General features: G+C 40.9%; 54 protein-coding genes and 1 pseudogene (2 of these 55 cut by a window edge). 53 read left to right on the forward strand and 2 right to left on the reverse strand.

Features of this window, described 5'->3' with window-relative positions:
* From ABS917_RS00590 to ABS917_RS00665, 16 genes are all read left to right on the forward strand, one after another.
* Positions 1-124: the 3' end of an RluA family pseudouridine synthase gene (locus tag ABS917_RS00590; protein WP_350477202.1), read on the forward strand. The gene continues 779 nt to the left of window position 1, outside the view; only the last 124 of its 903 coding nucleotides appear in the window; the start codon falls outside the window, past its left edge; its stop codon occupies positions 122-124.
* Positions 125-928: 804 nt separating this feature from the next.
* On the forward strand, positions 929-1,471 hold the full coding sequence (gene pyrR, locus ABS917_RS00595; protein ID WP_350477203.1) for a bifunctional pyr operon transcriptional regulator/uracil phosphoribosyltransferase PyrR: 543 nt from the start codon (positions 929-931) through the stop codon (positions 1,469-1,471).
* 22 nt (positions 1,472-1,493) lie between these two features.
* On the forward strand, positions 1,494-2,792 hold the full coding sequence (locus ABS917_RS00600; RefSeq protein ID WP_350477204.1) for a solute carrier family 23 protein: 1,299 nt from the start codon (positions 1,494-1,496) through the stop codon (positions 2,790-2,792).
* A gap of 248 nt (positions 2,793-3,040) precedes the next feature.
* Positions 3,041-3,958 (forward strand): aspartate carbamoyltransferase catalytic subunit, encoded by a 918-nt coding sequence (locus ABS917_RS00605; protein WP_350477205.1) that lies wholly within the window; start codon positions 3,041-3,043, stop codon positions 3,956-3,958.
* Positions 3,921-5,195, forward strand: coding sequence for a dihydroorotase (locus ABS917_RS00610; RefSeq protein WP_350477206.1), 1,275 nt, complete (start codon positions 3,921-3,923; stop codon positions 5,193-5,195). Before ABS917_RS00605 ends, ABS917_RS00610 begins: the two co-directional genes overlap by 38 nt.
* A complete protein-coding gene (locus tag ABS917_RS00615; RefSeq protein WP_350477207.1) occupies positions 5,195-6,295 on the forward strand; it encodes a glutamine-hydrolyzing carbamoyl-phosphate synthase small subunit in 1,101 nt (366 codons plus the stop codon). The genes ABS917_RS00610 and ABS917_RS00615 overlap by 1 nt, the downstream gene beginning before the upstream one ends.
* Positions 6,288-9,485 carry a carbamoyl-phosphate synthase large subunit gene (gene carB / locus ABS917_RS00620; RefSeq protein WP_350477208.1) on the forward strand — a complete coding sequence of 1,066 codons (3,198 nt, stop codon included), beginning with the start codon at positions 6,288-6,290 and terminating at the stop codon, positions 9,483-9,485. Before ABS917_RS00615 ends, carB begins: the two co-directional genes overlap by 8 nt.
* Before the next feature lies 1 nt (position 9,486).
* Positions 9,487-10,260, forward strand: a complete 774-nt coding sequence (locus tag ABS917_RS00625; RefSeq protein ID WP_350477209.1) for a dihydroorotate dehydrogenase electron transfer subunit — start codon at positions 9,487-9,489, stop codon at positions 10,258-10,260.
* Entirely contained in the window at positions 10,257-11,168 is a 912-nt protein-coding gene (locus tag ABS917_RS00630; protein ID WP_350477210.1) for a dihydroorotate dehydrogenase, read from the forward strand. Before ABS917_RS00625 ends, ABS917_RS00630 begins: the two co-directional genes overlap by 4 nt.
* Before the next feature lies 1 nt (position 11,169).
* On the forward strand, positions 11,170-11,877 hold the full coding sequence (gene pyrF / locus ABS917_RS00635; protein WP_350477211.1) for an orotidine-5'-phosphate decarboxylase: 708 nt from the start codon (positions 11,170-11,172) through the stop codon (positions 11,875-11,877).
* Between the two features lies 1 nt (position 11,878).
* On the forward strand, positions 11,879-12,511 hold the full coding sequence (gene pyrE, locus ABS917_RS00640; RefSeq protein WP_350477212.1) for an orotate phosphoribosyltransferase: 633 nt from the start codon (positions 11,879-11,881) through the stop codon (positions 12,509-12,511).
* 677 nt (positions 12,512-13,188) lie between these two features.
* On the forward strand, positions 13,189-14,199 hold the full coding sequence (locus ABS917_RS00645) for an ABC transporter ATP-binding protein (protein WP_350477213.1): 1,011 nt from the start codon (positions 13,189-13,191) through the stop codon (positions 14,197-14,199).
* On the forward strand, positions 14,196-15,143 hold the full coding sequence (locus tag ABS917_RS00650; protein WP_008403359.1) for an ATP-binding cassette domain-containing protein: 948 nt from the start codon (positions 14,196-14,198) through the stop codon (positions 15,141-15,143). Before ABS917_RS00645 ends, ABS917_RS00650 begins: the two co-directional genes overlap by 4 nt.
* Position 15,144: 1 nt before the next feature.
* Positions 15,145-16,107 (forward strand): oligopeptide ABC transporter permease, encoded by a 963-nt coding sequence (gene opp4B, locus ABS917_RS00655; RefSeq protein ID WP_350477214.1) that lies wholly within the window; start codon positions 15,145-15,147, stop codon positions 16,105-16,107.
* A 40-nt stretch (positions 16,108-16,147) separates the two neighbouring features.
* Positions 16,148-17,062 (forward strand): ABC transporter permease, encoded by a 915-nt coding sequence (locus ABS917_RS00660; protein WP_350477215.1) that lies wholly within the window; start codon positions 16,148-16,150, stop codon positions 17,060-17,062.
* Between the two features lie 17 nt (positions 17,063-17,079).
* The gene (locus tag ABS917_RS00665; protein ID WP_350477216.1) at positions 17,080-18,930 is read left to right on the forward strand and encodes an oligopeptide ABC transporter substrate-binding protein; all 1,851 of its coding nucleotides are present in this window, start codon (positions 17,080-17,082) and stop codon (positions 18,928-18,930) included.
* Between the two features lie 52 nt (positions 18,931-18,982).
* Here the strand turns inward: ABS917_RS00665 and ABS917_RS00670 are convergent, their stop codons facing one another.
* Positions 18,983-20,665 carry an Rqc2 family fibronectin-binding protein gene (locus tag ABS917_RS00670; protein ID WP_350477217.1) on the reverse strand — a complete coding sequence of 561 codons (1,683 nt, stop codon included), beginning with the start codon at positions 20,663-20,665 and terminating at the stop codon, positions 18,983-18,985.
* A 317-nt stretch (positions 20,666-20,982) separates the two neighbouring features.
* Between ABS917_RS00670 and ABS917_RS00675 the strand changes: the two genes are divergently transcribed.
* The 14 genes and pseudogenes from ABS917_RS00675 (at position 20,983) to ABS917_RS00740 (ending at position 34,661) form a co-directional block, all read left to right on the forward strand.
* The gene (locus tag ABS917_RS00675) at positions 20,983-21,858 is read left to right on the forward strand and encodes a YicC/YloC family endoribonuclease (protein WP_350477218.1); all 876 of its coding nucleotides are present in this window, start codon (positions 20,983-20,985) and stop codon (positions 21,856-21,858) included.
* Positions 21,859-21,874: 16 nt separating this feature from the next.
* Positions 21,875-22,492: a guanylate kinase gene (gene gmk, locus ABS917_RS00680; protein WP_350477219.1), complete on the forward strand. Its 618-nt coding sequence runs from the start codon at positions 21,875-21,877 to the stop codon at positions 22,490-22,492.
* 4 nt (positions 22,493-22,496) lie between these two features.
* Complete coding sequence (gene rpoZ / locus ABS917_RS00685; RefSeq protein ID WP_350477220.1) at positions 22,497-22,721, forward strand: DNA-directed RNA polymerase subunit omega; 225 nt, start codon at positions 22,497-22,499, stop codon at positions 22,719-22,721.
* An 87-nt stretch (positions 22,722-22,808) separates the two neighbouring features.
* Positions 22,809-23,354, forward strand: a pseudogene (gene coaBC, locus ABS917_RS00690) (bifunctional phosphopantothenoylcysteine decarboxylase/phosphopantothenate--cysteine ligase CoaBC); the annotation flags it as partial.
* 14 nt (positions 23,355-23,368) lie between these two features.
* Entirely contained in the window at positions 23,369-25,777 is a 2,409-nt protein-coding gene (gene priA / locus ABS917_RS00695; protein ID WP_350477221.1) for a primosomal protein N', read from the forward strand.
* Positions 25,778-25,800: 23 nt separating this feature from the next.
* Complete coding sequence (gene def / locus ABS917_RS00700; RefSeq protein WP_350477222.1) at positions 25,801-26,292, forward strand: peptide deformylase; 492 nt, start codon at positions 25,801-25,803, stop codon at positions 26,290-26,292.
* A gap of 3 nt (positions 26,293-26,295) precedes the next feature.
* Complete coding sequence (gene fmt, locus ABS917_RS00705) at positions 26,296-27,237, forward strand: methionyl-tRNA formyltransferase (protein WP_350477223.1); 942 nt, start codon at positions 26,296-26,298, stop codon at positions 27,235-27,237.
* Entirely contained in the window at positions 27,234-28,595 is a 1,362-nt protein-coding gene (rsmB, locus tag ABS917_RS00710; RefSeq protein WP_350477224.1) for a 16S rRNA (cytosine(967)-C(5))-methyltransferase RsmB, read from the forward strand. The genes fmt and rsmB overlap by 4 nt, the downstream gene beginning before the upstream one ends.
* A gap of 3 nt (positions 28,596-28,598) precedes the next feature.
* Positions 28,599-29,747, forward strand: coding sequence for a dual-specificity RNA methyltransferase RlmN (gene rlmN, locus ABS917_RS00715; protein ID WP_350477225.1), 1,149 nt, complete (start codon positions 28,599-28,601; stop codon positions 29,745-29,747).
* A gap of 10 nt (positions 29,748-29,757) precedes the next feature.
* On the forward strand, positions 29,758-30,504 hold the full coding sequence (locus ABS917_RS00720) for a Stp1/IreP family PP2C-type Ser/Thr phosphatase (protein WP_350477226.1): 747 nt from the start codon (positions 29,758-29,760) through the stop codon (positions 30,502-30,504).
* 2 nt (positions 30,505-30,506) lie between these two features.
* The gene (gene pknB / locus ABS917_RS00725) at positions 30,507-32,474 is read left to right on the forward strand and encodes a Stk1 family PASTA domain-containing Ser/Thr kinase (RefSeq protein ID WP_350477227.1); all 1,968 of its coding nucleotides are present in this window, start codon (positions 30,507-30,509) and stop codon (positions 32,472-32,474) included.
* 11 nt (positions 32,475-32,485) lie between these two features.
* Positions 32,486-33,367: a ribosome small subunit-dependent GTPase A gene (rsgA, locus tag ABS917_RS00730; protein WP_350477228.1), complete on the forward strand. Its 882-nt coding sequence runs from the start codon at positions 32,486-32,488 to the stop codon at positions 33,365-33,367.
* Between the two features lie 2 nt (positions 33,368-33,369).
* Positions 33,370-34,035 carry a ribulose-phosphate 3-epimerase gene (rpe, locus tag ABS917_RS00735; protein WP_340717597.1) on the forward strand — a complete coding sequence of 222 codons (666 nt, stop codon included), beginning with the start codon at positions 33,370-33,372 and terminating at the stop codon, positions 34,033-34,035.
* Complete coding sequence (locus ABS917_RS00740) at positions 34,032-34,661, forward strand: thiamine diphosphokinase (RefSeq protein WP_350477229.1); 630 nt, start codon at positions 34,032-34,034, stop codon at positions 34,659-34,661. The genes rpe and ABS917_RS00740 overlap by 4 nt, the downstream gene beginning before the upstream one ends.
* A gap of 261 nt (positions 34,662-34,922) precedes the next feature.
* On the opposite strand, the gene rpmB is transcribed toward ABS917_RS00740, so the two are convergent.
* Positions 34,923-35,111 carry a 50S ribosomal protein L28 gene (rpmB, locus tag ABS917_RS00745; protein ID WP_004227417.1) on the reverse strand — a complete coding sequence of 63 codons (189 nt, stop codon included), beginning with the start codon at positions 35,109-35,111 and terminating at the stop codon, positions 34,923-34,925.
* Positions 35,112-35,327: 216 nt separating this feature from the next.
* On the opposite strand from rpmB, the gene ABS917_RS00750 reads away from it, so the two are divergent.
* The 23 genes from ABS917_RS00750 to lepB form a co-directional block, all read left to right on the forward strand.
* Positions 35,328-36,200, forward strand: coding sequence for a diacylglycerol/lipid kinase family protein (locus ABS917_RS00750; protein WP_350477230.1), 873 nt, complete (start codon positions 35,328-35,330; stop codon positions 36,198-36,200).
* 246 nt (positions 36,201-36,446) lie between these two features.
* Positions 36,447-36,809 (forward strand): Asp23/Gls24 family envelope stress response protein, encoded by a 363-nt coding sequence (locus tag ABS917_RS00755; protein WP_008403339.1) that lies wholly within the window; start codon positions 36,447-36,449, stop codon positions 36,807-36,809.
* Between the two features lie 18 nt (positions 36,810-36,827).
* A complete protein-coding gene (locus tag ABS917_RS00760; protein WP_350477462.1) occupies positions 36,828-38,474 on the forward strand; it encodes a DAK2 domain-containing protein in 1,647 nt (548 codons plus the stop codon).
* Between the two features lie 319 nt (positions 38,475-38,793).
* On the forward strand, positions 38,794-39,456 hold the full coding sequence (gene sdaAB / locus ABS917_RS00765) for an L-serine ammonia-lyase, iron-sulfur-dependent subunit beta (protein ID WP_350477231.1): 663 nt from the start codon (positions 38,794-38,796) through the stop codon (positions 39,454-39,456).
* A 12-nt stretch (positions 39,457-39,468) separates the two neighbouring features.
* Positions 39,469-40,389 (forward strand): L-serine ammonia-lyase, iron-sulfur-dependent, subunit alpha, encoded by a 921-nt coding sequence (gene sdaAA / locus ABS917_RS00770; protein ID WP_251689411.1) that lies wholly within the window; start codon positions 39,469-39,471, stop codon positions 40,387-40,389.
* A 154-nt stretch (positions 40,390-40,543) separates the two neighbouring features.
* Positions 40,544-42,583 (forward strand): ATP-dependent DNA helicase RecG, encoded by a 2,040-nt coding sequence (recG, locus tag ABS917_RS00775; RefSeq protein ID WP_350477232.1) that lies wholly within the window; start codon positions 40,544-40,546, stop codon positions 42,581-42,583.
* Between the two features lie 68 nt (positions 42,584-42,651).
* Positions 42,652-43,071, forward strand: coding sequence for a VOC family protein (locus ABS917_RS00780; RefSeq protein ID WP_350477233.1), 420 nt, complete (start codon positions 42,652-42,654; stop codon positions 43,069-43,071).
* Between the two features lie 115 nt (positions 43,072-43,186).
* The gene (gene fapR, locus ABS917_RS00785; protein ID WP_350477234.1) at positions 43,187-43,759 is read left to right on the forward strand and encodes a transcription factor FapR; all 573 of its coding nucleotides are present in this window, start codon (positions 43,187-43,189) and stop codon (positions 43,757-43,759) included.
* Positions 43,756-44,751 carry a phosphate acyltransferase PlsX gene (plsX, locus tag ABS917_RS00790; protein WP_350477235.1) on the forward strand — a complete coding sequence of 332 codons (996 nt, stop codon included), beginning with the start codon at positions 43,756-43,758 and terminating at the stop codon, positions 44,749-44,751. The genes fapR and plsX overlap by 4 nt, the downstream gene beginning before the upstream one ends.
* Before the next feature lie 25 nt (positions 44,752-44,776).
* A complete protein-coding gene (gene fabD, locus ABS917_RS00795) occupies positions 44,777-45,730 on the forward strand; it encodes an ACP S-malonyltransferase (protein ID WP_350477236.1) in 954 nt (317 codons plus the stop codon).
* A complete protein-coding gene (fabG, locus tag ABS917_RS00800; protein ID WP_079525136.1) occupies positions 45,721-46,467 on the forward strand; it encodes a 3-oxoacyl-[acyl-carrier-protein] reductase in 747 nt (248 codons plus the stop codon). Before fabD ends, fabG begins: the two co-directional genes overlap by 10 nt.
* 101 nt (positions 46,468-46,568) lie before the next feature.
* Positions 46,569-46,805, forward strand: a complete 237-nt coding sequence (gene acpP, locus ABS917_RS00805; protein ID WP_008403327.1) for an acyl carrier protein — start codon at positions 46,569-46,571, stop codon at positions 46,803-46,805.
* Positions 46,806-47,009: 204 nt separating this feature from the next.
* Positions 47,010-47,771 (forward strand): ribonuclease III, encoded by a 762-nt coding sequence (gene rnc, locus ABS917_RS00810; protein ID WP_350477237.1) that lies wholly within the window; start codon positions 47,010-47,012, stop codon positions 47,769-47,771.
* Position 47,772: 1 nt separating this feature from the next.
* Positions 47,773-51,354 carry a chromosome segregation protein SMC gene (gene smc / locus ABS917_RS00815; RefSeq protein ID WP_350477238.1) on the forward strand — a complete coding sequence of 1,194 codons (3,582 nt, stop codon included), beginning with the start codon at positions 47,773-47,775 and terminating at the stop codon, positions 51,352-51,354.
* Positions 51,351-52,613, forward strand: coding sequence for a signal recognition particle-docking protein FtsY (gene ftsY / locus ABS917_RS00820; RefSeq protein WP_350477239.1), 1,263 nt, complete (start codon positions 51,351-51,353; stop codon positions 52,611-52,613). The genes smc and ftsY overlap by 4 nt, the downstream gene beginning before the upstream one ends.
* A gap of 169 nt (positions 52,614-52,782) precedes the next feature.
* Positions 52,783-53,118: a putative DNA-binding protein gene (locus ABS917_RS00825; protein ID WP_350477240.1), complete on the forward strand. Its 336-nt coding sequence runs from the start codon at positions 52,783-52,785 to the stop codon at positions 53,116-53,118.
* Between the two features lie 12 nt (positions 53,119-53,130).
* Entirely contained in the window at positions 53,131-54,489 is a 1,359-nt protein-coding gene (gene ffh / locus ABS917_RS00830) for a signal recognition particle protein (RefSeq protein ID WP_251689376.1), read from the forward strand.
* A 92-nt stretch (positions 54,490-54,581) separates the two neighbouring features.
* On the forward strand, positions 54,582-54,854 hold the full coding sequence (gene rpsP / locus ABS917_RS00835) for a 30S ribosomal protein S16 (protein WP_008403312.1): 273 nt from the start codon (positions 54,582-54,584) through the stop codon (positions 54,852-54,854).
* A gap of 27 nt (positions 54,855-54,881) precedes the next feature.
* Positions 54,882-55,115: a KH domain-containing protein gene (locus tag ABS917_RS00840; RefSeq protein ID WP_008403311.1), complete on the forward strand. Its 234-nt coding sequence runs from the start codon at positions 54,882-54,884 to the stop codon at positions 55,113-55,115.
* 244 nt (positions 55,116-55,359) lie between these two features.
* On the forward strand, positions 55,360-55,881 hold the full coding sequence (gene rimM, locus ABS917_RS00845) for a ribosome maturation factor RimM (protein WP_251689374.1): 522 nt from the start codon (positions 55,360-55,362) through the stop codon (positions 55,879-55,881).
* Positions 55,878-56,606 carry a tRNA (guanosine(37)-N1)-methyltransferase TrmD gene (gene trmD, locus ABS917_RS00850; protein ID WP_350477241.1) on the forward strand — a complete coding sequence of 243 codons (729 nt, stop codon included), beginning with the start codon at positions 55,878-55,880 and terminating at the stop codon, positions 56,604-56,606. The genes rimM and trmD overlap by 4 nt, the downstream gene beginning before the upstream one ends.
* A gap of 131 nt (positions 56,607-56,737) precedes the next feature.
* Positions 56,738-57,082, forward strand: coding sequence for a 50S ribosomal protein L19 (rplS, locus tag ABS917_RS00855; protein ID WP_340717615.1), 345 nt, complete (start codon positions 56,738-56,740; stop codon positions 57,080-57,082).
* Between the two features lie 182 nt (positions 57,083-57,264).
* Positions 57,265-57,671 carry the 5' portion of a signal peptidase I gene (gene lepB, locus ABS917_RS00860; RefSeq protein ID WP_008403307.1) on the forward strand. It continues 157 nt past the right edge of the window, so only the first 407 of its 564 coding nucleotides appear in the window; the start codon lies at positions 57,265-57,267; its stop codon lies off the right edge, out of view.

A 57,671-nucleotide genomic window follows, 5' to 3' on the forward strand; every position in this document is an offset into this window, starting at 1 on the left:
CGGCGGACAAGTATTACATGCAGGTGTATTAGGATTTATCCACCCTGTAACGAAAGAATATTTAGAGTTTGAATCCCCGCTACCGGAAGATTTCAAACAATTATTAGAAGAATTACGCGGGTAATCGCGAACAGCCGTCTCCTTTTTTTGGGGGCGGTTGTTTTTTTGATTCAATGCATTATATACTGCGTGTTGTGGCATTCAGGTGTTTTTACTGGAACATTTGAAGTAGATATAGAAGAAGTTGGAGCGATAGTAGAAGAAGTTGGAGTGATATTAGAAGGGAAGTGGCTTTAATTAGAAAACGGGTAGGAATGGTTCCGGTTAGAGGCATTGATATTTGCATGCATTGATGTTCTGACAGCTTAAAGTGATTTCATTAGAACATTTGAAGTGGATATTAGAAGAAGCTCAGCAGATATTAGCACATAAGGAAGCTTTATTAGAAAATCTCGAATACTTATTTGAACAATCAACCATTATATTAGAAGATCAGACTTTTATTAGAAGATTTCAAAATATATTAGAACATTCAGCTCATTTATTAGAAAATCCCCGCAAAGTACAAAAACGAAGTAAAATTCAGACTCTTCAAACATTAATTTTCAGTTGTCTGACCTTCACAAAGTTTGTTGACTTATTAAATAATCAAGCCTATACTGACAACAGTGAACTACAGAACTTGACGAGAGCAAGCAGGTAGTCACAGCAAATCAAATCAATCTGAATATTGTTCACCTTTAATGGCAGTCCAGAGAGGCTGAGAAGGGATAATGTGAAGCAACGGAATTTTTGTGCGCAAAAATACCCGTGTGCAGTTTTTCAACATGACTTTTCAAACCCTCTAGAACTTTCTAGAGGGTTTTTTGTTTGAAACTTACATTGATCAAACCCTGTGAACACGGAAAAAATGAAAGGAGAAAAAAACATGGAAAATTTTACAGTATTACTTGATGGACCATCGATGAACCGTGCGATTACAAGAATCGCACACGAAATAATTGAACGCAACAAAGGCATTGACGAAGTGATTTTAGTCGGGATTAAAACACGCGGCGCATATTTGGCAAGACGTCTTGCAGAAAGAATCGAAACGATCGAAGGGAAAGCGATTCGGACAGGGGAGCTTGATATCACATTGTACCGTGATGATTTAACACCTAAACACGATCAGGCACAAGTTAAGCAAGTCGATATTGAGCACCAAGTAAAGGATCAGAAAGTGGTACTGATCGATGATGTTCTTTATACAGGAAGAACAGTTCGTGCAGCATTGGATGCCATTATGGACTTAGGCAGACCAGCGCAAATTCAGCTTGGGGTTCTCGTTGACCGGGGCCACCGCGAATTGCCGATACGTGCCGATTATGTGGGGAAAAATATCCCGACATCAAGCGTTGAACGCATTGTCGTCAATCTCGTAGAAACAGACAAAGAAGATATTGTAACAATTCATAAATTTGAGGAATAAGTGAATACAGGGAGAGAACATCATGACGAAAGCAGTATTGGATATTCATGAAAAACCTACAGTAGGGCAGCTGATTACATTTAGTTTCCAGCACATGTTTGCCATGTTCGGATCAACAATTTTAGTACCAAAATTAGTCGGGTTAAGCCCATCCATTGCGCTATTAACAAGCGGAATTGCGACAATTATCTTTTTGATCATTACACAGTTTAAAGTACCGGCTTACTTAGGTTCATCATTCGCCTTTATCTCTCCGATTATATTAGTAGCCGGCTTAACAGAAGCAGGTGTTTCCATCAACCCTGGAAATGCAATGATCGGAGCAATGATGGTCGGGATTGTATACGCAGTCGTATCATTATTAATTTGGAAAACAGGCTACAAATGGCTGATGAACATTTTGCCGCCAATCGTCGTTGCACCGGTAATCATCGTAATCGGATTAGGATTATCAGGCACGGCAATAGATATGGCGATGAACGTGGACGGCAAATACAGCGGCCTTCACTTCTCGGCAGCATTAGTAACATTAGCTACGGCGATTGTTTTCAACGTTTTCTTTAAAAATATTTTAAGTGCAATGCCGATTCTTATGGGAATTGTAGTCGGCTATATATATTCAGTCATCATTGGGATCGTTGACTTCACGGCAGTAAAAAGTGCGAAGTTCTTCGCATTGCCGGACTTTTTAATCCCTGGTGTACACTACGAGTTCCAACTTACAGGAGCAATCTTTATCGGAATGGTGCCAATTGTCATTGTAACGATTTCTGAACATATCGGTCACCAGCTAGTATTAGGGAAAGTTGTAAACCGTAACTATATTAAAGACCCGGGTTTACATCGTTCGCTGTTAGGTGACGGTCTTGGAACATTTGCTTCAGCGCTGATCGGTGGTCCGCCAAAAACAACATACGGCGAAAATATCGGGGTTCTTGCGATCACACGTGTATATTCAGTGTATGTAATATTAGGGGCAGCAGTTGTTGCCATCGTCGTATCGTTCTCAGGTCAGCTGATGGCACTGATTGAAACGATTCCGACAGCAGTACTTGGCGGTATTTCAATCCTGTTATTCGGGATTATTGCAGCAAGCGGTTTACGAATGTTAGTAGAAAGCAAAGTGGACTTCGGAAATAACCGTAACATGGTCATTGCATCTGTAATTCTGGTAGTTGGAATCGGCGGAGCAGCAATGCGCTTTACAGAAAGCTTTGCGATTGAAGGAATGGCATTAGCATCGATTATCGGTGTCATCTTGAACCTTGTATTGCCAGGTCGTGAAGTAACAGAAAATGATATTTACGAAACAGAAGAATAAAAAAAGATACCTTTTAAAGATTGTCCAGAGAGGCAAGGAAGGGTATGACATGCATGAAAGGATCATCAACAGGATGATGCCTTACCTTGTCACACCCTTCAAGCCTCGCTAATGATGATAGCGAGGCTTATTTATGACGAGATATTGTATATTTAAACAAAAAGTAGATTAAATATTCATAATGTAATAAAATAATATCAAGCTAGCATTTGCGCTGGGGCGTAATTGATATAAGCGGAGGTACTCACATGAAAAACTTATTATCGATGGAACATTTGTCAAATGAAGAAATAATGATGATTTTAAATCGAGCACAGCATTTCGAAGATGGAGAAAAACCTGTGTTACAACGCGAATTTCATGTAGCAAACCTTTTCTTTGAGCCAAGTACACGTACAAAAACAAGCTTTGAAATGGCGGAGCGTCGACTAGGATGTACAGTTATTCCGTTTGATGGGGAGTTCTCGAGTACAACAAAGGGAGAAACGCTGTACGATACAGTCAAAACATTGGAAATGATCGGAATCGATGCAGTCGTAATTCGGGATAAGGAAGATGAATATTACAACGAGCTTTTGGAAGGGATCGGCTGTGCGGTCATCAATGCAGGAGACGGCGCAGGCCAGCATCCTTCACAGTCACTGTTGGATTTATATACGATTCAAAAAGAGTTCGGACGATTTGAAGATCTGAATATTACGATCGTCGGTGATATTTCACATAGCCGTGTTGCAAAATCAAATGCGACTGCACTTACTCGTTTAGGGGCAAATGTTCGATTCCTTTGTCCGCCGGCATGGGCAGGTAATTTCGAAGCGGCACATAGCTGGGATGAAGTACTGGAAGACAGCGATGTCATCATGCTGCTGCGTATCCAGCATGAACGTCACTCTGTAAGTAAAAACTTTTCAAAAGAAAGCTACCATGCAGAGTATGGCTTAACGATTGAACGTGAACAGCGGATGAAAGAACGGGCTATCATTATGCACCCGGCACCGGTAAACCGCGATGTGGAAATTGCGGATGCCCTTGTTGAATGCAGTCGTTCCCGCATTTTTGAACAAGTGCGAAACGGTGTATTTACACGAATGGCCATTTTAGAAACGATTTTGAAAGGAAGAGATCAATATGACAACAGTTATACAAAATGTGAAGCTACTCAATGAGGAAGGCGAATTAGTAGTATCTACTATTGTAATAGAAAACGGCAAAATCGCTTCGATTAATGGAGACATTCCAGCTGGCGCTAAGCTGATTGATGGTAAAGGCCATTTCGCATCACCAGGTTTTGTCGATGTACATACACATTTACGTGAGCCTGGCTTTGAACATAAAGAAACGATCGCAACAGGCTCGGCATCTGCAGCAAAAGGCGGTTTTACAACAATTTGTGCGATGCCAAATACGAAGCCGGTACCGGATTCGGTAGAAAATATGCAGCTCATTAACGGATTGATCAAAGAAAGTGCAGTAATCCGAGTGTTACCATATGGTTCATTAACAAAAGATATTTCAGGTGAAGTTCGCACAAATATGCAAGAGTTAAAAGAACAGGGTGCAGTCGCTTTCTCGGATGACGGGATCGGAATTCAGCTAGCGTCGACTATGTATGAGCAAATGCAGCAGGCAGCAAAAATCGATGCGGTTGTTGTTGCACACTGTGAAGATAATTCACTTATTTACGATGGGGTTATGCATGAAGGAAAACGCAATAAAGAACTTGGATTACCAGGGATACCTTCTATTTGCGAGTCAGTACAAATCGCACGAGATGTACTGCTGGCTGAAGCGGCTGGTGCACGTTACCACGTATGCCACGTATCGACGAAAGAATCCGTACGTGCAGTAAGGGATGCAAAAGCGGCAGGAATTAAAGTGACTGCTGAAGTTTGCCCGCACCACTTATTATTAGAAGAAATGGACATTCCATCAGATGATGCGAACTGGAAGATGAATCCGCCATTACGTGCTGCAGACGATAAAGACTCACTGCATGCAGCATTGCTGGACGGTACGATCGACTGTATCGCGACAGACCATGCACCGCACACAGAAGAGGAAAAATGCTGCGGTATGGTCGGAGCACCATTTGGAATCGTCGGTTTCGAGACAGCATTCCCATTATTGTATACAAATTTTGTAGCGACAGGGAAATGGACATTAAAGCAATTAGTCGACTGGATGAGTGTAAAAGCAGCCCGAATTTTCGATCTTCCATACGGAACATTGGAAGTAGGAGCTTCTGCGGATCTTGTACTAATCGATTTGGATAAGGAACAGGCAATCGATGCAGAAGGTTTTGTTTCTAAAGGACGCAATACACCATTTAACGGATGGACAGCAAAAGGATGGCCGGTAGTAACGATGTTTGAAGGCAATATTGTATATCAGGAGGCAGAATAATGAAAAAGCGTTTATTAATTTTAGAAGATGGCACTGTATTTACAGGGACTGCATTTGGAAGCGACAAAGCAAGTCAAGGAGAAGTTGTATTTACAACAGGGATGACAGGCTACCAGGAAACAATTTCTGACCCATCATTCTACGGGCAAATTGTTACATTAACATACCCTTTAGTCGGAAATTACGGCATCAACCGTGATGACTTCGAAGCAATCACTCCTGCAATCCGCGGTTTCGTAGTACGTGAATTGGCAGAGCAACCATCAAACTGGCGCTCTGATATGTCTTTAGGGGATTACTTGGCATCACAAAATATCCCTGGCATAGAAGGAATCGATACAAGAAAATTAACGCGCATTATTCGGACAAAAGGAGCTGTACGAGCGATTCTAACTGAAGCAGACGCCGAAGTGGATATCGCACAGATCGTCGCTCGATTACAGGAGACACCGTATATTACACACCATGTTCGCGAAGTTTCGCCAAAAGCGGCATACCCGTCACCAGGACGCGGAAAACGTGTTGTGCTGATCGACTTTGGAATGAAGCACGGAATTTTACGCGAACTGAACAAGCGTGACTGTGATGTACTGGTCGTACCATACAATACGACTGCCGAACAAATTTTAGCAATGCATCCTGATGGTATTATGCTTTCAAATGGTCCAGGGAACCCGGAAGATGTGACAGAAGGAATCGAAACTATAAAGGGACTAATCGGAAAAGTGCCAATCTTCGGTATTTGCTTAGGGCACCAGCTGTTTTCACTAGCTTGTGGCGCGAAATCGTTTAAGTTGCCATTCGGTCACCGAGGCGGAAATCACCCGGTAAAAAATCTGCGTACCGGCCGCACGGATTTAACGAGCCAAAACCATGGCTATGCAATTGATATCGAGTCATTAAAAGAAACTGATCTAGAGTTAACGCATGTCGCTTTAAATGATGGGACTTGTGAAGGAGTACGCCATAAGGAATATCCGATTTTCACTGTGCAGTATCACCCGGAAGCATCACCAGGTCCTGAAGATTCAAACTACCTATTTGACGAATTTATCGAAATGATGGAAATCGAAGCAGCAAAGGAGAACCAATATGCCTAAACGTACAGATATAAATACAATTTTAGTAATCGGCTCAGGTCCGATCGTAATCGGTCAAGCAGCGGAATTTGACTATGCAGGAACACAAGCATGTCTTTCATTAAAAGAAGAGGGCTATAAAGTAATATTAATTAACTCGAACCCGGCGACGATTATGACGGATACTGAGATTGCAGACAAAGTATACATCGAGCCAATCAGCCTTGAATTTGTATCGCGTATTTTACGTAAAGAGCGTCCTGATGCCATTCTTTCTACATTAGGTGGTCAAACAGGATTAAATATGGCAATCGAACTTGATGAGTCAGGCATTTTAGATGAACTAGGAATTGAAATTTTAGGTACGAAACTAGATGCGATTCATAAAGCTGAGGACCGTGACTTGTTCCGTAACTTAATGTATGAACTTGGTGCACCGGTTCCAGAGTCAGATATTATTCATAACATGGAAGAAGCGAAAGCATTCGTTGCAAAAATCGGTTATCCGGTAATCGTTCGTCCGGCTTTTACACTTGGCGGAACAGGCGGCGGAATTTGCTATAACGATCAGGACTTACAGGAAATTGTAACGTCTGGTTTAAAATACTCTCCTGTAACACAATGTTTACTGGAAAAATCAATCGCAGGCTTTAAAGAGATTGAATATGAAGTAATGCGTGATGCGGCGGATAATGCAATCGTAGTATGTAATATGGAAAACTTTGACCCTGTAGGTATCCATACTGGTGACTCGATCGTTGTAGCACCAACACAAACATTATCGGATCGTGAAAACCAAATGCTGCGTAACATTTCACTCGATATTATTCGCGCATTAAAAATCGAAGGTGGCTGTAACGTACAGCTGGCATTAGATCCTTACTCATTCCAGTACTATGTAATCGAAGTAAACCCGCGTGTATCACGTTCATCTGCACTAGCATCAAAAGCGACTGGCTATCCGATTGCGAAGCTTGCTGCAAAAATCGCAGTAGGGCTTACACTGGATGAAATTAAAAACCCTGTTACAGGTTCAACTTTTGCTTGCTTCGAGCCGGCACTTGACTACATTGTCGCAAAAATTCCACGTTGGCCATTTGATAAGTTCGAATCGGCAAAACGTAACCTTGGTACACAAATGAAAGCGACTGGGGAAGTAATGGCACTTGGTCGTACATTTGAAGAAGCGATTTTAAAGGCTGTTCGTTCATTGGAAACTGGTCATGTGCATATTGAAATGAAAAATGCGGATGATTTAACTGATGTGTGGATTGAAAAGCGTATTAAAAAAGCAGGGGATGAACGTCTATTCTTTATCGGCGAAGCAATGCGCCGTGGTGTAACAGTGGAAAAAATCCATGAATGGTCTGCAATTGATATGTTCTTCTTAACGAAGCTGAAAAAAATTGTTGATATGGAAACAACATTGGCTGAGAACAAAGGCGATCAGGAAATCTTACGCACAGCGAAACGTTTAGGCTTTGCGGATAAAAAAATCGCACAGCTTTGGGAAATGGAAGAGCAAGCAGTTTATGATTTCCGTAAAGAGCATGGAATTATACCAGTATACAAAATGGTTGATACATGTGCGGCGGAGTTCGAATCAAACACACCATACTTCTACGGAACTTATGAGGAAGAAAATGAATCCATCCGTACAGAGAAACCTTCTGTTGTCGTGCTTGGTTCAGGTCCGATCCGTATCGGTCAAGGGGTAGAGTTCGACTATGCAACAGTTCACTCTGTATGGGCAATTCAGGAAGCAGGCTATGAAGCAATCATCATTAACTCAAATCCAGAAACGGTTTCGACTGACTTCTCAATTTCGGATAAATTATACTTCGAGCCGTTAACAATTGAAGATGTGATGCACATTATCGATCTGGAGCAGCCAATCGGTGTAGTTGTACAGTTCGGCGGGCAAACAGCGATTAATTTAGCGGATAAGCTGGAAGCGAACGGTGTGAAAATTTTAGGAACGACACTTGAAGATATTGACCGTGCTGAAAATCGTAATAAATTCGAAGCGGCATTACAAGAACTGAAAATTCCACAACCTCCTGGAGATACAGCAACATCAGCTGAAGGTGCGATGAAAATTGCCGAAGGTTTAGGTTTCCCGGTATTAGTTCGCCCATCATATGTACTAGGGGGACGTGCAATGGAAATTGTTTATAACATGGAAGAGCTTGCTCACTATATGACAAACGCGGTTGAAGCATCTCCGGATCACCCTGTATTGGTCGACCGTTACTTAACAGGACAGGAAATTGAAGTCGATGCCATTTGTGACGGTGAAAATGTGTTAATTCCAGGAATCATGGAGCATATTGAACGTGCAGGAGTGCACTCAGGCGACTCAATCAGTGTATATCCACCACAAAAATTGACAGATGCTCAGAAAGAAACATTAGTAGATTATACGACTCGCCTTGCAAAAGGTCTTGGCATTATCGGTTTAATGAATATCCAGTATGTAATGAGCAAAGGCGAAATATACGTAATCGAAGTAAATCCACGCTCAAGCCGTACTGTACCGTTTTTAAGTAAAATTACAAACATCCCAATGGCAAATATCGCAACAAAAGCGATTCTTGGTCAATCAATTATTGAACAAGGCTACCCAACAGGACTGGCAAAAGAAAAGCAAGGCGTATTCGTAAAAGTACCGGTATTCTCATTTGCCAAATTACGCCGTGTCGACATTACATTAGGGCCTGAAATGAAATCTACCGGGGAAGTAATGGGGAAAGACGCAACATACGAAAAAGCATTATACAAAGGCTTCGTAGCAGCGGGTATGGAAATTAAAACACATGGTACCATCCTGTTCACTGTATCTGATAAAGATAAACAGGAAGCAATCAGCCTGGCGAAACGCTTCTCGACAGTCGGCTACCGCATCGTAGCAACAGAAGGTACAGCAAAAACATTTGAAGCAAATGGTATCAAAACAGACATCGTTGAAAAAATCGGCGGTAAAGGCAAAACATTGATAGATATGATTCAAAACGGTGAAGCCCAATTAGTTGTCAATACATTAACAAAAGGGAAACAGCCGGCACGCGATGGCTTCCGTATTCGTCGTGAATCTGTTGAAAACGGCGTACCATGCCTAACTTCATTAGATACAGCAGAAGCAATGCTGCGCGTAATTGAGTCAATGACATTTACAGCAGAAGAAATGCCGAAAGCGGAGGTTGTACACTAAAATGATTCGTCAAGAGAAAATGACAGTTGTGGCACAAAAGCAAATTGCGACGAACATTTTCGAATTGACACTACAAGGACAACTGGTTCAGGACATGACGCCTGGCCAGTTTGTTCATGTAAAGGTGTCAAATACATTCGAGCCCTTGTTGCGTCGACCAATCAGTATTGCCAATGTAGATAAAGAAAAAAATGAATTTACGATGATTTACCGTGCTGAAGGTCGTGGCACAAAATTTCTTGCAACAAACCGTGAACATGAGATCGTGGATGTATTAGGTCCGTTAGGGAACGGGTTTCCAGTTGAAGCGGCTAAACCTGGCCAGACAGCGCTTTTAGTAGGGGGGGGGATTGGTGTTCCGCCACTCCATGAGTTATCGAAACAACTAAATGCGCGCGGCGTGAAAACGATTCATGTACTAGGTTTCCAATCAGAGGATGTATGCTTCTACGAGGAACATTTCAATGCTTTAGGCGATACGCACTATGCAACAGTAGACGGTACGAAGGGAACGAAAGGGTTTGTTACAACAGTATTTGATGAAGTAAAGCCCGAGTTCGATCTGTTTTATTCATGTGGTCCTTTGCCGATGCTTCGTGCTTTAGAAGGCTATTATCCTGAAAAAGAGGGGTACTTATCCTTTGAGGAACGGATGGGCTGCGGCATCGGTGCGTGCTTTGCATGTGTATGCGATACGACTGAAGGCTACGGAAAAGATTATGTAAAAGTGTGCTCGGACGGGCCAGTATTCCCGAAAGGAGTTGTGTCATTATGAGCCGTTTAAACTTACAATTGCCAGGTTTGGACTTGAAAAATCCAATTATGCCAGCATCAGGCTGCTTTGGCTTTGGGCGCGAATATGCCCAGCTTTATAACTTGTCAAAGCTTGGTGCCATCATGATTAAAGCAACAACTGTGGAAACGCGTAAAGGAAATCCGACGCCGCGTGTAGCCGAAACATCAGCTGGTATGCTAAATGCAATAGGCCTGCAAAATCCAGGGATTGAAAAGGTAATGGCAGAAGAGCTGAAGTTTTTGGAAAACTATGATGTCCCGGTTATTGCCAATGTTGCCGGCACTGAAGTTGCGGATTATGTGGAAGTAGCAGAGCGTATTTCAAAGGTACCTAACGTAAAGGCGTTAGAATTGAACATTTCTTGTCCGAATGTAAAATGCGGGGGGATACAGTTCGGGACGGATCCGGAAACAGCGAGGCAGTTAACTGCTGCTGTAAAGGCAGTTTCAAATGTACCTGTATATGTAAAACTATCTCCGAACGTGACAAATATCGTAGACATAGCCAAAGCGGTTGAAGCAGGCGGAGCGGACGGTATAACGATGATTAACACACTTGTGGGAATGCGTTTGGACGAGCGTACAGGGAAACCTGTCATTGCAAACGGGACAGGTGGCTTATCAGGTCCAGCCATTAAACCGGTAGCAATACGTATGGTGTATGACGTTTATAAAGCGGTGAACATTCCGATTATCGGCATGGGCGGAGTAACTTGTGCACAGGATGTAATCGATTTTATGTCTGCTGGTGCATCAGCTGTAGCAGTAGGTACAGCAAACTTTGTTGATCATTTCGTATGCCCGACAATTATTGAGGAATTACCGGACTTGCTGGACACGTTAAATGTGGACCATATTTCAGAAATTATCGGAAGGAGCCACCGTTAATATGAATACAAAACCTATTATTGCTTTAGATTTTCCCGGTGAAAATGAAGTTATGGGCTTTTTAGGGCAATTTGAAGAAAAACTTTTCGTTAAAATCGGGATGGAACTGTATATGCAGGAAGGCCCTAATATTGTGCGAAAAGTAAAAGAGCAGGGACACGATATATTTTTAGATTTAAAGCTTCATGATATCCCGAACACTGTGAAATCAGCGATGAAGGGCTTAGCAGGGCTTGGCGTGGATTTAGTGAATGTCCATGCAGCAGGTGGACGTAAGATGATGGAAGGTGCGTTGGAAGGTTTGGAGGCCGGTACAGCAGCCGGAGCTAAAAGAGCAGCATTAATTGCCGTTACACAACTGACGTCTACGACAGAACAGCAGATGCAAGATGAGCAAAAAATTGCACTATCTTTAAAAGAATCCGTTTTACATTATGCTCAGCTGACAAAACAAGCAGGCCTTCAAGGCGTAGTCTGTTCTGTTCATGAGGCGCAGGCAATCCGTGAAGCATGCGGCGACGACTTTTTAAGGGTGACACCGGGTATTCGTATGCTCGGTGGGGAGGCACATGATCAGCAGCGTATTGCAACTCCTGATGGAGCTAAAAAGGACGGTTCATCACTAATTGTTGTAGGTCGTGCCATTACCGGAGCCGTCAATCCGGTAAAAGCGTATCAAGAAGTTTGTAACTTATGGGAGGCTAACTAAAATGTCATTACAAAACGAAATTGCACATGCAATGCTAAAAGTAGGAGCAGTGGAATTAAATCCTACCTATTTATTTACATGGGCTTCAGGAATTAAGTCGCCGATATACTGTGATACACGTTTAACAATTTCAGATCCTGTTATTCGTAAACAGCTTGCCAATGGACTGTCCTCATTAATCAACGAGCATTTTTCTGACTGTGAAGTAGTGGCGGGTACTGCTACTGCGGGGATTCCTCATGCTGCCTGGGTTGCGGATATTATGCAGTTGCCGATGGTGTATGTGCGTTCAAAAGCAAAAGAGCACGGGCGCGGGAACCAGATTGAAGGAAAATATGCAAAAGGTCAGAAAGTCGTTGTAATCGAGGATATCATTTCAACAGGAGGTTCATCCATTACTGCTGTTGAAGCATTACGCAATGCAGGTTGTGAAGTGTTAGGGGTCGTTTGCGTGTATACATATAATCTGCCTAAAGCGGATCAGGTATTTGATGAAGCAGGCGTTAAATTTGTTTCATTAACAAATTTTGACTACTTAATCGATGCAGCAAAAGAAGCAGCAGCCATTCAGGAAGATGATATTCCCTTCTTAAAAAAGTGGCATCAGGACTTAAAGACAGGGAAACTGAAATAAAGTAATGCTTTAATTTGTGGGGGCTTTATCCCCACGGATTGAAGGAACACAAGCTAAAACCGTCACATCCTGTGACAACGCTTGTGTGACCGACATCGTGTTGGCCCGAACAGATCGGGCTTTTACGGTAGTTGATCTCCCGCTTGGGTGTCTTAATACCTGTTAATGCAAAATAAAAAAATATTAAAAATATTCAAAAACGTGCGAAGTTATCAAAAATATACTTTACACGTTTTTGTTATAGTTATATAATTCCATTATGCAAATTATCAGTTTTTTTAATAATGAAGTTTAATGAATTTAAATTTTATTAAACAACAAAAAAAAGTATTTCTAGACGTTTTTATGTTAAAAAGACATAATTATAATCGCTAATCGTTAATTTTTGAGGTAAATTATCGGAAAATTTAAACTTAAAAGAATAGTTTGCTATTGATAAATTTAAAATGTTAAATTAGAATAGTTAGAAAGTTTAATAATTGACAGGTAATTATATTTTATGGATAATTTACAGAGTAGTACAAAAATTAACAAATTATTAATATTTTAAAAAGACTGAGTATTAGCAAGGTTTAAATTTTTTTGATAAGGGTATTTTAATCTATTTGGAAAAATTTAATATAGAGCGAGTTTAGCAGAGTCGATTGTATGTTTAAGGAGAAAGGAGCGGTTATTTAATGTCTACGAATGAATTATTAGAAATCCGAAATTTACGTACGAGTTTCCGAATTAAAGATACATACTACCCAGCTGTAGACAATGTTTCGTTAACGCTTCGCAAAAATGAGATTTTAGCAATTGTTGGTGAATCAGGTTGCGGGAAAAGTACTTTGGCAACATCAGTAGTCGGGTTGCACAATTCAGTAACTACAAAAGTTGAAGGGGAAATTCTTTATAACAATCAAAACTTAGTTAAATTGACAGATGAACAGTTTAATAAGTTAAGAGGAAATGACATCGGTTTCATTTTCCAAGATCCACTTTCTGCATTAAACCCATTAATGCGTATCGGAGAGCAAATTGAAGAAGGGTTAATTTATCATACAAAATTAACTAAAGAACAACGTGAAAAACGTGTTATTGAATTACTGGATCAAGTAGGGATCGCCAATATGCAACGTGTAGCAAAACAATTCCCTCATCAGTTATCGGGCGGTATGCGTCAGCGTGTTATGATCGCGATAGCATTATCAGGAAAGCCTGCAATCATTATTGCGGACGAACCGACAACAGCACTTGATGTAACAATCCAAGCACAGATTTTAGATTTATTGAAGTCTCTGCAAGATGAAATTCAATCAGGCATTATTTTAATTACACACGACTTAGGGGTTGTTGCTGAAGTAGCGGACCGAGTAGCTGTAATGTATGCCGGAGAAGTAATAGAGGAAGCACCTGTTGTGGAATTATTCAGAAATCCGAAGCACCCGTATACAAGGTCTTTGCTGAAATCAATTCCTCAAACAAACAGTGAGAATGAAAAATTAGAAATAATTCAAGGGATGGTTCCTTCTTTAATGAAGTTACCACGCCAAGGCTGCCGTTTCTCATCACGTATTCCTTGGGTTCCACAATCAGCACATGAAGCAGATCCACAGCTTCATGAAGTAGCTCCTGGCCATCTTGTACGCTGTACTTGCTGGAAAGATTTCCATTTTGAGGATGAGGAAGGGAGCGTAAATCAATGAGTTTCATGCAAGTAGAAGATTTAAAAGTTCACTACCCGATCCGAGGTGGATTTTTTAACACAGTAGTTGACCATGTTTACGCAGTAGATGGTGTAACGATGGAATTTGACCGCGGAAAAACTTACGGTCTTGTAGGTGAATCCGGCTCAGGTAAATCTACAACCGGTAAAGCGATTATCGGGTTGGAAAAAATTACATCAGGCCGTATTCTTTATGAAGGTGAAGATGTAACAAATGCACGCCGTAAACGTGATTCAGCATATAACCGTGATATCCAGATGATATTCCAGGATTCGCATTCCAGTATGAACCCGCGTAAACGTGTATTGGATATTTTAGCAGAGCCAATTCGTAATTTCCTGAAGTTGTCTCCGCAAGAAGAGCGAAAGCGCATTAATGAGCTACTCGCAATTGTAGGGATGTCAGAGGACGTACTACTTAAATATCCACACGAGTTTTCTGGTGGACAAAAGCAGCGTTTAGGGATTGCCCGTGCAGTTGCATGTAACCCAAAAATGATTATCGCGGATGAGCCGGTTTCGGCACTTGATTTATCCGTACAGGCACAAGTTTTAAACTTTATGAAGGATATTCAGGAACAATATGGAATTAGTTATTTATTCATCTCTCACGATTTAGGTGTTGTTCGCCATATGTGTGACCACATTTCTATTATGTATAAAGGTAGATTCGTAGAAACAGGTAAGCGTGAAGATATTTACACAAATCCGCAGCATATTTATACAAATCGTCTGCTTTCTGCAATTCCTGATATTGAGCCTGAAACTCGAATTGAACGTAAGCTTGAACGTCAGCAAGTTGAAGCAGCATATCGCCAGGAACAACATAAATATTACGATAAGGATGGAAAAGTATATCCTTTAAAATCGATTTCAGACTCACATAGAGTAGCAATGTCTGAAGATGAAAAGGAGCGTGTATAGTATGTGGAAAACGATAGTTCGCCGTGTATTAATAATGATTCCGCAGCTATTTATTTTAAGTCTCCTAATTTTCATATTAGCGAAACAAATGCCAGGGGATCCATTTACAGGATTAATTACTCCTGAAACAGATCCGAATGTTATTGAAGAATTACGTGTTAAAGCAGGTTTCTACGATCCATGGTATGTACAGTACTATAACTGGATAACAAATGCAGCACAAGGTGACTTCGGTCAAAGTTATACATTTAAAAAGCCGGTTGCAGATATTATTGGAGACCGTGCAATGAACACATTATTACTTTCATTGCTTAGTGTAATTTTCCTTTATGTGCTGGCGATTCCTCTAGGAGTACTGGCAGGACGTTACCACGATTCATTTTTAGATAAGTCTATTGTACTTTACAGCTTTATCTCTTATGCAATCCCTGCATTCGTACTATATTTAATTTTCGTTTTCATTTTCGGCTACCGACTGATGTGGTTCCCGACAAGTGGTACGGTGGAAATAGGGTTAGACCCGGGAACCTGGAGTTATTATTGGAGTAAGTTCTACCATTTACTGTTACCGGCAGCCAGCTATGCACTGCTAGGTACGACGGGTGTCATTCAATATTTACGTTCGGAAATTATTGATGCAAAAACAATGGATTATGTTAAAACAGCACGCAGTAAAGGGATACCGATGAAGAAAGTATATTCACGTCATATCTTCCGTAACTCATTGTTACCGATTGCAGCGTTCTTAGGATTCACGATTACCGGTTTACTCGGTGGATCGATTTTCATTGAAACTGTATTCGCTTATCCGGGAATGGGTAAATTGTTTGTCGAATCCATTTCAAGTCGTGACTACAGTGTAATAACGGCATTAGTAATGTTATACGGCTTCTTAGCATTATTAGGTAGTCTATTATCCGATATTATCTTAAGTATAGTGGATCCGCGAATTCGCATAGACTAATCAATCAATTAATAATGACTAAGGAGAGGTGATTTTAATCATGGAAAACAAAAATGAACAGACAGTAGAAAAATTAGAATCTCAAAGCTCTCCACCAACTGGTATTCAAGTAATATGGAGAGAGTTTAAAAAAGATAAATTAGCAATGTTCTCATTAATAGGAAGTATTCTGCTAATGATTGCGATTATGATCATGGCAATCTTCACTATTGATCAGACTGAAGTAATGAAAATCCAATTATTGGAGCGCTTCACTGAACCAGGTGTCCGAGGTTATCTCCTTGGCGCCGACGAAGCCGGACGGGATATGTTCGGGCAGCTGATCATTGGCGCTAAAAACTCAATCTTGATTGCAATTGCTATTACAATTATTGCAAATGTAGTAGGTATCGGTCTTGGTATTATTATGGGGTATTACGGTGGTTTCATCGATAATTTCTTCATGCGTATTATTGATTTCTTTATCACTCTACCAACTACTATGATCATCATCGTAGTCGTGACAATCATTCCATCATACGGAATATTGGATCTGATCTTAATTATTGCAGCATTTCAGTGGATGTCGACGGCCAGACTTGTGCGATCCAAAGCACTTTCTGAAGCACGACGCGATTACATTAGTGCCTCCAAAACAATGGGTACAAGTGATTTCGCAATCATGTTTAAAGGGTTGTTGCCAAACTTAAGCTCGCTGTTAATTGTCGAAGTGACATTAAGCTTTGCGGGGAATGTAGGGATCGAAACAGGTCTTTCGTTCTTAGGTTTCGGTTTACCACCGTCAACACCAAGTTTAGGAACTTTAGTAAGTTATGCTATGAACCCGATAATTCTATCGAGTAAATGGTGGGTATGGTTGCCTGCATCAATATTGATCTTAGTAATGATGCTTGGTATAAATTACGTTGGTCAAGCGTTACGACGCTCTGCTGACGCAAAACAACGTTTAGGATAATAAGGGAGGAAAAACAGATGAAGAAAAAGAAAGGTTTAATGCTGTCATCAGTATTTGCTACGGCACTAGTATTAGCAGCTTGTGGAGGCGATGACGAAACAACAACTGAAAAACCAGCTGAAAATACAGATGGCACAAAGACAGAAGAAAATACAAATGACGGCGGTTCTACTGCAGAATCTCCAACACTTCCATCAGAAGTTACAAATGATGGAGAAGCAATTCAAGGTGGTACGTTACAATATGCATTAGTAACAGATTCTCCTTTCCAAGGTGTTTTCTCTTGGGAATTATATGAAGATGCTTATGATGCTGAAATTTTAGGCTTCATGTCAAATGTAATTTTCGATACAGATGGCGACTTCCTTGTAACTGATGAAGGGATTGCGAAGTTAGATGTCGATGCAGATAACAACAAAGTAACAATCACTATCCAGCCTGATGAGGTGAAATGGTCTGATGGAACGCCACTAACAGTTGAAGATATCATTTATCCATATGAAATTATCGGTCATCCGGATTATACAGGTATCCGTTATGATGATGACTTCAAAAACATCATCGGTGCTGCTGAATATAAGGCAGGTAAAGCAGATACAATCTCTGGTATCAAAAAGATCGATGATAAAACAGTTGAAATTTCTATGACTAAAGTTTCGCCGGCTATCTATTCTTTAGGTGACGGTTTATGGGGTTATGCAGCGCCGAAACATGTGCTGAAGGATATTCCAGTTAAGGACTTAATCTCTTCAGATGCTGTACGTAAATCTCCTGTAACTTTAGGACCATTTAAATTAGATAAATTAGTTGACGGTGAATCTGTTCAGTTCGTAGCGAACGAGCATTACTTCAAAGGTAAACCGAAATTAGACAAAGTTGTATTACAAGTTGTCCCTTCATCTTCTATCGGTGAAGCATTACGTACAGGTAAATATGATATGGCTTCTTCATACCCGACGAACCAGTATGATGGCGTAAAAGATCTTGAAAACTTAACAGTATTAGCTCGTCCGGAGTTAGCATACTCTTACCTTGGCTTCAAGCTTGGTAAATGGGATGCAAAAGGAGGAGAGGATAAGACCGGCTTAAACATTACGGATGAAAATGCAAAAATGAATGATGCTAACTTACGTAAGGCAATTGCTTATGCAATGGATATCGAGCAAGTTGGTGAACGTTTCTACCAAGGGTTACGTTCACGTGCAACATCATTAATTCCGCCAGCGTTCGCTTCATTCCATGACAATTCTTTAGAAGGATACAACTATGATCCGGAAAAAGCAAAAGCATTATTAGATGAAGCTGGATACAAAGATGTTGACGGCGACGGAATCCGTGAAGATAAAAACGGTGAAAAGTTCGAAATCCGCATGGCAGGTATGTCAGGTTCTGATACTGACGAAGCAATCGTTGAATACTACCGTCAAAACTGGAAAGATGTTGGTTTAGATGTACAGTTAACAACTGGCCGTTTAATCGAGTTCAACAGCTTCTACGACAAAGTAAAAGCGGATGATCCGGAAATCGATATGTTCATGGCAGCATGGGGTACTGGTACAAACCCATCTCCACTTGGTTTATACGGTGAAGGAGCTTCATTCAACTACAGCCGTTTCGTAACACCGGAATTACAAGCATTATTAGTTGATATCGACTCTAAAGAAGCGGTAGATCCAGAATACCGTGCGGATGCATTCCGTAAGTGGGAAGAGTATATGTTCGAACAAGCAACAACAATTCCGACATACTTCCGTACAGAAATCATTCCGGTTAACAAACGTGTGAAAAACTACAATGCTAACTATGCTAATGATACAATGGATGATTTACAATTACTTGAATTAACAGCTGACGCACCAATTAAATAATATCAGCAACAAAAAAGCCGCTTAGAAATTTTCTAAGCGGTTTTTTCAATGTTTATTTTTTCAATTGCATCACAATCGCTTCATCAGGTGTTACATAAAGCGTTTTTTGTTCGAAATAAATGACAAATCCTGGTTTTGCACCATTCGGTTTTTTCACATGGCGAATTTCCGTATAATCTACCGGCACCGACGAAGAGTCACGTGCTTTAGAGAAATAAGCACTTAATACAGCGGCTTCCGTCAATGTTTGCTCATCGGGGTCTTCCGAATGGATGACAACGTGTGATCCCGGAATATCTTTCGTATGCAGCCATACTTCGTTGCGTTTTCCGATCTTGAATGTCAAATAATCATTTTGTTTATTGTTTTTGCCGACCGAAATTGAAACACCGGAAGATGACACAAATTTTTCCGGTTCAGGTTTTGTCGGTTTCTTTTTCCGTTTTGCCTGGCGGATTCGTAGTAAACCTTGTTCTGCCAGCTCTTCGCGGATTTCTTCAATATCTTTAGTGGAGGCTTGCTGCACTTGCTGAGTAAGCATTTCCAAATAGTTAATGTCTTCCGCTGCTTTTTGCTTCTGTTCCTCAATCATAACTAACGCTGTCTTCGCTTTATTGTACTTTGTGTAATAGCTTTGCGCATTTTCAATCGGTGTTTTCCTTGGGCTAATCGGTATTCTTACTGTTTCGGCGTTTTCGCTGTAATAGTTTTCAACATCTACAAATTCTGCGCCTTTTTCGAAATTATAAAGATTGGCCATCAAAAGCTCACCGTAAAGTTGGAACTGCTCCAGATTTTGAGCTCGTTCATAATCTTTTTGCAGTTTTTTTTGTTTCAGCTTTAATTTATTCAGTTCATTTTGCAGCCAGCGTTCGAGGTCACCGGCTTGCTGTTTCACCCGGTCACGCTTTGCACGGGCAAAAAATACACGATCAAGCAGTTCTCCAAGTGTTTCATAATTTGTAACAGCACCTGATAAATGTGTTAGCGCTGTTGGAGAGAAATAGATTTTTCCTTCCTGCTCAACATAGGTTGGGTTTGCGCTCGTTGCGATTTCGTTCATCAGCTGTCTGCATGCCGGTACAGCATCATTTGTCGTGATGCGGTGCAGCAACTCATTTGCATGCAAAGGAGAGAAACCGGCAAATTGTTCGACAATATCTTTAGTTGTAGGTTGTTTTGAGAAAACCTCTTTCAGCTCTACATCGGATAAACTTGTCAGTGCGATTTTCTGTTGCTGTGGCGGTGCAATATATTGCTGACCGGGTAAAACAGTCCGGTAGCTGTTCATCGATGGCGGCAAATGTTTGATGCTGTCAATAATGACATTATTCTGAGCATCTATTAACAGCAAGTTACTATGACGCCCCATAATTTCGATGACAAGCTTTCGCTTTACAGCATCGCCGATTTCATTTTTACTGTCGATTTCAAAAGTGATCACCCGTTCAAAGCCGTCCTGAACAACAGATGAAATAAAGCCTCCTTCAATATGTTTGCGTAACAGCATACAAAACATAGGCGGGTCTGCCGGATTTTCGATCGATTGATCAGTTATGTGAACGCGGGAATATGAAGGGTGGATAGAAAATAATAGTTTACTGTTTTGGCCTGCTGCACGAATTTGCAATACAACTTCAAGTGCATTCGGCTGATAAATTTTTGTAATACGTCCGGAAGTCAGGCTTTGTAGTTCCTTGCTCATCGAACGAGTAAATAGTCCGTCAAATGCCATCTTTATGCCTCTTTCGTTAAATAAGTCTCTTTGATTGTTTTATCATACCATTTTTTTGATTAAACCTGTAGTTATCGTAATTTACTATATAAGAAGGAAACAAAATGCCATCTTTATATAGGGAGTTGCCGCCCCTCCATTTCAATCAACCTTTTTAAATTTAGAGTCTTTATCTTATTTAAATCCTGATAATTAAAAAGTATTTCATTGCACCATAACTATGATAAAATATATATTTGGATAATAGACGTTAACGCAAAATTGATAACACATATGCTATAATTGAAACAATTAAGTAAAGAAGGATGTGACGAACCTTGGTACGTAGTATGACCGGATTCGGCAGGGGGGTCACAACAACGAAACACTTTCAACTCACTGTTGAAATTCGTGCTGTGAATCATCGTTTTTTAGAAATTAATACAAAGTTTCCAAAAGAATGGATGGAATCTGAAGTAGTAGCAAAAAAAATGTTGTCGGATGCAGTTTCTCGTGGGAAAATAGATGTTATCATTTTTCTAAAGGAGCTCCATGACACTGAACAGACGATTCAAATCAATTGGTCACTGCTCAATGCTTTTCTCCAGGCAAAAAGGGAGTTGTCACAAACGGTTCCGATGGAGGAAAAGTGGACAATGCAGGAAATTGTAAGTTTGGACCAAGTGTTGCAAGTTGAAAAAATTGAGTTCATGCAGGATGAAATTATCGATGCTGTAAAAAATGCTTTGGCAGAAGCGATCCAAAACCTCATTGCGATGCGTGATCGTGAAGGGCAAGGATTGCAGCAAGTGATGCTGCAGTACAAAGCAGACCTGGAAGCGCAAATTGCTGAAATACGGCAATATGCACCGCTGGCAGTTGAAAAATATCGTGAACGTTTAATGAGCCGATTAGAAGAAGTGACAAGCGGTCAATCATTGGACGATCGTTTACTTACGGAAGTTGCGATTTTTGCAGAGCGAATTGATATTACTGAAGAGCTGGACCGTTTAGAGAGCCATTTTAATCAGTTATCCGAAACTTTAGCTGAAAACATTGCGATTGGACGCAAGCTTGATTTCATTATGCAGGAAATGAACCGGGAAATTAATACTATCGGTTCAAAAAATCAGTCTACCCAATGTTCAGCTGCAGTTGTGCAAGCGAAGACGATTTTAGAAAAAATGCGTGAACAAGTTCAAAATATTGAATGATATAAAGGAGTTACTTATGAAAAAACAACGTGGATTATTAATTGTTTTATCTGGTCCATCAGGTGTTGGTAAAGGGACAGTTCGCAAAGAGCTCTTTTCACAGCCTGATACGAATTACGAATATTCGATTTCAATGACAACACGTAATCCTCGCGAAGGAGAAGAAGATGGTGTAGACTATTTCTTTAGAACACGTGAGGAATTCGAAGCGTTAATCGAGCAAGGAGGCTTACTGGAACATGCAGAATTTGTGGGCAATTATTACGGTACACCACTTGCATATGTACAGGAAACGCTAGAAGCTGGACGCGATGTATTTTTGGAAATTGAAGTACAAGGAGCAGCACAAATTCGTGAAAAAGCACCAGATGCGTTGTTTATCTTTTTAGCACCACCAAGCATTTCCGAATTGGAACAACGTTTAGTTGGTCGTGGTACGGAAACAGAAGATGTAATCGCTCGTCGTATTGCTACTGCTCGTGAAGAAGTCGAAATGATGAGTTTATATGATTATGTTGTAGAAAATGACCAAGTTCAAAATGCATGTGATAAAATAAATGCTATCATAGTAGCAGAACACTGTCGTCGTGAACGTGTGGAAAAACGCTATTTGTCAATGTTGAGAGGAGAATGAAACCATGTTATATCCATCAGTAGATAAGTTGAAAAAACAAATCGATTCTAAGTATTCTTTAGTAAGCTTAGCATCAAAACGCGCGCGCCAAATGCAAGAAGAGGGCGGGGAGCACTTAAGCTCATACATTTCTTACAAACCAGTAGGAAAAGCATTGGAAGAAGTAGCTGCCGGAAAGCTTCGCAAAGTTCAACAAGACGCTTCAACTGTTTACGAAGACGAAATCTAGTTGGTAATGTAAAAAGAATACTCCCTGAGTAGAAGCTCCCTAAGAATTTTTCTTTGGGAGCTTATCCTTTGAAAGGACGGTAAAATAATGAAAAAAAACAATATACTATTGTGTGTTTCGGGTGGGATTGCCGTATATAAAGCGGTTGCGTTAGTGAGTAAACTGTCTCAGGCAGGCTTTAATGTAAAAGTAATTATGACAGCTTCTGCACAAAAATTCGTTACCCCTTTAAGCTTCCAAGTGATGTCTAAAAACGACGTGTTTTTTGATACTTTCGATGAAAAAGATTCCAATGTCATTGCCCATATTGATTTGGCGGATTGGGCGGATTTAGTTATCGTAGCTCCTGCAACAGCCAATATGATTGCGAAAATGACACATGGTATGGCTGATGATATGGTGACAACAACTTTACTTGCAACAACTGCACCTGTGTGGGTGGCACCGGCGATGAATGTACATATGTATGAACATCCGGCCGTTTTACGGAATATTGCACAACTTCATGAAGATGGCATCCGCTTTATCGAACCGTCTGAAGGATTTTTGGCATGCGGCTATGTAGGGAAAGGGCGTCTGGAAGAGCCGGAAAAAATTACGGCAATTGTAGAAAAACATTTTCGTGAACAATCGGGAAGCGATGGACAATGAGATTTGCACAAGTAATCGTTGATGTTTCCGCATATCCGGTTGACCGACCTTTCGATTATTTAATACCGGAAGATTGGGAAGAGCTGATTGACATAGGCTGTCGCGTCAAAGTACCATTCGGACCGCGTAATGTGCTTGGATTTGTCGTCGGCATTACAACTGAATCAGACGTACCTGCGGAAAAAATAAAGCCGATCTCGGAAATACTCGATCTGGAATCGATTTTAACCGAGGAAATGCTGAGCTTGGCAAAATGGCTGAAGCACCAAACAATCTGTTACGAAATTGATGCATTGCAAGTAATGCTGCCTGGTGCGTTGCGGGCGAAGTATGAAAAGTATGCCGTCTTGCAAGGCGAAGTGTCCCAATTACCGCAAATGCTGCAAACGTACTTCGAGAAAACTGAAAAAGTAAATCTAGTCCAATTTGAAAAGGCAAACTTATTAAAACCAGTAAAACGGGCAGTAAAAGACGGCCTTCTCAATATTGAAAATCAAGTGAAGCAAAAAGGCCAAGTAAAACAAGTGCGTAAAGTTCAAATATATTCCCGTGAACAAATAGAAGAAGTTATCGGACAAATGGGGAAACGGGCACCGAAGCAGCTTGCGTTAATGGAATGGATGCAGGAGCATGCGGGAGCCGTCGTTTTACCGGAACAAATTTATGAAGCCGTCCAAGTGACAAGCAGTGTATTAAACAGTGTCATTGATAAAGGGGCAGCAGCGTATATACAAGAAGAAGTTTACCGCGACCCGTTTACAAAGGAAGTCGTGAAAACAGACTTTTTACAATTAACAGATGAGCAGGACGTGGCACTGAAAAAAATCACGGAAGCGATAGATGATAAGCGTCAAGAGACTTTTCTACTTCACGGGATTACAGGCAGCGGGAAAACAGAAGTGTATTTGCAGGCGATTCAGCGTACAATCGCAGACGGAAAAGAAGCGATTGTACTCGTACCTGAAATATCCTTAACACCGCAAATGACAGAGCGTTTCAAATCGCGTTTCGGTAATGAAGTAGCGGTTATGCATAGCGGATTGTCGGTCGGTGAAAAATATGATGAATGGCGGAAAGTACAGCAAGGGAAAGTTAAGGTAGTAGTAGGTGCACGGTCAGCTGTTTTTGCACCGTTTAAAAATCTCGGTCTGCTTATATTGGATGAAGAACATGAGTCAACATACAAGCAGGAGGATTCACCCCGCTATCATGCACGGGATGTAGCGATATGGCGCGGAAATTATTATAATTGCCCTGTTATTTTAGGGAGTGCAACACCAGCATTAGAATCGTTTGCACGTGCTAAAAAAGGTGTATATACATTGCTGACATTGTCACAGCGCGCAAAAAACCAGGCATTGCCGTCTGTTCAGATTATCGATATGAGAGAACAGCTTCAGGCAGGAAACCGCTCGATGTTTTCTGAACCGCTTATGGAGGCGTTGCGTGACCGTCTAGATAAAAAAGAACAGACCGTGCTGTTTTTAAACCGCCGCGGCTATTCATCGTTTGTATTGTGCAGGGATTGCGGGACAACAGTGCAATGTCCAAACTGTGATATTTCGTTAACGTATCACCGCTATCAGGAAAAGCTGAAATGCCATTATTGCGGCCATGACGAATATATTCCGGAAACATGTCCGGAATGCCTAAGTGAAAATATCCGTTATTTCGGTACCGGTACGCAAAAGGTGGAAGAAGAAATTTATAAGCTGTTTCCGGAAGCTCGTGTCATGAGGATGGATGTCGATACGACTAAACAAAAAGGAGCACATGAAAAAATGCTCGATGCGTTCGGTCTAGGTGAAGCGGATATTTTGCTGGGTACGCAAATGATCGCAAAAGGGCTTGATTTCCCGAATATTACATTAGTAGGAGTATTGAGTGCCGATACATCGCTTCATTTACCTGACTACCGGGCTGCGGAAAAAACGTTCCAGCTCATGACGCAAGTTAGTGGACGAGCAGGACGCCATAATAAGCTTGGTGAAGTATATATTCAAACGTATACACCGGAGCATTATGCGATCCAGCTGTCTAAAGATCAGCATTATACACCGTTTTATGAACGCGAAATGCATGCAAGACATATTGCCGGATATCCGCCTTATTATTATATTGCGCTTATTCAAGTTTCCCATGAAGACGTCATGTTTGCTGCAGAATATGCAGGACGTGTCGCGGAGTATTTGCGTTCCAATTTATCATTTAATGTTTCCGTTATTGGACCGACAACAGCGAGTATCGCTCGTCTCCAAAATAGATATCGTTATCAATGTTTGATAAAATATAAAGTAGAGCCAAATTTAATTCCGGTTCTTTTACAGCTTATAAAACTGTATCGATCGGAATGGATTAAAAAAGGCATTGTGCTAACAGTTGATTTAGATCCGACAATGATCTAATGCATATAGAAAGAGGTATTAAAATGGCAATTAAAGAAGTTGTGAAAAACCCAGCGAATGTATTATCACAAAAAACGAAAGAAGTTGAAGTGATCGATGAAAAAATCATTCAACTTTTAGATGATTTATATGACACGATGGTAGAAAATGATGGTGTAGGAATTGCTGCACCTCAAATTAATGTTGATTTACGTGTAGCAATCGTAGAATTAGGCGAAGATATTTTAGAAATGATCAATCCGATCGTTATTGAAACACGTGGTGAAGAAGAAGATGTAGAAGGCTGTTTAAGTTTCCCGGACCTGTTTGGAATGGTCAAACGCCCAACTTACGTAAAAATCGAAGCGTCTGACCGTGAAGGACGGATTTATGAACTTGAAGCTGAAGACTTTGAAGCACGTTGTATTTTGCATGAAATCGATCATTTAGAAGGCATTTTATTTGATTCGAAAATGACGCGTGTATTAACAGAGGAAGAAATAGAAGAGCTATACGCGGACGCTGAGGAGGAGTAATCGATGACAAAAATCGTATTTATGGGAACACCTGCCTTTTCAGCGCCTATTTTGCGTATGCTTCATGAAGAAGGCTATGACATTGCAGCGGTTGTGACACAGCCGGACCGTCCGTTTGGTCGTAAAAAAGTATTAACGCCGCCACCTGTGAAAGAGGAAGCGGTACAATTAGGCTTACCGGTTATTCAACCAGAAAAACTGAGAGGTTCACAGGAGCTGGAAGAAATTTTGGCGTTAAATGCCGACCTAGTTGTAACAGCGGCATTTGGACAGATTTTGCCTAAAGAACTGCTTGATGCACCGCGATTAGGCTGTATTAATGTCCATGCTTCCTTATTACCTGCATATCGAGGCGGTGCACCAATTCATCAGGCAATTATTGATGGACAGGCAACAACAGGTGTAACGATTATGTATATGGCGGAAAAACTGGATGCCGGGGATATTATTTCGCAACGGGAAATTGCTATTGAAGATACGGACAATACGGGCACAATGTTTGACAAATTAAGTGCGGTTGGTCGTGAACTATTGAAAGAAACGATGCCATCGATTATCGACGGGACAAATGCCCGCATTCCACAGGATGAATCACTCGTAACATTTGCGCGTAATATTAGTCGCGAACAGGAGTTGATTGATTGGAATAATGAAGCGCGTGCATTGTATAATCAAGTGCGCGGATTACACCCTTGGCCAGTTGCCTATACGACATTTGAAGGGGCCAACTTCAAAGTCTGGGCAGCAAGGGTTGGTGAAACAGCAACAAATGCTGCACCGGGAGAAGTCGTGAAAATCGAAAAAGACCATTTTGAAGTAGCGACAGGAGATGGCGGTACATTAGCGCTGTATGATGTACAACCAGCCGGTAAGAAACGCATGACAGCAGAAGAGTTTTTACGTGGTACGGGCTCGAAATTACAGATTGGGGACCGTTTTGAATGAGTAAAAAGAAACAAGTGATTTGGGACGGTAATGTTCGAGATGCCGCTTTAACGATTTTATTGACGGTCGATAAAAGCCAGGCATACAGCAATTTATTATTACACCAAACAATTGAGAAATATAAAATCGATGCAAAAGACCGTGGTCTGTTAACAGAGCTCACATATGGTACATTGCAGCATAAACTGACACTGGATTATTATCTGGAGCCATTTATTCGCGGTAAAGTGGATATTTGGGTGCGTTGGCTGTTGCGTATGTCGCTCTATCAAATGCAGTATTTAACGCGTATCCCTGCGCACGCTGCTGTAAATGAAGCAGTGGAAATTGCAAAACGCCGCGGCCATAAAGGGATTGCCTCAATGGTGAACGGTATTTTACGTTCGATTTTACGTGAAGGCGTTCGTTCAACCGATCTAATAGAAGATGCAAATGAGCGTCTGGCAGTCGAAACGAGTCATCCGCAGTGGCTGGTCGATCGCTGGGTTGAAAGCTACGGCTATGAAAAAACACGTGAAATGCTTCTTGAAAATAATATTGCACCACTGCAGACAGTACGTGTCAACACGACAAAAGCGACTGTCGAGCAAGTTTTGACAACACTTGAACGCGAAGGTGTAAAAGCGCGCCGCAGTGAATATATACCCGAATGTCTGCATCTTGAAAACGGGCAGGCCGCACGTACAGGAGCTTTCCGGAACGGGCTTATTACAATTCAGGATGAAAGCTCGATGCTTCCTGCAAAAGTACTGAATCCGCAGCCTGGTATGAAAGTACTTGATATGTGTGCAGCACCAGGCGGTAAAACAACACATCTTGCAGAAGTTATGAAAAATGAAGGCTCGATTTTAGCGACCGATCTACATCCGAAAAAATTGGATTTAATCGAGGAAAATGTCGCGCGTCTAGGATTGGATATTATCGAAACAGCCCCTCTCGATGGAAGAAAAGCAGCAAGCTTTTTACAAAAGGAAGGCTATGATGCGATTTTGGTAGACGCACCATGCTCAGGCTTGGGCGTAATGCGACGCAAGCCCGATATTAAATATACGAAGCGAGAAGAAGATTTAGAGAGCCTGCAAACAATCCAGCTTTCGATTTTAAATAATGCAGTCCAGCTATTGAAACAAGACGGACGATTAGTGTATTCAACATGTACAGTAGACCGCAGTGAAAATGAAGGTACGGTACAAGCCTTCTTAAAAGAGCACCCTGAAATGAACTTGGTGCCAATTGAAAATTTACCGACACAACTAGAAGCGAAGCAACAGGACGGGATGCTGCAAGTATTCCCGCAAGATATAGGCAGTGACGGATTTTTCGTAGCTGCATTCGTAAAAAAAGGAGCGTCCAATTAACTAATGGAGCAAGAACAATTAAAACAATTTGATGAACGAATTCAGGATTTAGTGGAAGAAACAGCAGATAAGCCGGTACGTCGTGCGAAAAAGGAAAAGCCTCAGTTAAAACCTTCGATCTATTCATTACGTCTAGATGAAATGAAGGAATGGCTGACAGCAAATGGAGAAAAGGCTTTCCGTGCAGCGCAGATTTATGAATGGCTTTATGAAAAACGTGTCCAAACGTTTGAAGAAATGTCCAACTTACCGAAAGCATTGCGTGAAAAGATGGAAGCAGAGTTTGCATTAACGACACTTTCAACAATTATTAAACAGGAATCAAAAGACGGTACGATTAAATTTTTATTCCAGCTGCAGGACGGCTATTCAATTGAAACAGTATTGATGCGCCATGATTACGGAAATTCAATTTGCGTAACGACACAAGTAGGCTGCCGTATCGGTTGTACATTCTGTGCATCTACGTTAGGTGGCTTGAAGCGTCACTTAATGGCAGGAGAAATTGTCGAGCAGGTCGTAAAAGTACAACAACAGCTTGACGAAACAGAAGAGCGCGTATCATCAATCGTAATTATGGGTATCGGTGAACCGTTTGATAACTATGATGCAATGATGAACTTCCTTAAAATTATGAATGATGACAAAGGATTAAATATCGGTGCCCGTCATATTACGGTTTCGACTTCGGGAATCGTGCCGAAAATTTACGAATTCGCAGATGAAGGTATGCAAATTAACTTTGCGGTTTCTCTACACGCGCCAAACCAAGAGGCCCGTCAAAAATTAATGCCGATTGCTAAAGCATATAAATTAGAAGAATTGATGGAAGCAGTAAAATACTATACGAAGAAAACAGGACGTCGTGTTACATTTGAATATGGTTTAATGTCAGGGCAAAATGATACAGAAGAAGTAGCAATGGAACTGGCGAAGCTGATCAAAAATATTAAATGTCATGTCAACTTAATTCCGATTAACTACGTGCCGGAGCGTGATTATATTCGTACATCACGCAGTAAAATTTTTGCTTTTGAAAGAACGCTTAAGGAGCAGGGGATTAACGTAACAATCCGCCGTGAGCAAGGTGCAGATATTGCAGCTGCATGTGGCCAGTTACGTGCACAGGAACGATCACACGAAACAAAGTAGGTGGACTATAGTGAACTTTACAGTGGAAAGTGATATTGGGTTAAAGCGAAAAATAAATGAAGATCGGGCCGCGTTTTTTGAGCGCCCCGATCATTTTAAGCTTGCGATTTTAGCAGATGGTATGGGTGGTCATAATGCTGGTGATGTAGCGAGTGAAATGGTTATTACCGAAATGCATGCACTCTTTAAACAGGAAAATGCAGATAGTTTTGCAACAAAACAGTTAAAGCTCGAATGGTTGCGTAATGCGGTGTCACATATTAATCAAAAAATATATCATTACTCATTAACACATGAAAATTGCCAAGGTATGGGAACGACAATGATTGCTGTGTTACTTGACAAAAATGATTGCACGATAAGCCATGTCGGCGATAGTCGTGTATACCATATTACAAACGAAACAGTAAAGTTAGTAACAAGAGATCATTCTTATGTAAATATTTTATTGGAAAATGGAGAAATTAGTGAAGAAGAGGCACAAAATCATCCTCAACGGAACTTTATTTTAAAAGCACTCGGTACAGAAATTTCGATTGAACCTGATTTTTATGAAATCTCTTTATCAAATGAGGCCTTTTTACTCATTTGTTCTGATGGGTTAAGTAATAAACTGTCTACAGAGGAAATGGGCAAAATTATTACAAAGCCGGTTTCAATTCAGGAAAAAGGAAAAAAATTAGTTCAAATTGCAAATGATCGTGGTGGAGAAGATAATATTTCCCTTATCCTAATGACAACGGTGCAGGAGGTGTAACAATGCTAGTAGGAAAACATATAAGTGGCCGTTATAAAATTTTAAAATTAATTGGCGGAGGCGGGATGTCAAATGTATATTTGGCACACGACATTATTTTAAGTCGTGACGTCGCAATCAAAATATTGCGTTATGATTTATCAAATGAAGAAGAATTGCACCGTCGTTTCCAGCGTGAAGCATTGTCTGCAACAAGTTTGACTAATCCTAATATCGTAAGCATCTATGATGTTGGCGAAGATGGGGATATGCACTATATTGTCATGGAATACATTAAAGGGAAAACATTAAAACAATACATACAAGAGTTTTCACCTTTATCTGCAGCGCGAAGTGTCCATATTATGAAGCAGCTAACATCGGCGATTGCCCATGCACATGAAAACGGCATAATCCATCGTGACATAAAGCCGCAAAATATATTGATGGATGAAGAAGGCAATGTGAAAATTACTGATTTCGGGATTGCAACATCGCTTGGAGCAACAAGCTTCACTCAAACGAACTCGGTTATCGGAACTGTCCATTATTTATCGCCGGAGCAGGCGCGCGGCGGTGTGGCGACGATGAAGTCCGATATATATGCACTTGGGATTGTCTTTTATGAGCTTTTAACAGGAGAATTGCCATTTTCAGGTGAATCTGCTGTATCCATTGCGTTAAAGCATCTGCAGGCAGAAACACCTTCAGTACGTGAATTCGATGCAAGCATTCCGCAAAGTGTCGAAAATATCGTATTAAAGGCAACAACAAAAGATCAAAACCACCGCTATAGCAATGCAGAAGAGATGGAAGAAGATTTAAATACATGTTTATCATTACAACGGGTGAATGAACCTAAATTTATGCCGCCAGTAGATGATGGGGCGACAAAGCTGATCCCGATTATAAAAGATCCAAAGCCCATTCCTGGACCTGTGCAAGAGCCATCTACAGGTATAACAGAACAAACGGTCCGGATTGATTCAAAACCGCCGGCCGAAGAAGAGACGAAGCCGTCAAAACAAAAAAAGAAAAAGAAAAAATGGCCGCTAATCGTTGGGCTATTAGTTCTTTTAACAATTGGTGCAGTAGTAGCCGCTGTTCTTCTGACTCCAAATAGAGTAGTCGTAGAAGATGTGACTGATATGACAGTTGAAGAAGCCATTCGAATTTTAGAAGAGCAAGGCTTCGTTATTGGAGAACAAGAAGAACGCAACAATGAAGAGATTGAATCGGGAAATATCATTGAAACGAATCCGCAGGCAGGTCGGGAACGTGAGAAAGGCACTACGGTTGATTTGATCGTCAGCATCGGTAAAGAAATGACAAAAATGGAAGATTTCATTGGCAAGCAGCGTGATGACGTAATGGACACTTTAGAAGAATTTAATAGCTATGATTTTAGAGAGGAATATTCTTCAGAGCATGCAGCAGGCGAAATTATCGCTCAAACACCTGAAGCCGGAGAGGAAATTCACGTCAATGAGACGGATGTTGTATTAACAGTTAGCAGAGGACAAGAGCAAGTAACGGTGCGTGACTTGATGGCATTCAACAAAGCAAACCGTTCAGAATATGAAAAAAGCTCAGGTTTTAAAGTAAATGTAACGGGTGAAGAATATTCGGATAAACCGGCCGGTGAAGTAATCAGTCAATCACCAAAAGCAGGCACAAAGCTTGAAAAAGGCAGCACAATTAATGTCGTTATCTCAAAAGGACCAAAAGCAAAACAGGAAAAATTCTATACAAATACAATTGAAATTCCGTACGAGCCTTTTGAAGAAGGGGTGGAACAAGAAGTCTCCATTTACATTCAGGACAAAACACGTACAATGGCAGATCCTGTAGAAACGATAACAATTACTGAAGATACTTTATACACAATTAAGCTGGTTATTGTTGAAGGGGACAAAGCTGCCTACCAGATTGTACGGGATAACAATGTAATTGAAAATAAAACAATTACTTATGAAGAATTGGCGGAATAAGGAGGAATTGGATGGCGCAAGCCCAAATTCGAAAAGCATTAAGCGGTTATTATTATGTTGAAAAAGACGGTGATTTAATTCAATGTCGCGCTCGTGGGATTTTCCGTAATCGCGGAGAATCTCCACTTGTCGGCGATTTTGTGGAATATTCCTATGACGGCGAATCGGATGGTTCAATCGATAAAATTCTTGAACGCCATAATGAGCTCGTTCGGCCTCCGATTGCGAATGTGGATCAGGCCTTACTAGTGTTTTCAGCAAAAGAACCGGATTTTAATACAGTACTGCTCGACCGTTTTTTAGTCGTGCTCGAGTCATTCCATGTGCAGCCGATCATTATTTTAACAAAGATGGATCTATTGAATGATGCCGAACGTGCACATATACAAACATATATTGACGACTATAAGGAAATCGGCTACGACATTATCGAAACTTATATCGATGATCCAACATTGTTGGAAAAAATCGAACCATATTTGCAGGAAAAAACATCGGTTCTTGCAGGACAGTCAGGTGTCGGAAAGTCTACACTGTTAAATACATTGCTTCCTGAACTGGATTTAAAAACAGGTATTATTTCAAAAAGTTTAGGGCGCGGGAAACATACAACACGTCATGTAGAGCTTATTGAAGTATGCGGCGGGCTATTGGCAGATACTCCGGGCTTCAGTTCTTTCGATTTTGAAATGATAGAAAAAGAAGAGCTGACATCTTGTTTACCAGAGTTCGAGAGGGTTAGCGAGAATTGTAAGTTCCGTGGCTGCCTGCATATAAAGGAACCGAAATGTGCAGTAAAACAAGCGGTAGAAACCGGTGAAATCCGTTCGTACCGCTATGAGCATTATGAACAAATTTTACAAGAAATTATTGACCGAAAGCCGAGGTATTAGACATGATTAAAATTGCACCATCAATTTTAGCAGCAGACTTTGCAAAGCTGGGACAAGAGGTAAAAGAAGTAGAAGCAGCAGGAGCGGAATTGATTCATATCGATGTAATGGACGGCCATTTCGTACCGAATATTTCATTCGGTGCGATTGCATTAGAAGCAATTCGCCCCCTTTCTACATTACCGATGGACGTACATTTAATGATTGAAAATCCAGATCAGTACATTGAGCAATTTGCGAAAGCAGGTGCAGACTACATTACGGTCCATGTTGAAGCATGCCGCCATTTGCACCGCACGATTCAGTTAATTCGCTCATTTGGTGTTAAACCGGGTGTTGTATTAAATCCGCATACGCCGATTGAAACGATTCAGCATATTTTGGAAGATGTTGATATGGTGCTGTTTATGACGGTTAACCCAGGCTTTGGCGGGCAAAAGTTCATTGAATCGGTTGTGCCTAAAGTGGAAGCATTATCGAAAATCATTAAAGAACGTGGCCTGAATATCGAAATTGAAATTGATGGCGGAATTAACGCTGAAACAATCGTACCTTGTGCAAAAGCAGGTGCAACGGTTTTTGTTGCTGGTTCTGCTATTTACAGTAAAGAAGATCGCGCACAAGCTTTACAGGAAATTAAACAAGCAGGATTAGCGGCAATTCAGTGATTGTAGCAATCTGCTCAGGCGGCCCCGTTCATGAGGTCGCCTTTTCTTTAACACCGGATATATGGATTGGAGTCGACCGGGGTGCATTATATTTAGTGGATAAAGGTATGCATCCACATAGCATTGTCGGCGATTTTGATTCTATTACAGCGGAGGAATTTGCGCGGATTTCCGAAGCTGTAGAACATGTAGAACAGTTTCAGGCGGAAAAAGATGAGACGGATACAGACTTAGCATTGCTGAAGGCACTTACATACGAGCCGCAGGAAGTCTTTTTGACGGGTGTTACAGGCGGGCGCCTAGATCATTACGAAGCAACTTTAAGGTCTGTTTTTCTTATGCAGCAACAGCATCCTCATATTACTTTTAAAATTATTAATTCTCATAATATCATCCAATTTTTGCTGCCGGGTACACATATTTTGACAGAAGATCATTATACCTATGTATCGTTTTTTGCCTATGGGAAAACTCTTCAGAACGTTACATTGCGTGGGGTTAAATATGAAACGACAGATGAAGTAATTGAGCAGGGTACAACGCGTTTCACAAGCAATGAAATAAAAGGTACAGGGTCTATTTCATTTAGGGAAGGCATATGTTTAATGATAAAGAGTAAAGATTAAGGAGGAACAACGCTGAAAGTATATACATTCCAAATGCCTAAGTGGTTAAGCGGTGTAGCAAGAGGCTGCGTGAAGTTGTTTCGTAGAGATAAAAAAGAAAAATAAGGATCCTGGCTACAGCTCATAGCGATTATGGGCTGTATTTTTTTCTGTTGTTAAGGAAATTATATACTATCGTACTAAGGATAAACTGGAAATAAGTTTTGTCCCCGTCCTGGCAAAAAAATAGAGTACCAGCAATTGCTGATACTCTATACGCGATTATACGCGCTCGATTTTACCTGATTTTAAAGCACGAGCAGAAACCCATACACGTTTTGGCTTACCGTCAACTAAGATACGAACTTTTTGAAGGTTAGCACCCCAAGTACGTTTGTTAGCGTTCATAGCGTGTGAACGGTTGTTGCCTGTACGAGCTTTACGGCCAGTAATTACGCATTGTTTTGGCATTGTAAAATTCCTCCTTACAGCTGAATCTGAAATCTATAATTTCAGTTCGTTATTTCACATACCATAATAATTTAACATACAGAGGCAATGAGTGCAAGACATTTTACATAACCTTTCAAGAAAAAAACCTTTACACCCCTTTTTGCTTAATTGGGATTAAAAACTTCCTGGAAAAGGTAACGTACTATATAAACTAATTATTTGGGGGACGCAATTATGAAAAAATGTATGGTCATCATCAATCCTACTTCAGGAAAAGAAAAGGCAAGTGAGTATGAAAAGAAAATTATCGCACAATTACATAATTATGAAGTTGACGTGAAAGAAACAGCAGGTGAAAAGGATGCAATCCGCTTTGCTAAAATGGCATGCGATGAGAAATATGATGCGGTTATTTTAGTTGGGGGAGACGGTACGGTAAATGAAGGGATCAATGGCATTGCAGAACAGCCTCACCGCCCTGCTGTAGGAATTGTGCCATTGGGAACAGTCAATGATTTTGCCCGTGCATTGGATATCTCGCTTAATCCGGATGAGGCAATTGAGTTACTTGGCGGAAAAACAACAAAGGCTGATATAGGGAAAGTGAATGACCATTATTTCACGAATGTCATTGCGATCGGATTGCTGGCAGAAGCGGTCGGCGATGTGACGGCGGAACAAAAAACAGCCCTTGGCTCGCTCGCTTATTTATTTGAAGGTGTGAAGGCAGCTATTCAAAATGACTCTTATGAAATGGAAGTTAAGGCTGATGGACAAACGTATAAAGAAAATATGATGCTCTTCATCTGTGTATTGACTGATTCAGTCGGAAGCTTCCGCCAACTGAATGAAGATGCCGACAAATCAGACGGCCTGCTGCACGGGTTTATTATTAAAAGTATGAACACACTACAAGTTGTAGGTACAGCTAAAAATCTGCTGACAGGCAACTATGAGGACGACGACAATATTATAAAATTCAATGCACGTGAAATGCATATTAAAGCGAATAAAGCAATTCCGCTGAATGTTGACGGTGATTTAATCAGCCAACTTCCGGCGGAAATCTCCATTTTGCATAATCATATCGAATTTTTCTCTAAATAAAACTCAGTGATACACTTCAAAAATGCTTCTTTGTATAACAACCGGAAATTGTCGAATACTCTAATTAGATTGTGCTAAAAAATTATTATAGTATGATGTTGTTTTGATTAAAAATAAAGAGAAGCTTAATAAGGAGAAATTCAAAATAACGACTTCGGGCTAGACGTAGATGAACGTTTTCTTTTATAATCGACTTTTGTGTAGTACAATATAAATTAGTCAAATAGAGCCAAGGGGGCATTCACTATGTCAGTAGAATTAAATAACGAATTCGGTCATATTGATATATCCAATGATGTTATTGCTCAAATTGCTGGTGGAGCAGCGATTGAATGCTATGGCATTGTAGGCATGGCATCAAAACATCAAATTCGTGATGGTTTAACAGATATTTTACGAAAAGAGAATTTTGCAAAAGGTGTGCTCATTCGCCAAGAAGGTGATGACTTACATATTGATATGTACATTATTGTAAGCTATGGTACGAAAATTTCTGAAATCGCTTATCAAGTACAATCCAAAGTAAAATATACAGTAAATAAAACATTAGGTATGAGCGTTAAATCAGTTAATATTTTTGTTCAAGGCGTTCGTGTTGCGAATGTGTAAGAGGAGGAAATGAATCGAATGAAGTCTTTAGACGGAATAAAATTTGCTGAAATGGTACAAATGGGTGCACATCACCTATACCAAAACGCAGCTTATGTAGATTCGCTAAATGTATTCCCTGTGCCGGATGGTGATACAGGGACAAATATGAATTTATCAATGACATCTGGTGCAGATGAAACAGAAGCCAATGTAAGTGCACATATCGGTAAAACAGCTCAGGCTTTATCCAAAGGCTTACTAATGGGCGCACGCGGAAATTCAGGCGTAATTTTATCGCAGTTATTCCGCGGGTTCGGTAAAGCGATTGAAAAAGAAGCTGAAATCGATGCGAAAGGCTTAGCGAATGCATTTCAGGCTGGTGTAGATACTGCCTATAAAGCCGTTATGAAACCAGTGGAAGGGACAATTCTAACGGTTGCTCGTGAAGCGGCAGCAAAAGGTGTGGAAGTTGCTGAAACAGAAGAAGATATGATTGTCTTGATGGAAGCGTTCATCGAGGAAGCAAAACAATCATTAAACCGTACGCCGGATCTTTTACCTGTATTAAAAGAAGTAGGCGTTGTTGATAGCGGCGGCCAAGGATTGCTGTTCGTTTATGAAGGATTCCTTGCTTCCATGAAAGGCGAGCCACTACCGGAAAAAAATGAATCTTCACTGGACGATCTAATTAATGCAGAACATCACCGTGTACAAGACTTCATGGACACATCTGACATTGAATTTGGATACTGTACAGAAATCATGGTGCGTTTCGAGGATGATAAATCACCATTTGATGAAGAACAGTTCCGCCAAGAATTGAATCCGATGGGCGACTCATTACTGGTAATCTCGGACGATGAAATTGCAAAAGTACATATACACTCTGAAACTCCAGGTGCCGTACTTGCAGCGGGTCAAAAATATGGTAGCTTAATTAAAATTAAAGTAGACAATATGCGTGAACAGCATTCAGCGATTGTCAACGATGCACCACAAACACCTGCGAAACAGCAAAAAACAAAAGTACCATATGCGATTGTAACGATTGCAATGGGTGAAGGTGTATCCAATCTTCTACGCTCAATCGGTGCTTCTTATGTAATTGAAGGCGGACAGACGATGAACCCTTCTACTGAAGATATCGTAAAAGCAGTAAAAGAGATTGGTGCAGAGCGTGTACTAATTTTACCGAACAACAAAAATATCATTATGGCGGCAGAGCAAGCAGCTGAACTTCTGGAAATAGAAGCAGCGGTTGTGCCGACAAAAACGATCCCTCAAGGAATGGCAGCTATTTTAGCATTCAATCCTGCTGAGCCGGTTGAAACGAATAAGACAAACATGACACAAGGCTTTGCACATGTGAAGACAGGTCAAGTAACATTTGCAGTACGTGATACATCGATCGACGGTGTTGAAATCCGCAAAGATGATTATATGGCATTAGCTGAAGGTAAAATTATTTTATCGACTCCTGAAATGATGGATGCAGCGAAAAAAGTGCTTGAAGGATTAATGGATGAAGATTCAGAAATCATCACAATCATTTATGGTGAAGATGCAACAGCAGAACAAGCCGGTGAATTACAAAACTTCATCGAAGAAAATTATCCGGATGCTGAAGTGGAAATTGTTGAAGGTAAGCAATCCCTGTATCCGTTCATTTTATCTGTAGAATAAAATCAATAGTGAAAGCAGTGTGTACATTCATGTATGCACTGCTTTCATTATGTTTAAGTGGAGTGTCGCGGGGTCGATCTGAAGATAATTAAGCGAGTTTTCCCTGTTATTCGATAGTGTGGTCTATTTAGTGGAATTGAAAGTAATATTTTTCCATCAGTTCATCCATCCTACCGCTTATAAATCGGCGTAAACTTATGGAGTATAATCCTCAATTTGGTTAATACTCTGTTTTTACAACAAGAAGTTTGTTAATTGCAGAAAAAATGAGTACACTAGTAGTAAATGAAAGTATGAAAGAATATGGGGGGATAACTTTATGAAATTTACATCAGTTTTTGATATTATTGGACCTGTTATGATTGGTCCGTCCTCTTCACATACAGCAGGCGCAGCACGAATTGGACGTGTTGCACGCGATTTGTTTGGACGTCAGCCGAAATGGGCTAAAATTTATTTATACGGTTCTTTTGCCGAAACATATCGCGGTCATGGTACGGACGTGGCGATTGTCGGTGGATTACTAGATTATGATACGGATGATGAACGGATTAAAACTTCTTTTGCGGAAGCAGAAAAAGCAGGCTTGAAATTTGAGTTTATTCCGGAAACAGCTAATAAAGAGCATCCGAATACCGCGCGCATTTTAATGGGTGATGACGAATCAGAAATGAGCGTTGAAGGCATTTCAATCGGCGGTGGTAAAATCGAAATTAGTGAAGTGAATGGATTTAAGCTGCGTCTGACAGGCGGTATGCCGGCAATTTTAGTTGTGCATGATGACCGTGCAGGTTGTATTGCAAACGTGGCGAACTGTTTAGCCATGCATGATGTTAATATTGGACATATGGAAGTATCGCGTATTGAACGTGGTTTAACCGCTTTAATGGTAATTGAAGTCGATCAAAACATTGATCAGCGTCTATTAGAGCAAATTTCATATATTCCACATATTACGAAAGTATCGAAAATTAATAACTAAGGGGTGACAAATATGGATGTTTTATTCCGCAGTGTTCGTGAGTTAGTGGAGTTGGCCGAAAGAGAAGGAAAGCTTATTTCCGAATTGATGATCGAGCAGGAAATGTTAATTACAGGTCGCTCGCGTGAAGAGATTTTTACACAGATGGACCGCAATTTAACGATTATGGAAGAAGCGGTGGAGCGCGGCTTAAAAGGTGTACAGTCCGTAACGGGTTTAACTGGTGGCGATGCTGTACTCATTCAAAATTATATTAAAAAAGGCAATACATTAGCCGGAGACCTTTTACTTGATGCTGTCAGCAAAGCTGTTGCAACAAATGAAGTGAATGCGGCAATGGGTACAATTTGTGCGACTCCGACTGCAGGTTCAGCGGGAGTAGTTCCGGGGACATTATTTGCAGTTCAGAATAAATTAAATCCGACACGTGAACAAATGATTCGCTATTTATTCACTTCGGGAGCATTTGGATTTATCGTTGCGAACAATGCTTCGATTTCAGGTGCAGAAGGCGGCTGTCAGGCAGAAGTCGGCAGTGCATCGGCAATGGCGGCGGCAGCGATTGTAGAAATGGCTGGCGGAACAGCGCAGCAAAGTTCGGAAGCATTTGCCATCACGCTGAAAAATATGCTCGGATTAGTATGTGATCCGGTTGCAGGCTTAGTGGAAGTACCTTGTGTTAAACGTAATGCAATGGGTGCATCCAACTCATTGGTCGCAGCGGATATGGCATTGGCAGGTGTGACAAGCCGCATTCCGTGTGATGAGGTAATCGGCGCAATGTACCGAATCGGTCAGGCAATGAGCCCGAACTTGAAAGAAACAGCTCGGGGCGGTTTAGCCGCAACACCAACAGGCAAAGCCATCACCCATGCAATCTTTGAAGGCGGAGACCTGAAAAGCCTACTGAAATCGCGTGTAGGAAGTAACTAACTATTAGTTTTGAAACTGATAAAATTTAATATAGAAATCAGATAACTAAAAAATGAGCACAAATTTTGTGTTCTTTTTTTAGTTTACGAGAGAACATATGCACCCATTTTATGATATTGTTAAACTAAATAACCTTGTAAAGGAAGTGTCGACAATGATTCATGAGCCAGTTTCACAATTAAAGGGAATCGGAAAAGAAACAGCCGAAAATTTAATGAAAATTGGCATCGAGACAATCCATGACTTGATTTGGACATTTCCATACCGCCATGAAGATTTTCGATTAAAAGATTTAACTGAAACACCGCATAATGAGCGTGTGACGATTGAAGCACGTGTCGAAAGTGAACCGACCGTATTATTTTTAGGGAAAAATAAATCCCGACTACAATTTACGGCTCTTGCAGGAAGACATTTAATTAAAGTTGTGTTTTTCAATCAAAATTATTTGCGGCAAAAAATTTCAGCTGGCGGTATCATTACTGTTACTGGTAAATGGGATCGCGGACGTCAAGTTATTGTCGGATCGTCTGTGACATTCGGACCGAAAACAGAACAAGTCGATTTTGAGCCTGTTTATAGTTTAAAGGGGAATATTCAGCAAAAGCGCTTCCGTAAATATATGCGCCAGGCGTTGGATACCGTGAAGGATCAACTGCCTGAAACATTGCCGAATTATCTGCGTGAAAGCTATCAGTTAGTTAACATTCAAGAAGCACTTGAAGGAGTACATTTTCCGCAAAATGCAGACCATGCAAAACAGGCGCGACGCCGCTTCGTATACGAGGAATTACTGCAGTTCCAGCTGCGTATTCAAGCATTGAGAAAAGCGAATAAGGAAAATGAAAAAGGGATTTCCGTTCGCTTTGATTTGGAAAAATTAAAGGAATTCATTGCGACTCTGCCGTATGAGTTAACAGGTGCCCAAAAGCGGGTTGTCAATGAAATTTGCAAGGATTTACTGCTGCCGCAACGTATGAACCGGCTACTTCAGGGGGATGTTGGTTCTGGGAAGACGGTTGTAGCGGCAATCGGCCTATATGCAGCTGTAACGGCTGGGTATCAAGGGGCTTTAATGGCACCGACCGAAATTTTAGCAGAACAGCATGCGGAAAACTTGCATATGTGGTTTGATCCAATTGGCGTCAAGATAGCTTTATTATCGGGCTCCACAAAAACAAAGGCGCGCCGTGAATTATTGGTACAGCTCGCAGCAGGAGAAATCGATATTCTTATTGGGACACATGCACTCATTCAGCCGGATGTTGAATTCAAGAAGCTAGGATTTGTCATCACGGATGAACAGCATCGTTTTGGTGTAGAACAACGTCGTGTACTGCGTGAAAAAGGCGAAAATCCGGATGTACTGTTCATGACCGCAACACCTATTCCGCGTACATTAGCCATTACAGCTTTTGGTGAGATGGATGTTTCGATTATTGATGAGTTGCCTGCAGGAAGGAAAGAGATTGAAACACATTGGCTGAAAAAAGAACAGCTGAACAGTGTGCTGATGCGCATGACCCAAGAACTTGAAGCAGGTCGCCAAGCGTATGTCATTGCTCCGTTAATCGAAGAGTCCGATAAACTGGATGTGCAAAATGCAGTGGAAGCTTATGAACAATTGAAGGCGTATTTCGGCACCCGTTTTGAAATCGGCCTGATGCATGGTCGACTGCATTCGGATGAAAAAGATGCGGTCATGCGAGCATTTAGTGACGGGGAAATTCATGTACTTGTATCGACAACTGTTGTCGAAGTTGGGGTAAACGTACCAAACGCGACATTCATGACAATTTATGATGCCGAGCGTTTTGGTTTGGCGCAGCTTCACCAGCTGCGTGGACGTGTTGGTCGTGGAGAACATCAATCCTATTGTGTGCTGATTGCCGATCCGAAAACAGATGAAGGAAAAGAACGTATGATGAGTATGACCGAAACGAATGACGGATTCCGCCTAGCTGAAAAAGATTTGGAGCTGCGAGGATCAGGGGATTTCTTCGGGAAACGACAAAGCGGGTTGCCGGAATTTAAATTGGCCGACCTTGTCCATGATTACCGGGCACTTGAAACGGCAAGACAGGATGCCGAGAAAATGCTCTATGATGAAGCATTCTGGCAAGATCAGGAATATGAATTTTTACGAGAAGATTTAACGGCTTCTGGAGTTATGCAAGGAGAACGAATCGATTAAACGGTTAGAACCTGTAATTGGTGGAAAACTATTCAGGTTACTTAAAAATGCTGAAAAGAGGTTATAAGATGGGAAACATGTATCCGTATTTCGTTTTAAATGGACGAGCAAAAGAGGCAGTGGTGTTATATGCAGAACTGTTTAATGCCAAAAGTGTAACGATATCAACATTTGGAGAATTACCGCCAAATCCTGAGCACCCTATTCCGCCAGAAGCAAAAGATTTGGTCATGAATGCACAAATTGAACTGGAGGAAGGTCAAATGATGTTTTCCGATACGTATCCGGGCTCTCCCCAAGTGACGGTAGGGGACAATATCAGCATTGCCTATACGTCAAAAGACGAGCAGGAAATCCGATTTATTTACGATGGTTTAAAAGAAGGCGGAAAGATCGTAATGGAGTTACAGGAGACCTTTTGGAGCAAGTGCTATGGACAAGTAACAGATAAGTTTGGGGTGCTGTGGCAGCTAAGCCTGGAGGCATAAGATTTTGGAACGCAACAAAAAGTTGTTGCGTTCTTTTTTTTATACATGTATATTGATATTAGTACCAAGTGCTAATACTAATCTTTTAGAAAATTAAAGGTAGGTAACAAATACGATGAAGCGTTCCAAAAAAGAGCGACAGTCGTTATTGACTGAACAGATCGCAGAAAATCCTTTCGTGACAGATGAACAATTAGCAGCTGAATTTAATGTGAGCGTTCAAACAATCCGATTGGATCGCATGGAACTCGCTATTCCGGAATTGCGTGAACGTATAAAAGATGTTGCTGCTAAAAAATATGATGAAGTAAAATCGTTGCCACTTGATGAAGTCATCGGTGAAATTATTGATATAGAGCTGGATAATCGGGCAATTTCAATATTTGATGTTGGAGAAGAGCATGTTTTCCAGCGCAATGGCATAGCGCGCGGTCACCATTTATTTGCACAGGCCAATTCTTTGGCGGTTGCAGTAATTGATGATGAGCTCGCCCTTACTGTAAAATCAAATGTAGCTTTCGTAAAACCGGTACGAGCAGGAAATCGTGTCGTAACGAAGGCGGTTGTAAAAGGGAAAAACCCTGATAAAAACCGTACATTTATCGAAGTGACTTCTTCTGTTGAAAATGAAATAGTTTTCAAGGGAGAGTTTGAAATGTATCGGATGAAAGGTGAAGAAACAACATGAAAATAGCAGTAGATGGTATGGGTGGAGATAACGCACCAAAGGCAATTATTGAAGGTGTCTTCATGGCACTTGAAGATTTTCCGGAATTAACGATTGATTTATATGGCGATGAACAAAAAATGGCACCCTACTTAAAAAATCATGATCGCCTAACGGTTGTTCATTGTAGTGAAGTTGTAGAGGCAGAGGATGATCCTGCACGCGCAGTACGCCGCAAAAAGGATTCTTCAATGGCTCGTATGCTGGATGCGGTTGCTGAAGGAAAGGCGGACGCTTGTTTATCGGCAGGAAATACTGGTGCTTTAATGGCAGGCGGACTTTTCAAAGTAGGTCGTATTGATGGGGTAGCACGTCCTGCATTAGCAACAACATTACCGACAATGAATGGTGATGGCTTCCTTATGCTTGATTTAGGGGCAAATGCAGATGCAAAACCTGAAAACTTATTACAGTACGCAATTATGGGTGATATTTATGTGAAGCAAGTACGCGGTCAAAAAGCACCTCGTATTGGTTTATTAAATATCGGAACTGAAGATAAAAAAGGTAATGAATTAACTAAAGCGTCATTCACATTGATGAAAGAAGCGGATTTTAACTTTGAAGGCAATGTGGAAGCACGCGAATTACTGAATGGTGTCGCTGATGTTGTCGTAACGGATGGGTTTACAGGCAATATGGTGCTGAAAACAATTGAAGGTACGGCAGGTACGGTTTTCAAAATGCTGAAGGATGCGTTATTTGCTACAACAAAGACAAAAATTGCAGCCGCATTAGTAAAAAATGACTTGAGACAGTTAAAAGATAAAATGGATTATACAGAATATGGTGGAGCGGCTTTGTTCGGCCTGAAAGCACCTGTTATTAAAGCGCATGGTTCTTCGAATGCACGTGCGATATACAGTGCAATACGCCAAGCGACAATTATGGTAGAGCATAAAGTATGCGAAACAATTACCAAAAAAATTGAGCAATTGCCAAAGCCAGAATAAGCTTTTTCACAAAGGGGATTATCAAATGACTAAAATTGCTTTTATTTTTCCAGGACAAGGTTCACAAACTGTAGGGATGGGTGCGGAGTTTGTTGCGAATGATGAAGTAAGCAAACAGTATTATGAACGAGCAAACGAAGTGTTGAACCTTCCATTGTCGGACTATATGTTGAATGGTCCACAAGAAACATTAACACTGACATACCATGCTCAGCCAGCTTTATTGACATCAGGGGTGATGATCGCAAATAAGCTGATTGCAGCTGGTATTGCGCCGCAATATACTGCGGGACATTCATTAGGAGAATACAGTGCATTTGTCATTTCAGGAGTAATTGATTTTGAAGATGCAGTTCAAACGGTTCATAGACGGGGTGTATTTATGGACGAGGCAGTACCTGCAGGTCAAGGAGCAATGGCAGCTATATTGGCGTTAGACGGAGAAACACTAGACGCCATTTGCCAACAAGTATCCGCTGAAGGAGAAGTCGTTCAAGTTGCGAACTTCAACTGTCCGGGCCAAATTGTGATTTCAGGGACGAAACAGGGTGTTGACGAAGCATGTAAAAGAGCGAAGGAAGCAGGAGCGAAACGAGCTTTACCTTTAGTCGTAAGCGGTCCTTTCCATAGTTCATTAATGCAGAAAGCGGCACATAATTTAAAAGATACGGTAGCAAATTTACCATTACAGGAACCAAAAATTCCGGTAGTGAGCAATGTGACTTCAGAGCTTTTAACAACGGTTGAAGCGATTAAAGAAGAAATGGTAGCCCAAGTAACAAGCTCTGTACAATGGCAGCAAAACATTGAAAAGCTTATTGCTGAAGGGGTAACGGTCTTTATCGAATGCGGACCTGGAAAAGTATTATCAGGCTTAGTGAAAAAAATCGACCGCAATGTACAAACATACTGTGTGTATGATGAGGCGAGTTTGACACAAGTTGTTGAGGCATCAAAGGAGTGGAAACAATGGGTTTAACAGGGAAATGTGCAGTCGTAACAGGGGCATCTCGTGGCATTGGTCGCGCGATCGCATTACAATTGGCAAGTGAAGGTGCAAAAGTTGTTGTCAATTATAGTGGGAGCGAGCAAAAAGCACAGGAAGTCGTAGAAGAAATTAAAGCAAACGGCGGCGAAGCAATTGCCGTACAGGCGAATGTGGCAGATGCAGATTCTGTACAGAATTTGATGAAATCAGCGCTTGATACGTACGGTTCAATTGATATTTTAGTGAACAATGCGGGCATCACGCGCGACAATCTACTAATGCGTATGAAAGATGACGAATGGGATGATGTCATCAATACGAATTTAAAAGGTGTTTTCCTTTGTACAAAAGCTGTAACGCGTCAAATGATGAAACAGCGTGCAGGACGCATTATTAATATTTCTTCAATCGTCGGGGTAGCCGGGAATGCCGGTCAGGCAAACTACGTAGCAGCAAAAGCGGGTGTAATCGGTCTGACGAAAACAACTGCGCAGGAACTTGCATCACGTAATATATTAGTCAATGCCATTGCACCAGGTTTTATTACAACGGAAATGACAGAAGGCTTACCTGAAGATTTGAAAGAAGGTATGCTTAAACAAATTCCATTGGCAAAACTTGGTCAACCGGAAGATATCGCAAAAGCTGTCGTATTTTTCGCATCAGACAGCGCCAACTACATTACAGGTCAAACCCTCCAAATAGACGGCGGCATGGTAATGGCTTAATATGTTTGAAATATAAGCAATCTAGTTGATTAGAGTTGTGGGGCAAGTGTACCAAAAACGTAAATCAACAGGATTGGTATTCTTGAGGGGAGGTGACTGATTTGTCTACAGTATTTGAGCGTGTTTCAAAAGTAGTCGTTGACCGTTTAGGCGTTGACGAAAGCGAAGTGAAATTAGAAGCATCATTCCGTGAGGATTTAGGTGCAGATTCATTAGATGTTGTTGAGTTAGTAATGGAACTTGAAGATGAGTTCGATATGGAAATTTCTGATGAAGATGCAGAAAAAATTGCAACAGTTGGTAATGCAATTTCATACATCGAAAGCAAAATCAGCTAATTCATTTATAAAACATAGGGCTGTACGAAGTCACAACGACTTTTGTACAGCCTTTTTTGCGTCTGAAAATTGCGTTAAATAGCAGTTTCTAGTTGACTGAACAAATAAAACGAAATTTGATAGGAATTTGACTGATACCCTTTGCACAATGCTATAGAACAAGGTAAACTAAACGATAGAAACTAGAAGGAAGGCAGAAAGTACATGACCTATAGAAAAAAAGGGAACAACCAGAAACCCGGTGTACTCCCTGAAAAAGTAAAATCACAATTTCAAGTTTTAGAAAACGAAATGAGCATTCATTTCCAGAATAAAGATTTATTATATCAAGCATTTACACATTCATCTTATGTGAATGAGCATCGCCGCAAATTATTTACGGATAACGAGCGATTAGAATTTTTAGGGGACGCTGTATTAGAGTTATCTGTATCAAAATATTTATTTGAAAAATTTCCGAATATGAGCGAAGGGGAACTTACGAAATTACGTGCATCAATCGTTTGTGAGCCATCACTGGTTGTTTTTGCGAATGAACTGAACTTCGGACAATTTGTTTTATTAGGTAAAGGTGAAGAATTAACAGGTGGTCGCGAACGTCCGGCATTGCTTGCTGACGTATTTGAATCATTTGTAGGAGCCCTTTATTTGGATCAAGGTTTAGAAGTAGTTGTCGCATTTTTAGAACGTGTCGTATTCCCTAAAGTTGAAGTCGGTGCTTTTTCGCATGTGATGGATTTTAAAAGTCAATTACAAGAAATTATTCAACAAACAAATAACGGCCTTTTAAATTATGAAATTGTTGATGAAAAAGGTCCAGCACATAATAGAACATTCGTTTCACGCGTAATGTTAAACAGCCAGGAGTTAGGTATTGGCCGTGGAAAATCAAAGAAAGAGGCTGAGCAGCAAGCAGCACAAAGTGCCATGCTGATGCTTAAGCAGTCAAAGCAAGAGGAGGAATAACATGTTCCTTAAAAGACTCGAAGTAGTAGGCTTTAAATCATTTGCCGAACGTATCGGGATTGATTTTGTACCTGGTGTTACAGCAGTTGTAGGACCAAATGGTAGTGGGAAAAGTAATGTTACAGATGCAATCCGGTGGGTTTTAGGAGAGCAGTCTGCCAAAAGTCTGCGTGGAGCCAAAATGGAAGACGTTATTTTTGCAGGAAGTGAATCAAGAAGAGCACTGAACTTTGCGGAAGTTACACTCGTTTTAGATAATACAGATGAACTAGTAGCAATACCTTATACAGAGGTAAGTGTGACAAGACGTGTTTATCGCTCAGGCGAAAGTGAATATTTACTGAATAACCAGCAATGTCGACTGAAAGATATTACAGACTTGTTTATGGATTCGGGGCTTGGGAAAGAAGCCTTTTCTATTATTTCACAAGGGCGAGTTGATGAAATTCTAAACAGCCGTCCAGATGACCGCCGCAGTATTTTTGAAGAGGCTGCAGGTGTTTTAAAATATAAGCAGCGCAAGAAAAAAGCGGAGCATAAGCTTGTAGAAACAGATGAAAATCTAAATCGGGTTCTCGATATTCTGCATGAAATCGATCAGCGTCTGGAACCACTGAAAATTCAGGCATCCAGTGCGAAAGATTATGTGAGAATGACCGAAGAACTGAAAGATTTTGATATAGCATTAATGGTTCATGATATCCGTGCAAACGGGAAAGTGTTGCAAGGCTATACTGAAGAGCAGCGAAAATTAACAGCAACCGAAAAAGAACATGCAATTGAGATTGCGGCAGTTGAACAACAATTGCGCAAAATGCGTACGGAGTTAAAAGCGATTGACGAAGTGCTGGACAGTTCTCAAGAACAGCTTGTCGAGGCGAGTGCGGAAGTAGAGCGATGGGAAGGCCGTAAAGCGCTATTTAACGAAAAACGTTCAAATGCCGAAAAACAAATTCAGCAACTACGTGAAAGCTTAACGGAAGCTTCCAATACGGTAAAAGATCTGCAAGAGGCTGAACGGGAAAAACGCGGTCAGTTTACGGAAAAGCAAAAAATCGTTACCGAAATCCGTTCGACGCTAAAGCAGGTCGAGCAAGCTTTAACACGTTCTGCTTCGGAAATCGAACAAGAAATTGAAGATGCGAAAAATACGTACATTAATTTACTGAACGAAGAAGCGACAGTAAAAAATGAATTAAAGCATATCGATCAGCAACTTTCGCAGGAACAGGCATCTGTTGAGCGAATGACAGGTCGTTCATCTGAAATTCAAAAAGAACTGACTGAAGCACTCATTGCAAAAGAAGTGACAGAACATGCACTTGAACAGGCGGAACTGTCTGTTAAAGAGCAACTTAGTCATTTTGATGTAATGCAGCTTCAGTTAAAATCAGCGACTGCCGATTTAGATGAAAAGCAAGCATTATTGTATAAAGCTTATCAGCATCATCAGCAATTAAAGGCACGTAAAGAGACGTTGGCTGAACTTGAGGCTGATTTCTCAGGCTTCTTCCACGGTGTTAAGGAAGTCCTTTTAGCACGGGATCGTAAAGAACTGCAAGGGATCGAAGGTGCAGTAGCAGAGCTGATTCAAGTCGAGGCGAAATACTCGCAGGCAATTGAAACAGCATTAGGTGCAGCTTCACAGCATATTGTGACTGAAAATGAACAACATGCCCAAAAAGCAATTGGCTGGTTGAAACAAAAACGTGCAGGCCGTGCAACATTTTTACCGAAAACAGTAATGCGTTCACGAAAAATTCATGCACAGCAATTAAGTGATATTCAATCACATCCTGCTTATGTTGCATTGGCATATGAACTAGTAAATTATGCACAAGAAAATACGACAATTATTGAAAACCTTTTAGGTAATGTATTAGTTGCATCTTCTTTGGAAGGTGCAAGTCAAATTGCCCGTTTATGCGGATTTAAATACCGCGTTGTTACCCTCGAAGGGGATATCGTGAATGCTGGTGGTTCTTTAACTGGTGGTGCCGTAAAGCAGCAAAGTTCATTGTTCTCGCGTAAAGCGGAACTCGACAAACTCGTAACGACGCTGGGAGAAATGGAGTCAACAATCCATTCTGCCGAGCAAACGGTAGCGACGAAGAAAGAACAGATTGCTTCATTACGACACTCATTGGAAGAGATGAAGCTGCAAGGTGAATCATTGCGTGAGCAAGAGCAAATTCACCGTGCGAAGCTAATGGAACTCGATATGATTGTGAAGAACTTACAGACGACGGTAACGATTACACAGTCGGAGCAAACTTCATTATCGACACGTAAAGAGTCATTGAACGAACAGCAGTTAGCTGCACAATCTCGACTAACTGAATTAAGTAAAGAATTACAGGAAATTCAGCAAACGGTTGATGAACTGACACTTGCTAAGGCACAGAGTGAAACACAAAAAGATGTGTTGCGTGAACAATTAGCCCAACAACGATCTGAGCTTGCCGTTGCCCAAGAGCAATTGACACAAGTACAGGCATCGATTGCAGGAATTGAACTGAATTTGTCTAAAGCACAGGCAAATGTCGAAAAAATTTCCCGGGAAATCGACTGGGTAGAATCTGAAGATGGCTTAAATGGGCCATCCGCAGAAGAATTAGCCCAAACAATTGTCGAATGGACGGAGAAAAAAGACGTACTGACAGAAATTATTCAAAAGAACCGTACATTGCGTTCTACTTTGCATGAGCAAGTTACGGAAAATGAAATTCACCTGCAGGAAATACAGCGAGTACACAAAAGCTATGTTGATGCATTACGTGCACTCGAGCTGAAATGCAGCCGAATAGAATTTGAAATGAATAGTTTGCAAGAGCAGTTACTTGAGCAATATGAATTAGATGTTTTATCTGCTCAAGAAGAAGCAATCAGCATTGAAGACGAAGAACAAGTTCGACGGAAAGTGAAGCTGTTGAAGCAATCGATCGAAGAACTTGGTCCAGTCAATTTAACTTCGATTGAAGAATATGAGCGTGTTCAGGAACGCTATACATTTTTAAGTGAACAACGAGAAGATTTAGTTGCTGCAAAAGATACGCTGCACAAAGCAATCGGCGAGATGGATGAAGAAATGACAGAACGCTTCAGTGAAACATTTAAGCAGATCCGCAAGCAATTCGTCATTTCGTTCAGAGAGCTGTTTGGTGGCGGTACGGCTGACCTGGTGCTGTTGGATCCTAATAATATGTTAGAGACGGGCATTGAAATTATTGCCCAGCCGCCAGGGAAAAAACTGCAAAGCTTAAGTCTGCTTTCTGGCGGAGAACGTGCATTAACGGCTATTGCTTTATTGTTTGCGATTTTAAATACACGACCTGTACCATTCTGTATTTTGGATGAGGTTGAAGCAGCATTGGATGAATCGAATGTTGTGCGTTATAGTGAATATTTACGTAAATTTAGTGAGCATACTCAATTCATCGTCATTACGCACCGTAAAGGCACGATGGAAGGGGCAGATGTTCTGTACGGAATTACAATGCAAGAGTCGGGTGTATCGAAACTTGTATCGGTAAAACTGGAAGAACATGCTGAATTAGTAGCGCAAGGGAGTGGCGGAAAATGAGTTTTTTTAAGCGACTGAAAGAAAAACTGGCAGGTGGCAGTGAACAAAAAGAACAGCAAGAACAGCATGAACAGCAAGAACAACAGGTGGATTTGTTACCGCTTGACGAACAGGTACAGGAAGAAAATCAATTAATCGAAACGGTAGAGGAAGAAATTTCCGAAACTCAACAAACTGTTGAAAAAGAGCAGGAAGAAACAGTTGAGCAGCCGGCAATTGAAGAAGTTCATCCTGTGGAAGAAGAGGATTCTAATCAGTCGGACAATGAAGTAGAGGAGCAACCTCAAAAGCAGTCTGCCTGGTCGATTACCCAGAAGTTTAAAGCGGGGTTGGAAAAAACACGTAATTCTTTCACTTCTAAAGTAAACGATTTAGTTGCACGTTATCGTAAAGTGGATGAAGATTTCTTTGAAGAGCTGGAAGATGTACTGCTGCAAGCGGATGTCGGCTTTGAAACAGTGATGGAATTAATGGATAAATTACGTTTTGAAGTACAGCGTCAAAACATTAAAGATACAAACGGAATTCAGGCGATCATTTCCGAGAAGCTTGTTGAAATTTATGAATCTGGTGAAGACAATTTAACAGAATTAAATATTCAGCAGAGCGGCGATTTAACGGTTATTTTATTTGTTGGTGTTAATGGTGTCGGAAAGACAACGACAATCGGTAAATTGGCTCACCGTTTAAAATCGGAAGGTAAATCTGTGATGCTGGCAGCTGGAGATACATTCCGTGCCGGTGCCATTGAGCAGCTGCAAGTATGGGGAGACCGTGTCGGTGTAGAAGTTATCGCGCAATCAGAAGGTTCCGACCCTGCGGCAGTAATGTATGATGCCATTCGTGCAGCGAAAAAACGCGGTGTCGATATTTTAATTTGTGATACAGCCGGCCGTCTGCAAAACAAAGTCAATTTAATGAACGAACTTGAAAAAGTGCACCGTGTAATTTCTCGTGAAATTCCGGATGCACCACATGAAGTATTGCTTGCATTGGATGCGACAACAGGTCAAAATGCGCTTGTTCAGGCTCAAATGTTCAAAGAGGCAACAAGTGTAACAGGTATCGTTTTAACAAAACTGGATGGTACAGCAAAAGGCGGTATCGTATTGGCTATTCGCAATAAACTGCACATTCCTGTAAAGTTTGTAGGACTTGGTGAAAAAATGGACGATTTGCAGCCGTTCGATGCAGAACGTTATGTATATGGTTTGTTTGCCGAAGGACTGGAAAAAGAACTGGAAAAAGCAGAAGATTAACGATTACTTTCGCTTTGTAATTATATTCAAAAAGCAATTCGTATAATTTATACGGATTGCTTTTTATAATGGAAAGAAAAGGTTATCCATACGGACAAGGGGATTGCCTTGACAGTAACTGCCTACAAGATTATGATAAGATAGACAAATTATGATTGGAGAGATAAAAATGCTACTTGAAAAAACAACACGCATGAACTTTCTCTTCGACTTTTATCAAGCGTTATTAACTGATAAACAGCGCAGCTATATGGAACTGTATTACTTGGACGATCACTCGTTGGGAGAAATTGCCGAAAGTTATAGTATTTCCCGCCAGGCTGTTTACGATAACATTCGCCGTACTGAGGCGATGCTTGAAGAATATGAAGAAAAACTAAATTTATTCGAAAAGTTTCAACAGCGTCAAATTGTGTTAAAACAATTGGCGGATGCGATTGAGGATGAGGCTTCTACGACAGAGGCGAAACTGGCATTGGTTGAACAACTGAAGGAATCGGATTAGGGGGCGAACGAGTTGGCTTTTGAAGGTTTAGCAGAGCGACTCCAAGGTACGATCCAAAAGATTAAAGGTAAAGGGAAAGTTACGGAACAAGACGTTAAAGAAATGATGCGTGAAGTCCGTTTTGCCTTAATCGAAGCGGACGTAAACTTAAAGGTAGTAAAAGAATTCGTTAAAAAAGTTAGTGAGCGTGCAGTCGGTGTCGACGTCATGAAATCACTAACACCTGGTCAGCAAGTCATTAAAATTGTACAGGATGAATTGAAGAATTTAATGGGTGGCGAACAAAGTCCGATTAAATTCAGCAACCGTCCTCCGACTGTCATTATGATGGTTGGTTTACAAGGTGCAGGTAAAACGACGACTACAGGTAAGTTGGCGAATGTATTACGTAAAAAATACAATAAAAAACCATTGCTTGTAGCAGCAGATATTTACCGTCCAGCCGCTGTTCAGCAATTACAGACAATAGGAAAACAGTTATCTCTGCCAGTATTCTCGCTAGGTACAGATGTTTCACCTGTTGAAATTGCACGTCAGGCAATCGAGCACGCAAAAGAAGAGCATTTGGACGTTGTATTGATCGATACAGCCGGTCGTCTTCATATTGATGAAGAGCTGATGCAGGAACTGAAAGACATTCGCGGTTTAAAAGAGCCGGACGAAGTATTTTTAGTCGTTGATGCGATGACCGGTCAAGATGCTGTAAATGTTGCACAAAGCTTTAATGAAACAGTCGGCATTACGGGCGTTGTCTTAACAAAATTAGATGGTGATACTCGTGGTGGTGCGGCACTGTCGATTCGCTCTGTTACAGAGAAACCGATTAAGTTTGTCGGTATGGGCGAAAAGATGGATGCGCTGGAACCATTCCATCCTGAGCGTATGGCTTCACGTATTTTAGGTATGGGTGATGTACTTTCTCTGATTGAAAAAGCACAGGCCAACGTAGATATGGAAAAGGCGAAAGAGCTGGAAGAAAAGTTCATGACACAGAGCTTTACGTTTGATGACTTTATCGAACAGCTTCAAGCCGTGAAGAAAATGGGACCACTTGATGAATTGTTGAAAATGATTCCAGGTGCAAACAAAATGAAGGGCCTTGACAATGTCAAAGTCGATGAAAAGCAGATGGGACGCATCGAAGCGATTATCTATTCGATGACACCCAATGAAAAGACAAACCCGGAAATCATTTCGGCGAGCCGTAAAAAGCGTATTGCTACAGGTTCAGGGACGTCAATTCAGGAAGTGAACCGCTTATTGAAGCAGTTTGAAGAAATGAAAAAAATGATGAAACAGATGACAGGCATGGCTCAAGGTAAAGGTAAAAAGAAGATGAAAATGCCTGGTTTCGATTCATTATTTAAATAAAAAATAAGGTGTTAAGAAAAAACACTTTACAAACCATCAAGACATTGCTAATATAATATCTTGTGTGAAACTTATTCGGAGGTGCTATTAAAATGGCAGTTAAAATTCGCTTAAAACGTATGGGAGCTAAAAAATCTCCTTTCTATCGTATCGTAGTTGCAGACGCTCGTTCACCACGTGACGGTCGTCAAATCGAAACAGTAGGTACTTACAACCCACTTACAGTTCCAGCTACAGTACAAATCGATGAAGAGAAAGCTCTTAAATGGTTAACTGATGGTGCAAAACCATCTGATACTGTACGTAACCTGTTCTCGGAACAAGGTATCATGGAAAAATTCCATAACGCTAAATACAGCAAATAATTCAATGATTAATTCGGAGGTGGCATTATGCAGCAGCTGATTGAAGCAATTGTGAAACCGTTAGTCGATTATCCTGAAGACGTTCGTATTGAGACGGACGAAACTTCAAATCGAGTTGTTTATAAGCTTTTTGTTCATCCAGAGGATCGAGGGAAAGTAATAGGCAAGCAAGGACGTGTTGCGAAGGCAATTCGTACGATTGTGTACTCAGCAGCGGGCGGCCACCAGAAGAAAAAGACGTATGTCGATATATTGGATTAGTAAAAGAAGGGTGGCATTTTGCTAACCCTTCTTTTTTTGTTATGATAATGTTGTTTTCCGTTACGGTAGGAGTTTATTGCGGTTGCCATAGAAGCATTGTGCATGTGCTCCTGTCGCTCCGCTTTCGTCGCAAAGTAACATTCAAATCAAAAGGCATTTGAATGTTACTTCGCCGCCTTCACTCCAAACAACGGTGTATATAAAAGTTATGTGGTAACAAATTATTATAAAAGGTGGAATATATATGGAATGGTTTAATGTAGGACGTATTGTAAATACACATGGTATTCGTGGAGAGCTGCGAATTTTATCGACAACGGACTTTGAAGAAGAACGTTTTGCAGTAGGTTCGAAACTAGCGGCGTTCAAAAAAGATGATAAAAAGCCGACTTGGGTAACGATCAGTTCTTCTAGACGCCATAAAAACTTTATATTGGTGACATTTGAGGGAATGGAAAACATTAATTTAGTGGAACCATTTAAAGAAGGTCTATTAAAAGTGTCAATGGATCAATTAGCGGAAGATGAGCTTGAAGATAATGAATACTATCACTTTGAAATTAAAGATTGTGAAGTGTTTTCAGAAGAGGGCGAACTGATCGGCGTCGTTACCGATATTTTGGAAACGGGAGCAAACGATGTATGGGAAGTTAAAGCGCAAAATGGTAAGAAGCACTACATTCCTTACATTGAAGATATCGTAAAAGATATAGATGTCGATGAAAAGAAAATCGTTATTCACGTAATGGAAGGTTTGTTGGAATGAAGATTCACGTATTAAGTTTATTTCCTGATATGTTCACAGGTGTGTTTGGCTCATCGATTTTAAAAAAGGCTCAGGAAAAAGGTGCTGTTGAGCTGACGGTAACCGATATCCGTGAGTACAGTGAAAACAAGCACAAGCAAGTGGATGATTACCCATATGGCGGCGGAGCAGGAATGGTATTAAAGCCGGAACCGATGTTCAATGCGGTGGAAGCCATTACAGAAGGCCGCAAACCACGTGTTATTCTCATGTGTCCACAAGGCGAACGTTTTACGCAGAAGAAGGCAGAGGAGCTTGCAAAGGAAGAAGATCTAGTATTCCTTTGCGGGCATTATGAAGGATATGATGAGCGGATTCGGGAGCATCTTGTAACAGATGAGATTTCGATCGGCGACTTTGTTTTAACAGGCGGAGAGCTTCCTGCGATGACGGTAATCGATGCGGTTGTACGTTTGATGCCGGGTGTACTAGGGCAGGAAGATTCACATATTCAGGATTCGTTTTCAACAGGATTATTAGAGCATCCTCATTATACGCGTCCAGCTGATTTTAGAGGGATGAAAGTGCCGGATATATTGTTATCAGGTAACCATGCGAAAATCGATGCGTGGCGTGAGGAACAGTCGTTCAAGCGTACGCTGGAGCGTAGACCGGATTTATTGGAAGCACTTGAATTAACAGACAAGCAAATGAAAATAATCGAAAAAATTAAGAATGAAATGTAAAGCAAAACTACTTGCAAGCCTAAAATAATTATGGTAAGATTCATCTTGTGCTTCAATGTAAGCACTGAATTACGGTGTTCCGCTGTGGCTTAAATTAGCGTGCATGAGCATCTGTCTAAGGAGAGAAAACAATGTCAAACATTATTACAGAGATCACTAAAGATCAATTACGTTCAGACTTACCTACATTCAAACCAGGTGACACAGTTAAGGTACACGTTAAAATCGTAGAGGGTACTCGTGAGCGTATCCAATTGTTCGAAGGTGTAGTTATTAAACGTCGTGGTGGCGGAATTAGCGAAACTTTCACAGTACGTAAAATTTCTTACGGTGTTGGTGTAGAGCGTACTTTCCCAGTACACACTCCAAAAATCGCTAAGTTAGAAGTAATCCGTAAAGGTAAAGTACGTCGTGCTAAACTTTACTACTTACGTAACTTACGTGGTAAAGCTGCTCGTATTAAAGAAATTCGATAAGAACTTTTTAGAAGGGGGCTTGTATATACAAGTCCCTTTCTTTCTTTAAGTAAAAAAATGCGTATTAACATGTGATTTTGACAATAAACTATAGATAATATGATGTAATAATTTAGATTAGATTTTTGCTTGATATACATATTTCGTATACAATAAATGTGATGAGCAAGGGGGATAGCTACGTGGAAAAAACTGAAAAAGAAAAAAATGAGCTTTGGGAATGGACGAAAGCTCTACTGATTGCGTTTGCGATTGCCGCATTTATTCGTTACTTTTTATTTACACCGATTGTAGTAGACGGGGATTCAATGATGCCTACCCTTGAAAATGGTGATCGCATGATTGTCAACAAATTCAGCTATAAAATCGGCGAACCCGACCGTTTTGACATTGTCGTATTCCACGCACCTGAACAAAAGGACTATATTAAACGTGTCATCGGTGTTCCAGGGGACTTTGTAGAATATAAGGATGATCAATTATACATTAATGGTGAACCGATCGACGAACCGTATTTGGACGCATATAAAGCCGAAATCAGCGAAGGCAACTTAACAGGCGACTTCTCGCTGAAAGATATCGATCCGTC

This window comes from Solibacillus sp., assembly GCF_040273735.1.
Taxonomy (GTDB): domain Bacteria; phylum Bacillota; class Bacilli; order Bacillales_A; family Planococcaceae; genus Solibacillus.

Coding starts and splice junctions, on each gene's coding strand:
- pyrR (WP_350477203.1), top strand. CDS start 929: ATGGAAAATTTTACAGTATTACTTGATGGACCATCGATGAACCGTGCG.
- ABS917_RS00600 (WP_350477204.1), top strand. CDS start 1,494: ATGACGAAAGCAGTATTGGATATTCATGAAAAACCTACAGTAGGGCAG.
- ABS917_RS00605 (WP_350477205.1), top strand. CDS start 3,041: ATGAAAAACTTATTATCGATGGAACATTTGTCAAATGAAGAAATAATG.
- ABS917_RS00610 (WP_350477206.1), top strand. CDS start 3,921: ATGACAACAGTTATACAAAATGTGAAGCTACTCAATGAGGAAGGCGAA.
- ABS917_RS00615 (WP_350477207.1), top strand. CDS start 5,195: ATGAAAAAGCGTTTATTAATTTTAGAAGATGGCACTGTATTTACAGGG.
- carB (WP_350477208.1), top strand. CDS start 6,288: ATGCCTAAACGTACAGATATAAATACAATTTTAGTAATCGGCTCAGGT.
- ABS917_RS00625 (WP_350477209.1), top strand. CDS start 9,487: ATGATTCGTCAAGAGAAAATGACAGTTGTGGCACAAAAGCAAATTGCG.
- ABS917_RS00630 (WP_350477210.1), top strand. CDS start 10,257: ATGAGCCGTTTAAACTTACAATTGCCAGGTTTGGACTTGAAAAATCCA.
- pyrF (WP_350477211.1), top strand. CDS start 11,170: ATGAATACAAAACCTATTATTGCTTTAGATTTTCCCGGTGAAAATGAA.
- pyrE (WP_350477212.1), top strand. CDS start 11,879: ATGTCATTACAAAACGAAATTGCACATGCAATGCTAAAAGTAGGAGCA.
- ABS917_RS00645 (WP_350477213.1), top strand. CDS start 13,189: ATGTCTACGAATGAATTATTAGAAATCCGAAATTTACGTACGAGTTTC.
- ABS917_RS00650 (WP_008403359.1), top strand. CDS start 14,196: ATGAGTTTCATGCAAGTAGAAGATTTAAAAGTTCACTACCCGATCCGA.
- opp4B (WP_350477214.1), top strand. CDS start 15,145: ATGTGGAAAACGATAGTTCGCCGTGTATTAATAATGATTCCGCAGCTA.
- ABS917_RS00660 (WP_350477215.1), top strand. CDS start 16,148: ATGGAAAACAAAAATGAACAGACAGTAGAAAAATTAGAATCTCAAAGC.
- ABS917_RS00665 (WP_350477216.1), top strand. CDS start 17,080: ATGAAGAAAAAGAAAGGTTTAATGCTGTCATCAGTATTTGCTACGGCA.
- ABS917_RS00670 (WP_350477217.1), bottom strand. CDS start 20,665: ATGGCATTTGACGGACTATTTACTCGTTCGATGAGCAAGGAACTACAA.
- gmk (WP_350477219.1), top strand. CDS start 21,875: ATGAAAAAACAACGTGGATTATTAATTGTTTTATCTGGTCCATCAGGT.
- rpoZ (WP_350477220.1), top strand. CDS start 22,497: ATGTTATATCCATCAGTAGATAAGTTGAAAAAACAAATCGATTCTAAG.
- priA (WP_350477221.1), top strand. CDS start 23,369: ATGAGATTTGCACAAGTAATCGTTGATGTTTCCGCATATCCGGTTGAC.
- def (WP_350477222.1), top strand. CDS start 25,801: ATGGCAATTAAAGAAGTTGTGAAAAACCCAGCGAATGTATTATCACAA.
- fmt (WP_350477223.1), top strand. CDS start 26,296: ATGACAAAAATCGTATTTATGGGAACACCTGCCTTTTCAGCGCCTATT.
- rsmB (WP_350477224.1), top strand. CDS start 27,234: ATGAGTAAAAAGAAACAAGTGATTTGGGACGGTAATGTTCGAGATGCC.
- rlmN (WP_350477225.1), top strand. CDS start 28,599: ATGGAGCAAGAACAATTAAAACAATTTGATGAACGAATTCAGGATTTA.
- pknB (WP_350477227.1), top strand. CDS start 30,507: ATGCTAGTAGGAAAACATATAAGTGGCCGTTATAAAATTTTAAAATTA.
- rsgA (WP_350477228.1), top strand. CDS start 32,486: ATGGCGCAAGCCCAAATTCGAAAAGCATTAAGCGGTTATTATTATGTT.
- rpe (WP_340717597.1), top strand. CDS start 33,370: ATGATTAAAATTGCACCATCAATTTTAGCAGCAGACTTTGCAAAGCTG.
- rpmB (WP_004227417.1), bottom strand. CDS start 35,111: ATGCCAAAACAATGCGTAATTACTGGCCGTAAAGCTCGTACAGGCAAC.
- ABS917_RS00750 (WP_350477230.1), top strand. CDS start 35,328: ATGAAAAAATGTATGGTCATCATCAATCCTACTTCAGGAAAAGAAAAG.
- ABS917_RS00755 (WP_008403339.1), top strand. CDS start 36,447: ATGTCAGTAGAATTAAATAACGAATTCGGTCATATTGATATATCCAAT.
- ABS917_RS00760 (WP_350477462.1), top strand. CDS start 36,828: ATGAAGTCTTTAGACGGAATAAAATTTGCTGAAATGGTACAAATGGGT.
- sdaAB (WP_350477231.1), top strand. CDS start 38,794: ATGAAATTTACATCAGTTTTTGATATTATTGGACCTGTTATGATTGGT.
- sdaAA (WP_251689411.1), top strand. CDS start 39,469: ATGGATGTTTTATTCCGCAGTGTTCGTGAGTTAGTGGAGTTGGCCGAA.
- recG (WP_350477232.1), top strand. CDS start 40,544: ATGATTCATGAGCCAGTTTCACAATTAAAGGGAATCGGAAAAGAAACA.
- ABS917_RS00780 (WP_350477233.1), top strand. CDS start 42,652: ATGGGAAACATGTATCCGTATTTCGTTTTAAATGGACGAGCAAAAGAG.
- fapR (WP_350477234.1), top strand. CDS start 43,187: ATGAAGCGTTCCAAAAAAGAGCGACAGTCGTTATTGACTGAACAGATC.
- plsX (WP_350477235.1), top strand. CDS start 43,756: ATGAAAATAGCAGTAGATGGTATGGGTGGAGATAACGCACCAAAGGCA.
- fabD (WP_350477236.1), top strand. CDS start 44,777: ATGACTAAAATTGCTTTTATTTTTCCAGGACAAGGTTCACAAACTGTA.
- fabG (WP_079525136.1), top strand. CDS start 45,721: ATGGGTTTAACAGGGAAATGTGCAGTCGTAACAGGGGCATCTCGTGGC.
- rnc (WP_350477237.1), top strand. CDS start 47,010: ATGACCTATAGAAAAAAAGGGAACAACCAGAAACCCGGTGTACTCCCT.
- smc (WP_350477238.1), top strand. CDS start 47,773: ATGTTCCTTAAAAGACTCGAAGTAGTAGGCTTTAAATCATTTGCCGAA.
- ftsY (WP_350477239.1), top strand. CDS start 51,351: ATGAGTTTTTTTAAGCGACTGAAAGAAAAACTGGCAGGTGGCAGTGAA.
- ABS917_RS00825 (WP_350477240.1), top strand. CDS start 52,783: ATGCTACTTGAAAAAACAACACGCATGAACTTTCTCTTCGACTTTTAT.
- rpsP (WP_008403312.1), top strand. CDS start 54,582: ATGGCAGTTAAAATTCGCTTAAAACGTATGGGAGCTAAAAAATCTCCT.
- ABS917_RS00840 (WP_008403311.1), top strand. CDS start 54,882: ATGCAGCAGCTGATTGAAGCAATTGTGAAACCGTTAGTCGATTATCCT.
- rimM (WP_251689374.1), top strand. CDS start 55,360: ATGGAATGGTTTAATGTAGGACGTATTGTAAATACACATGGTATTCGT.
- trmD (WP_350477241.1), top strand. CDS start 55,878: ATGAAGATTCACGTATTAAGTTTATTTCCTGATATGTTCACAGGTGTG.
- rplS (WP_340717615.1), top strand. CDS start 56,738: ATGTCAAACATTATTACAGAGATCACTAAAGATCAATTACGTTCAGAC.